Origin of the sequence: Halopseudomonas yangmingensis (genome assembly GCF_900114825.1) — a bacterium.
GTDB classification, from domain to species: domain Bacteria; phylum Pseudomonadota; class Gammaproteobacteria; order Pseudomonadales; family Pseudomonadaceae; genus Halopseudomonas; species Halopseudomonas yangmingensis.
This window is the reverse complement of sequence record NZ_FOUI01000012.1, coordinates 46,187-103,857: the sequence shown is the minus strand read 5'-3', so window position 1 is coordinate 103,857 and position 57,671 is coordinate 46,187. Positions and strand designations below refer to the sequence as shown.

At 57.6% G+C, this 57,671-nt stretch carries 46 protein-coding genes and 1 pseudogene; 42 read left to right on the top strand and 5 right to left on the bottom strand.

Annotated elements, in window-relative coordinates:
* Positions 1–30: 30 nt before the first annotated feature.
* Positions 31–1,404, bottom strand: a pseudogene (aceF, locus tag BMZ23_RS11315) (dihydrolipoyllysine-residue acetyltransferase); the annotation flags it as partial.
* Positions 1,332–3,986, bottom strand: a complete 2,655-nt coding sequence (aceE, locus tag BMZ23_RS11310; protein WP_093477114.1) for a pyruvate dehydrogenase (acetyl-transferring), homodimeric type — start codon at positions 3,984–3,986, stop codon at positions 1,332–1,334. The gene aceE and the pseudogene aceF, both read right to left, overlap by 73 nt.
* A 901-nt stretch (positions 3,987–4,887) precedes the next feature.
* Between aceE and glnE the strand changes: the two genes are divergently transcribed.
* From glnE to BMZ23_RS14845, 34 genes are all read left to right on the top strand, one after another.
* A complete protein-coding gene (glnE, locus tag BMZ23_RS11305; protein ID WP_093477111.1) occupies positions 4,888–7,836 on the top strand; it encodes a bifunctional [glutamate--ammonia ligase]-adenylyl-L-tyrosine phosphorylase/[glutamate--ammonia-ligase] adenylyltransferase in 2,949 nt (982 codons plus the stop codon).
* Positions 7,837–7,908: 72 nt separating this feature from the next.
* Positions 7,909–8,832 (top strand): branched-chain amino acid transaminase, encoded by a 924-nt coding sequence (locus BMZ23_RS11300; protein WP_093477168.1) that lies wholly within the window; start codon positions 7,909–7,911, stop codon positions 8,830–8,832.
* A 37-nt stretch (positions 8,833–8,869) separates the two neighbouring features.
* Positions 8,870–9,913: a lipopolysaccharide heptosyltransferase II gene (gene waaF, locus BMZ23_RS11295; RefSeq protein WP_093477109.1), complete on the top strand. Its 1,044-nt coding sequence runs from the start codon at positions 8,870–8,872 to the stop codon at positions 9,911–9,913.
* Between the two features lie 3 nt (positions 9,914–9,916).
* A complete protein-coding gene (gene waaC, locus BMZ23_RS11290; protein ID WP_093477105.1) occupies positions 9,917–10,975 on the top strand; it encodes a lipopolysaccharide heptosyltransferase I in 1,059 nt (352 codons plus the stop codon).
* Entirely contained in the window at positions 10,975–12,096 is a 1,122-nt protein-coding gene (locus BMZ23_RS11285) for a glycosyltransferase family 4 protein (RefSeq protein WP_093477101.1), read from the top strand. The genes waaC and BMZ23_RS11285 overlap by 1 nt, the downstream gene beginning before the upstream one ends.
* Positions 12,096–12,908: a lipopolysaccharide core heptose(I) kinase RfaP gene (rfaP, locus tag BMZ23_RS11280; protein ID WP_093477164.1), complete on the top strand. Its 813-nt coding sequence runs from the start codon at positions 12,096–12,098 to the stop codon at positions 12,906–12,908. Before BMZ23_RS11285 ends, rfaP begins: the two co-directional genes overlap by 1 nt.
* The gene (locus tag BMZ23_RS11275) at positions 12,908–13,654 is read left to right on the top strand and encodes a lipopolysaccharide kinase InaA family protein (RefSeq protein ID WP_093477096.1); all 747 of its coding nucleotides are present in this window, start codon (positions 12,908–12,910) and stop codon (positions 13,652–13,654) included. Before rfaP ends, BMZ23_RS11275 begins: the two co-directional genes overlap by 1 nt.
* Positions 13,651–14,427 carry a lipopolysaccharide kinase InaA family protein gene (locus BMZ23_RS11270; protein ID WP_093477091.1) on the top strand — a complete coding sequence of 259 codons (777 nt, stop codon included), beginning with the start codon at positions 13,651–13,653 and terminating at the stop codon, positions 14,425–14,427. The genes BMZ23_RS11275 and BMZ23_RS11270 overlap by 4 nt, the downstream gene beginning before the upstream one ends.
* Complete coding sequence (locus BMZ23_RS11265) at positions 14,424–15,845, top strand: lipopolysaccharide kinase InaA family protein (RefSeq protein WP_177197276.1); 1,422 nt, start codon at positions 14,424–14,426, stop codon at positions 15,843–15,845. The genes BMZ23_RS11270 and BMZ23_RS11265 overlap by 4 nt, the downstream gene beginning before the upstream one ends.
* A 649-nt stretch (positions 15,846–16,494) precedes the next feature.
* Entirely contained in the window at positions 16,495–17,775 is a 1,281-nt protein-coding gene (locus BMZ23_RS11260) for an LPS O-antigen chain length determinant protein WzzB (protein WP_245748205.1), read from the top strand.
* A gap of 127 nt (positions 17,776–17,902) precedes the next feature.
* Positions 17,903–19,243 (top strand): MBL fold metallo-hydrolase RNA specificity domain-containing protein, encoded by a 1,341-nt coding sequence (locus BMZ23_RS11255; RefSeq protein ID WP_425431690.1) that lies wholly within the window; start codon positions 17,903–17,905, stop codon positions 19,241–19,243.
* A 155-nt stretch (positions 19,244–19,398) separates the two neighbouring features.
* Positions 19,399–19,581 (top strand): transcription termination/antitermination protein NusG, encoded by a 183-nt coding sequence (gene nusG, locus BMZ23_RS14985; protein ID WP_093477078.1) that lies wholly within the window; start codon positions 19,399–19,401, stop codon positions 19,579–19,581.
* Between the two features lie 393 nt (positions 19,582–19,974).
* Complete coding sequence (locus BMZ23_RS11245) at positions 19,975–20,241, top strand: hypothetical protein (protein ID WP_093477073.1); 267 nt, start codon at positions 19,975–19,977, stop codon at positions 20,239–20,241.
* A 41-nt stretch (positions 20,242–20,282) separates the two neighbouring features.
* Positions 20,283–20,918 (top strand): ATPase, encoded by a 636-nt coding sequence (locus tag BMZ23_RS11240; protein ID WP_245748203.1) that lies wholly within the window; start codon positions 20,283–20,285, stop codon positions 20,916–20,918.
* A gap of 125 nt (positions 20,919–21,043) precedes the next feature.
* Entirely contained in the window at positions 21,044–22,873 is a 1,830-nt protein-coding gene (gene glmS / locus BMZ23_RS11235; RefSeq protein WP_093477064.1) for a glutamine--fructose-6-phosphate transaminase (isomerizing), read from the top strand.
* A gap of 86 nt (positions 22,874–22,959) precedes the next feature.
* Positions 22,960–24,207: a lipopolysaccharide biosynthesis protein gene (locus BMZ23_RS11230; protein ID WP_245748201.1), complete on the top strand. Its 1,248-nt coding sequence runs from the start codon at positions 22,960–22,962 to the stop codon at positions 24,205–24,207.
* Between the two features lie 21 nt (positions 24,208–24,228).
* Positions 24,229–25,227 (top strand): UDP-N-acetylglucosamine 4,6-dehydratase (inverting), encoded by a 999-nt coding sequence (pseB, locus tag BMZ23_RS11225; protein WP_093477056.1) that lies wholly within the window; start codon positions 24,229–24,231, stop codon positions 25,225–25,227.
* Positions 25,228–25,230: 3 nt separating this feature from the next.
* A complete protein-coding gene (pseC, locus tag BMZ23_RS11220) occupies positions 25,231–26,400 on the top strand; it encodes a UDP-4-amino-4,6-dideoxy-N-acetyl-beta-L-altrosamine transaminase (protein ID WP_093477053.1) in 1,170 nt (389 codons plus the stop codon).
* Entirely contained in the window at positions 26,401–27,105 is a 705-nt protein-coding gene (gene pseF / locus BMZ23_RS11215; RefSeq protein ID WP_093477048.1) for a pseudaminic acid cytidylyltransferase, read from the top strand.
* Positions 27,102–28,211: a UDP-2,4-diacetamido-2,4,6-trideoxy-beta-L-altropyranose hydrolase gene (gene pseG / locus BMZ23_RS11210; RefSeq protein WP_093477044.1), complete on the top strand. Its 1,110-nt coding sequence runs from the start codon at positions 27,102–27,104 to the stop codon at positions 28,209–28,211. The genes pseF and pseG overlap by 4 nt, the downstream gene beginning before the upstream one ends.
* Positions 28,211–28,723: a UDP-4-amino-4,6-dideoxy-N-acetyl-beta-L-altrosamine N-acetyltransferase gene (gene pseH, locus BMZ23_RS11205; RefSeq protein WP_342707841.1), complete on the top strand. Its 513-nt coding sequence runs from the start codon at positions 28,211–28,213 to the stop codon at positions 28,721–28,723. The genes pseG and pseH overlap by 1 nt, the downstream gene beginning before the upstream one ends.
* 3 nt (positions 28,724–28,726) lie before the next feature.
* Positions 28,727–29,782, top strand: coding sequence for a pseudaminic acid synthase (gene pseI, locus BMZ23_RS11200; RefSeq protein ID WP_093477040.1), 1,056 nt, complete (start codon positions 28,727–28,729; stop codon positions 29,780–29,782).
* 14 nt (positions 29,783–29,796) lie between these two features.
* Positions 29,797–30,966, top strand: coding sequence for a hypothetical protein (locus BMZ23_RS11195; RefSeq protein WP_093477035.1), 1,170 nt, complete (start codon positions 29,797–29,799; stop codon positions 30,964–30,966).
* The gene (locus BMZ23_RS11190; RefSeq protein ID WP_245748200.1) at positions 30,954–32,549 is read left to right on the top strand and encodes a capsule biosynthesis protein; all 1,596 of its coding nucleotides are present in this window, start codon (positions 30,954–30,956) and stop codon (positions 32,547–32,549) included. Before BMZ23_RS11195 ends, BMZ23_RS11190 begins: the two co-directional genes overlap by 13 nt.
* Positions 32,546–33,340, top strand: a complete 795-nt coding sequence (locus tag BMZ23_RS11185; RefSeq protein ID WP_177197274.1) for a glycosyltransferase family 2 protein — start codon at positions 32,546–32,548, stop codon at positions 33,338–33,340. Before BMZ23_RS11190 ends, BMZ23_RS11185 begins: the two co-directional genes overlap by 4 nt.
* A gap of 1 nt (position 33,341) precedes the next feature.
* Positions 33,342–34,298: a UDP-glucuronic acid decarboxylase family protein gene (locus BMZ23_RS11180; protein ID WP_093477032.1), complete on the top strand. Its 957-nt coding sequence runs from the start codon at positions 33,342–33,344 to the stop codon at positions 34,296–34,298.
* Between the two features lie 6 nt (positions 34,299–34,304).
* Entirely contained in the window at positions 34,305–35,642 is a 1,338-nt protein-coding gene (locus BMZ23_RS11175) for a UDP-glucose dehydrogenase family protein (RefSeq protein ID WP_093477028.1), read from the top strand.
* Positions 35,639–36,595: a UDP-glucose 4-epimerase family protein gene (locus BMZ23_RS11170; RefSeq protein ID WP_342707840.1), complete on the top strand. Its 957-nt coding sequence runs from the start codon at positions 35,639–35,641 to the stop codon at positions 36,593–36,595. The genes BMZ23_RS11175 and BMZ23_RS11170 overlap by 4 nt, the downstream gene beginning before the upstream one ends.
* Positions 36,596–36,660: 65 nt before the next feature.
* Complete coding sequence (locus BMZ23_RS11165; RefSeq protein WP_093477020.1) at positions 36,661–37,212, top strand: sugar transferase; 552 nt, start codon at positions 36,661–36,663, stop codon at positions 37,210–37,212.
* Between the two features lie 9 nt (positions 37,213–37,221).
* On the top strand, positions 37,222–39,213 hold the full coding sequence (locus tag BMZ23_RS11160) for a polysaccharide biosynthesis protein (RefSeq protein WP_093477017.1): 1,992 nt from the start codon (positions 37,222–37,224) through the stop codon (positions 39,211–39,213).
* Between the two features lie 79 nt (positions 39,214–39,292).
* The gene (locus tag BMZ23_RS11155; RefSeq protein ID WP_093477013.1) at positions 39,293–41,032 is read left to right on the top strand and encodes a carbamoyltransferase family protein; all 1,740 of its coding nucleotides are present in this window, start codon (positions 39,293–39,295) and stop codon (positions 41,030–41,032) included.
* The gene (locus BMZ23_RS11150) at positions 41,029–41,964 is read left to right on the top strand and encodes a glycosyltransferase family 2 protein (protein ID WP_093477010.1); all 936 of its coding nucleotides are present in this window, start codon (positions 41,029–41,031) and stop codon (positions 41,962–41,964) included. The genes BMZ23_RS11155 and BMZ23_RS11150 overlap by 4 nt, the downstream gene beginning before the upstream one ends.
* On the top strand, positions 41,961–43,109 hold the full coding sequence (locus BMZ23_RS11145) for a glycosyltransferase (RefSeq protein WP_093477006.1): 1,149 nt from the start codon (positions 41,961–41,963) through the stop codon (positions 43,107–43,109). The genes BMZ23_RS11150 and BMZ23_RS11145 overlap by 4 nt, the downstream gene beginning before the upstream one ends.
* Before the next feature lie 43 nt (positions 43,110–43,152).
* On the top strand, positions 43,153–44,298 hold the full coding sequence (locus BMZ23_RS14845; RefSeq protein ID WP_177197273.1) for an O-antigen ligase family protein: 1,146 nt from the start codon (positions 43,153–43,155) through the stop codon (positions 44,296–44,298).
* Here the strand turns inward: BMZ23_RS14845 and BMZ23_RS11135 are convergent.
* Positions 44,273–45,124: a lipopolysaccharide kinase InaA family protein gene (locus BMZ23_RS11135; protein ID WP_245748197.1), complete on the bottom strand. Its 852-nt coding sequence runs from the start codon at positions 45,122–45,124 to the stop codon at positions 44,273–44,275. The genes BMZ23_RS14845 and BMZ23_RS11135 overlap by 26 nt on opposite strands.
* Positions 45,125–45,243: 119 nt before the next feature.
* On the opposite strand from BMZ23_RS11135, the gene BMZ23_RS11130 reads away from it, so the two are divergent.
* From BMZ23_RS11130 to BMZ23_RS11105, 6 genes are all read left to right on the top strand, one after another.
* The gene (locus BMZ23_RS11130) at positions 45,244–46,656 is read left to right on the top strand and encodes an MBL fold metallo-hydrolase RNA specificity domain-containing protein (protein WP_093476993.1); all 1,413 of its coding nucleotides are present in this window, start codon (positions 45,244–45,246) and stop codon (positions 46,654–46,656) included.
* An 84-nt stretch (positions 46,657–46,740) separates the two neighbouring features.
* Positions 46,741–48,141, top strand: a complete 1,401-nt coding sequence (locus BMZ23_RS11125) for a phosphohexomutase domain-containing protein (RefSeq protein ID WP_093476990.1) — start codon at positions 46,741–46,743, stop codon at positions 48,139–48,141.
* Positions 48,142–48,165: 24 nt separating this feature from the next.
* On the top strand, positions 48,166–49,053 hold the full coding sequence (gene galU, locus BMZ23_RS11120; RefSeq protein ID WP_093476987.1) for a UTP--glucose-1-phosphate uridylyltransferase GalU: 888 nt from the start codon (positions 48,166–48,168) through the stop codon (positions 49,051–49,053).
* Between the two features lie 26 nt (positions 49,054–49,079).
* Positions 49,080–50,330, top strand: coding sequence for a nucleotide sugar dehydrogenase (locus tag BMZ23_RS11115; RefSeq protein ID WP_093476983.1), 1,251 nt, complete (start codon positions 49,080–49,082; stop codon positions 50,328–50,330).
* Complete coding sequence (pgi, locus tag BMZ23_RS11110) at positions 50,323–51,996, top strand: glucose-6-phosphate isomerase (protein ID WP_245748195.1); 1,674 nt, start codon at positions 50,323–50,325, stop codon at positions 51,994–51,996. Before BMZ23_RS11115 ends, pgi begins: the two co-directional genes overlap by 8 nt.
* Positions 51,997–51,998: 2 nt before the next feature.
* Positions 51,999–52,364: a VanZ family protein gene (locus tag BMZ23_RS11105; RefSeq protein ID WP_093476975.1), complete on the top strand. Its 366-nt coding sequence runs from the start codon at positions 51,999–52,001 to the stop codon at positions 52,362–52,364.
* Between the two features lie 208 nt (positions 52,365–52,572).
* Here the strand turns inward: BMZ23_RS11105 and BMZ23_RS11100 are convergent, their stop codons facing one another.
* Entirely contained in the window at positions 52,573–52,923 is a 351-nt protein-coding gene (locus BMZ23_RS11100; protein WP_218143596.1) for a DUF4870 domain-containing protein, read from the bottom strand.
* A gap of 438 nt (positions 52,924–53,361) precedes the next feature.
* Positions 53,362–54,162: a 3'(2'),5'-bisphosphate nucleotidase CysQ gene (gene cysQ / locus BMZ23_RS11095; protein ID WP_093476972.1), complete on the bottom strand. Its 801-nt coding sequence runs from the start codon at positions 54,160–54,162 to the stop codon at positions 53,362–53,364.
* 82 nt (positions 54,163–54,244) lie between these two features.
* Here cysQ and msbA point away from each other — a divergent pair, with 82 nt between their 5' ends.
* Both msbA and hldE read left to right on the top strand, forming a co-directional pair.
* Positions 54,245–56,029, top strand: a complete 1,785-nt coding sequence (gene msbA, locus BMZ23_RS11090; protein WP_093476968.1) for a lipid A export permease/ATP-binding protein MsbA — start codon at positions 54,245–54,247, stop codon at positions 56,027–56,029.
* 33 nt (positions 56,030–56,062) lie between these two features.
* Complete coding sequence (gene hldE, locus BMZ23_RS11085) at positions 56,063–57,487, top strand: bifunctional D-glycero-beta-D-manno-heptose-7-phosphate kinase/D-glycero-beta-D-manno-heptose 1-phosphate adenylyltransferase HldE (RefSeq protein WP_093476964.1); 1,425 nt, start codon at positions 56,063–56,065, stop codon at positions 57,485–57,487.
* Positions 57,488–57,671: the final 184 nt, after the last annotated feature.

Here is a 57,671-nt window from a genome sequence, read left to right as displayed (position 1 = left end):
GGGTTTTGGGACCCCCATTTGCCGTGCCGGCTACAACAGCATCCGCCGTACATCCCCCAGCAACTCGCCCAGTCGGCGGGTGAAGCGTGCCGCTGCCGCGCCGTTGATCGCTCGGTGATCGTAGGACAGTGACAGCGGCAACATCAGTCGTGGCTGAAAGGCAGCGCCATCCCAGACCGGCTGATGGCTGGCGCGTGACACCCCGAGAATCGCCACCTCCGGCGCATTGACGATCGGGGTAAAGCCGCTGCCGCCAATATGCCCAAGGCTGGTGATGGTAAAGCAGGCGCCCTGCATGGCATCACTGCCGAGCTTCTTGTTGCGCGCCTTCTCCGCCAGCTCTGCCGCCTCGGCAGCCAGCTGCAGCAGCCCCTTGTGCCCGGCATCACGGATCACCGGCACCAGCAGGCCATCCGGGGTATCCACGGCAAAGCCGATATGCACATATTTTTTCTGTACCAGGCGCTTGCCGTCACCCAGCAGTGATACGTTGAACTCCGGCATTTCTTCCAGCAGCCGGGCGCAGGCACTGATCAGGAACGGCAGCAGGGTAAGCTTGACCCCGGCCTGATCGGCGGCGGTTTTCTCGGCCAGACGAAAGGCCTCCAGTTCAGTGATATCGGCCTGATCGAACTGGGTCACATGCGGCACATTCAGCCAGCTGCGGTGCAGGTTGGCCGCGCCCAGTTGTTGCAGGCGGGTCATCTCGCGTATTTCGGTCTCGCCAAAGCGACTGAAGTCGATGCTCGGGATCGGCTCAATGCCGGCACCACCCCCGGCACCCGGCGATTGCAGGGCGCTGCGCACAAAGCCCTGCACGTCCTCCTTGAGAATGCGCTGGTGCGGTCCGCTCGGCTCGACCCGGCCCAGATCCACGCCCAGCTCGCGGGCCAGCCGGCGCACCGCCGGGCCGGCATGCACCCGGGCGGACTCGGCCGGCGCCGAGGTTGGTAGCGCCGTAGGCGCAGGCTTCTCGGTCTGTACTTGAGTCGGTGCCGGCTCAGGCGCACTGGCCGGCTTTTCCGCCGGCTCAGACGCAGCAGCCGGTGCCGGCTCTGAATCAGCTGCTGCCGCAGTACTGTCCTCGCCCGCGTCAACGTCCAGCTCCAGCAACTCGTCGCCTTCCTTCAGACGGTCACCCAGCTTGAACTTCAAGGCCTTGATGGTGCCGGCCCGCGGGCAGGGCACTTCCATGCTGGCCTTGTCCGACTCCAGCACCAGTATCGACTGTTCGGCTTCGACCCGGTCGCCAACCGCAACCATGATTTCTATCACTTCACCGTCGCCGCCAACATCGGGCAGCCTGATCACTTCACTCATCATGCGGCTCCTCAGCAATCCAGCGGGTTGGGTTTTTCCGGGTCGATGCCGAAGGACTTCAGCGCATCGGCCAGCACCTTGGGCTTGATCTCGCCACTCTCGACCAGTGCCGACAGGGCACTGCAGACCACCCAGTAACGGTCCACTTCAAAGAAATGCCGCAACTTGCGCCGGCTGTCGCTGCGACCAAAGCCGTCGGTGCCCAGTACCTTGTAGCAGCCCGGCACCCACTGGCGAATCTGGTCGGCATACAGCTTCATGTAGTCGGTGGCGGCAATCACCGGCCCCTTGCGTTTTGCCAGACTCTGTTCGACATGGCTCTGGCGAGGCTTGCGGGTCGGATGCAGGCGGTTCCAGCGTTCCACCTCCAGGCCGTCACGGCGCAACTCGTTGAAGCTGGTGACGCCCCACACATCGGCACTGACGTTGAAGTCGGCGGCGAGGATTTTTGCCGCCTCGCGCACCTCGCGCAAAATAGTGCCGCTGCCCATCAGCTGCACATGCAGCTTGCCCGGCTTGGCGGCTGGATCGAGCAGGTACATGCCGCGCATGATGCCGTCCTCGACGCCCTCGGGCAGCGCCGGCTGGGCATAGGCCTCGTTCATTATGGTGATGTAGTAGAAGACGTTTTCCTGCTCCTCCATCATCCGCCGCGCACCCTCGCGGATAATCACCGCCAATTCGTAGGCGTAGGTCGGATCATAGCTGCGGCAGTTGGGAATGGTGCTGGCGAGGATGTGGCTGTGACCGTCTTCGTGCTGCAACCCCTCGCCATTGAGGGTGGTGCGCCCGGCGGTGCCGCCGAGCAAAAAGCCCTTGGCGCGGCTGTCACCGGCGGCCCAGGCCAGATCGCCGATGCGCTGAAAGCCGAACATCGAATAGAAGATATAGAACGGCAGCATCGGCTGGTTGTGCGTGCTGTAGGCCGTGCCGGCGGCAATCCAGCTGGACATGGCACCGGCCTCGTTGATGCCTTCCTCAAGGATCTGCCCCTTCTTGTCCTCGTGGTAAAACATCACCTGGTCCTTGTCGACCGGCTCGTACAACTGCCCCACCGAGGAATAGATGCCGAGCTGGCGGAACATGCCCTCCATGCCGAAGGTGCGTGCCTCGTCCGGCACGATCGGCACAATACGCGGCCCCAGCTGCTTGTCCTTGACCAGTTGCGAAAGGATGCGCACAAAAGCCATGGTGGTGGAAATCTCACGCTCGCCGGTGCCATCGAGGATGCTTTTCAGGCTGTCCAGCGGCGGCACCTTGACCGGATGGCTCTCGCGCCGGCGCTGCGGCAGATAACCGCCAAGCGCCTGGCGGCGTTCGTGCAGGTATTTGTATTCCTGGCTGCCGGGTTCGGGTTTGTAGAATGGCAGTTTTTCCAGATCCTCGTCCCTGACCGGTATGTCGAAGCGGTCGCGGAACTTGCGCAGGCTGTCCAGATCGATCTTCTTGGTGTTGTGCGCGGTGTTCTGCGCCTCGCCGGCGGCGCCGGTGCCATAGCCCTTGACCGTCTTGGCCAGAATCACGCTGGGCTGGCCCTGATGGGTAGTGGCGCTGTGGTAGGCGGCATATACCTTGTACGGGTCATGGCCGCCACGGTTGAGCTTCCACAGCTGCTCGTCGGACAGATCCTCAACCATTGCCAGCAGCTTCGGATCAGTGCCGAAGAAATGGCTGCGCACATAGGCACCGTCACGCGCCTTGTAGTTCTGGTAGTCGCCGTCCACCGCCTGTTCCATGCGCTGCTGCAGCAGACCTTCATTGTCTTGGGCAAACAGCGGGTCCCACTGGCGGCCCCAGATGACCTTGATCACGTTCCAGTCGGCGCCGCGAAACACCCCTTCGAGCTCCTGGATGATCTTGCCATTGCCGCGCACCGGGCCATCCAGCCGTTGCAAGTTGCAGTTGACCACGAAGATCAAGTTGTCGAGTTTTTCGCGTCCGGCCAGGGAGATGGCCCCGAGAGATTCCGGCTCGTCGGTCTCGCCATCGCCGACAAAGCACCAGACCTTGCGCTGGCCAGGTTCGATCATTCCGCGATGCTCCAGGTACTTCATAAAACGTGCCTGATAGATCGCCTGGATAGGCCCAAGGCCCATGGACACCGTGGGGAACTGCCAGAAGTCCGGCATCAGCCACGGGTGCGGGTAGGAGGACAGGCCCTGGCCATCGACTTCCTCGCGGAACTTGTCCAGCTGGTCCTCGCTGATGCGCCCCTCTATATAGGCGCGAGCATACACGCCGGGGGAGGCATGGCCCTGGAAGAACACCAGATCGCCTTCCTGCTGGTCGTTGCCGGCCTTGAAGAAGTAGTTGAAGCCGATGTCGTAGAGTGTGGCGCTGGAGGCAAAGGTGGAAATGTGTCCGCCGGCATCCGGATCGCGCAGGTTGGCGCGCATTACCATTGCCAGCGCGTTCCAGCGCACCATCGAACGGATACGCCGCTCCATGAACAGATCGCCCGGCATGCGTACCTCGTGGGTCACCGGGATGCTGTTGCGGTAGGGCGTGTTGATCGAATAGGGCAGGCGGGTGCCAAGGGCGCTGGCGCGGTCACCCAGGCGCGTCAGCAGATAGCGCGCCCGCCGCGGGCCCTCCTGCTCGATCAGCGACTCCAGCGCTTCCAGCCATTCACGGGTTTCCAGCGGATCGACATCATCGTGCGTCATGGCAACTCCCGACCTTGTGGGTCCTGGTTCTTGGTAACTGCCCGCATAGTGGCAGGCAGTGATTGAATACTATCTTGTAGTTTGACTACATTATTGCCTCTGTGACTGCTTGGTCAAGCGTGTTTATGTATATTTTGTGTAGTTTAACTACACGATTCTGGGGCCGCCGAACTCAAGCCTGCCAGCCTGCACGGTCACTGGGGCCGCCGAATTCATTCGGCAGAGCAGCCCACAGGGCTGCCGGGTTTGGGTTCTGGGACCGCCGAATTCATTCGGCCAGCACGGCGAAGCCGTGCGCCGGGTTGCCGGGTTTATTCGGCGGGCCTGTAAGGTCAACCCCGGCAGCCCTGTGGGCTGCTCTGCCGACTAAAGTCGGCGGTCCCAAAAAGCCAACCCAAAAAGCCAACCCAAAAAGCCAACCCAAAAAGCCAACCCAAAAAGCCAACCCACAACCTTGCACCAACCAACCGCAACCCTGCACCAGCTCGCCAGCCTGCACGGTCACTGGGACCGCCGAATTCATTCGGCCAGCACGGCGAAGCCGTGCGCCGGGTTGCCGGGTTTATTCGGCGGGCCTGAAGGTCAACCCCGGCAGCCCTGTGGGCTGCTTTGCCGACTAAAGTCGGCGGTCCCAAAAGGTCAACCCCGGCAGCCCTGTGGGCTGCTTTGCCGACTAAAGTCGGCGGTCCCAAAAGGTCAACCCCGGCAGCCCTGTGGGCTGCTTTGCCGACTAAAGTCGGCGGTCCCAAAAAGCCAACCCAAAAAGCCAACCCCAACCACCCCAAATCCCTGCACCAACCAACCCCCCAGCCCTGCGTCAGTCCCGCGGTAAGTGTTTCGGGGTTTCGCGCAACTGGCTGGCGTGGCACTCTTCAGCATCAGTCAAACAACAGGATAGACCATGAGCTTTACGTCGCCGTCGTCGCTGCCCGCAGAATTGCAGTTGCTCGCCGAACACCATTATTACCGCTGGCTGGAAGCGGTGCAGGCGGCGGGGTTGGAGCAGCGAGTCGCCGAGTTGCATGCCGCCCTGCTGGATGACCTGCCGTTCGTGCTGGCCGGCAGCGACTTCGTCGCCGAACAGCTGCGCCGTGATCCGGGCATGCTCTGGCGGTTGAATGACGGCGACTGGCTGTTGCGCAGCCTGCAACCGAATGAGCTGGCGCAGCAGCTGCGCTTGGCACTGGCTGAGGTCGGCAGCGACGAGGACGCCATCATGGCCGCGCTGCGGCGCTTCCGCCAACAGCAGCAGGTGCGCATCATCTGGCGTGACCTGACGCGGCTGGCGGCCACCATGGAAACCACCGCCGACCTGTCGCAGATGGCCGACTGCTGCATCCAGCAGGCGCTGGACTGGTGCCATGCCCAGGCCGCCGCCAGCTTCGGCACGCCGACCGGCGCGCGCAGTGGCGAGCCGCAGCAACTGGTGGTACTGGGCATGGGCAAGCTGGGCGCTGGGGAACTCAACCTGTCGTCGGATATCGACCTTATTTTCGGTTATGCCGAGGGCGGGGAGACTGAAGGCGCGCGCCGCAGCCTGTCCAATCAGGAGTTCTTTATCCGTGTCGGGCAACGGCTGATCCGTCTGCTGGATGCGATCACCGTGGACGGCTTTGTGTTTCGCGTCGACATGCGCCTGCGCCCCTACGGCGACAGTGGCCCGCTGGTGTTCAGCTTTTCTGCGCTGGAGCAGTACTACCAGAGCCAGGGACGCGACTGGGAACGCTATGCAATGATCAAGGCGCGGGTGGTGGCCGGTGATCAGTTGCACGGTGAAGAGTTGCTGAAAATGCTGCGGCCCTTCGTCTATCGACGCTACCTGGATTTTGCCGCCATCGAGGCGCTGCGCACCCTGAAACAGATGATCCAGCGTGAAGTGCAGCGCAAGGGCATGCAGGACAACGTCAAGCTCGGCAGTGGCGGCATCCGCGAAATCGAATTTATCGGCCAGGCCTTCCAGCTGATCCACGGCGGACGCGACCGCGCCCTGCAGCAGCGGCCGATTCTGGCAGTGCTGGATGTGCTGGCCAGCAATACCTACCTGCCGGATACCGCAGTGGACGAGCTGAAGAGCGCCTACCTGTTCCTGCGCGATGTCGAGCACGCCCTGCAGGCGATCGACGACCGGCAGACCCAGATGCTGCCGGAGGATTCGCGCACACGGTTGCGGATTGCCATGGTCATGGGCTTTGCCGACTGGGACAGCTTTGCTGCCAGCCTTGACCAGCACCGCCAGCGGGTCGCCCTGCATTTTGCCAACGTGATTGCCGATCCGGATGAGGAGCAGCCCGAGGCGCTGCCAAGTTTCGAGGTCTGGTTGCCCTTGTGGCAGAACGACCTGGATCGCGACGCCGCGCTCGAGTTGCTGGAGGAGGCCGGCTTTGCCGATCCCGGCGCAGCCTGGCAGCGCCTGCAGAACCTGCTGGGGTCCTCGCGGGTACGCGCCATGCAGAAGCTCGGCCGTGACCGGCTGGATGTGTTTATGCCACGCCTGCTGGCGGCGCTGAGCGAGCAGGCGGACCCCGACCTGGCGCTGGAGCGGGTGATGCCGCTGGTCGAGGCGGTAGCGCGGCGCTCGGCCTACCTGCTGTTGCTCACGGAAAATCCCCGGGTACTGCGTGAACTGCTGACCCTGTGCAGCGCCAGCCCGTGGATTGCCGAGCAGATTACCCGCTTCCCGGTAGTGATTGACGAGCTGCTGAATGCCGGTCGCCTGTATCGCCCGCCGCAGACCAACGAGCTGGCCGACGAACTGCGCCAGCAACTGCTGCGCATTCCCGAGGACGACCTTGAACAGCAGATGGAAACCCTGCGCTATTTCAAGCGCGCCCACGTACTGCGCGTGGCCGCCTCGGAAATCGCCGGCACCCTGCCATTGATGAAGGTCAGCGACTACCTGACCTGGATTGCCGAGGTGATTTTGCAGCAGGTACTGCAACTGGCCTGGCGTGAACTGGTGCAACGCCATGGCCGCCCGCGCCGGCAGGACGGCACCCCCTGCGAGCTGGATTTCGTCATTCTGGGCTACGGCAAGGTTGGCGGCATCGAACTGGGGCACGGCTCGGACCTGGATCTGGTATTTATCCACGATGCCGACAGCAACGCCGAGACCGATGGCGACCGGCCGATCGATGGCGGCAAGTTCTACACCCGCCTGGGGCAGCGCATCATCCATATCCTCAATGCCCAGACTACCTCGGGAGCACTCTACGATGTCGACATGCGCCTGCGCCCCTCGGGGGACGCCGGTCTGCTGGTAACCTCGCTGCAGGCCTTTGCCCATTACCAGCGCGAGGAAGCCTGGACCTGGGAGCATCAGGCGCTGGTGCGCGCACGGGTGCTGGCCGGCTGCGCGCAACTGGCAGAGCGCTTTGCGGCGATTCGCGGCGAGGTGCTGGGGCGCCAGCGCGACCCGCAGCAGGTGCGCCAGCAAGTGCTGGAGATGCGCGCCAGGATGCGCGACAGCCTGGGCACCCAGTCAACCCATGGCGGCCTTGACGACACGGCCTTTGACGCCACACAGCCGTTTGACCTCAAGCAGGACGCCGGAGGTATCGTCGACATCGAATTTATGGTGCAATATGCCGTTCTGGCCTGGTCGTGCCGGTACCCGCAATTGCTGCGTTATACTGACAACATCCGAATTCTTGACGGGCTGCGTGACGTCGGGCTGCTGTCTGCCGAACAGGTACAGCAGCTTCAGGAGGCTTACAAGGCCTTGCGCGCCGCCGCCCATCGCCTGGCTCTGCAAAACCAGCCACGCATCGTCAGCGGTGACCAGTTGCACGAACAGCGTCGCCTGGTGATGAACGCCTGGCGACAGCTGCTGCAACCGCAGGAGCAGGCCTGAACCCCGACCCGCCGGGCACTGCGGAGAACCGAATTCAATGCAAGATTCCTACAAGTGATGGAGCTGGTTGCTATGTCGATGGCCGATCGTGATGGTGTTATCTGGTTTGATGGTGAAATGCTGCCCTGGCGCGAGGCCAACGTGCATGTACTGACCCATTCGCTGCATTACGGCATGGGCGTGTTCGAAGGCGTGCGCGCCTACAAGACCCCGCAGGGCACCGCGATCTTCCGTCTGGACGCGCACACCGACCGGCTGTTCGACTCCGCCCACATCATGGGCATGAAGATTCCCTTCAACAGGGAACAGCTCAACGAGGCGCAGCGCGCCGTGGTGCGCCAGAACAACCTGGATACCGCCTACATCCGTCCGCTGGTGTTCTACGGATCGGAAGGCATGGGCATCCGTGCCGACAACCTCAAGGTGCACGTAGCCATCGCTGCCTGGCACTGGGGCGCCTACATGGGCGAAGAGGCACTGGAGCGCGGCATCAAGATCCGCACCAGCTCCTTTACCCGTCACCACGTCAACATCACCATGACCCGCGCCAAGGCCAGCGGTGCCTATATGAACTCCATGCTGGCGTTGCAGGAAGCGGTATCCGCTGGTGCCGACGAGGCGCTGCTGCTGGACCCGGAAGGCTATGTGGCTGAAGGCTCCGGCGAGAACGTGTTTATCGTCAAGAATGGTGTGATCTACACCCCGGAAGTCACCGCCTGCCTGAACGGCATCACCCGTGGCACGGTACTGGCACTGGCTGCCGAGTTCGGTATTCCGGTGGTCGAGAAGCGCATCACCCGTGACGAGGTCTATATCGCCGACGAAGCCTTCTTCACCGGTACCGCCGCCGAGGTTACCCCGATCCGCGAGCTGGACAACCGCCAGATTGGTGCTGGCCGTCGTGGTCCGATTACCGAGAAACTGCAGAAGGCCTACTTTGATCTGGTCACCGGCCAGACCAACGCCCACGCCGAATGGCGCACGCTGGTAGGCTGAACCCCGCTTGCGGCTCGAGGCGTGCAGCTAAATTATTATGAAGATCCTGATCGTAGGGCCGAGCTGGGTAGGTGACATGGTGATGGCGCAGACGCTGTTTGTCTGCCTCAAGCAACGCCATGGCGACGCCTGCCTGATCGACGTGCTGGCGCCGGAGTGGAGCCGGCCAATCCTTGAGCGCATGCCCGAGGTCAATCAGGCGCTGAGCTTTCCGCTGGGCCACGGCGTGCTCGATCTGGCCACGCGCCGGCGTATCGGCCAGTCGCTGGCCGGGCGCTACGATCAGGCGATCCTGCTGCCCAATTCGCTGAAATCCGCGCTGGTGCCGTACTTTGCGCGCATCCCCAAGCGCACCGGCTGGCGTGGCGAGATGCGCTACCGGCTGCTGAATGACCTGCGCCTCCTCGACAAACAGCAGTACCCGCTGATGATCGAGCGCTTTATGGCGCTGGCCCATGAGCCGGGTGCGCTTCTGATGCAGCCCTATCCGCGCCCGCAATTGCAGATCGACCCCGCCAGCCGCAGTGCAGCACTTGAGCGTTTTGGTCTGGAACTGGACCGCCCAGTGCTGGCGCTGTGTCCGGGTGCCGAGTTCGGCGAGGCCAAACGCTGGCCCACCGAGCACTACGCCGCGGTGGCCGATGCGAAGATCCGCATGGGCTGGCAGGTCTGGCTGTTCGGCTCGAAGAACGACCATGCAGTGGCCGAGGATATCCGCCAGCGACTGATTCCCGGGTTGCGTGAGGAGTCGGTGAATCTGTGTGGCGAGACCAGCCTGGCCGAGGCGATTGACCTGCTGTCCTGCGCCAGCGCCGTGGTCAGCAACGATTCCGGTTTGATGCATGTGGCTGCCGCGCTGGCGCGCCCACTGGTGGCCGTGTATGGCTCGACCTCGCCGCAGTTCACCCCGCCGCTGGCCGAGCAGGTCGAGATAGTGCGACTGGATCTGGACTGCAGCCCCTGCTTTGAGCGCACCTGCCGTTTCGGTCACTACAACTGCCTGCGTGATCTGCCGGCGCAGCGTGTCATCGATGCTCTCGACCGGCTGGTGGCCGATCCGGCAGAACCGACGGATGTCTGATCCATGCGTGTGCTGCTGATCAAGACGTCGTCGATGGGCGACGTCATCCATACCCTGCCGGCACTTACCGATGCGGCCCGCGCCATCCCCGGCATCCGCTTTGACTGGGTGGTGGAGGAGGGCTTTGCCGAAATCCCACGCTGGCACCCGGCGGTCGAACAGGTGATTCCGGTAGCCATCCGGCGCTGGCGCAAGCACCCGCTGACCACCTGGCGCAGCGGCGAATGGGCGGCGTTCAAGCGCCGTTTGCAGGGTACCCCCTACGATCTGGTGATAGACGCCCAGGGCTTGCTGAAAAGCGCCTGGCTGACCCGCTATGTGAAAGCGCCGGTGGCTGGACTGGATCGTGCCTCGGCGCGCGAGCCGATCGCCAGCCGTTTCTATGACCGCCCGCAAGCGGTGCCCTGGGGCCAGCATGCGGTACAGCGGGTGCGTCAGCTGTTTGCTGGTGCACTGGGCTACCCGCCACCGCCGGAGCAGGGCAGTTACGGCCTTGATCGCCGCCAGCTGGCGGCGGCCGAAAGCGGCAATTATCTGGTATTCCTGCACGGCACTACCTGGACCACCAAACACTGGCCGGAACTCTACTGGCGGCAACTGGCCGAGTTGGCGCTGGCGCAGGGCTGGCAGGTGCGCCTGCCCTGGGGCAGTCAGGCCGAGCAGGCGCGTGCCGAGCGGATTGCCACCGGGCTGCCCGGTGTCGAGGTATTGCCGCGGCTGAATCTGGCCGGCGTGGCCGGCGTGCTGGCTGGCGCGCGCGCCTGTGTGGCGGTGGATACCGGGCTCGGGCATCTGGCCGCGGCGCTTGATGTACCCACGCTGTCATTGTTTGGCCCGACCAATCCGGGTTGGACCGGGGCCTGGGGCGCCGCCCAGCAGCATTTGGCCAGCGACTTTGCCTGCGCCCCCTGCCTGAAAAAGACCTGCAACTATCAGCCGAGCGAGGAAGAGCGCGGGCGTTTTGATCTGCAGCGCGAGCAGCCGCTATGCTTTACCCGACTGGCACCACCCCGGGTGCTGGAAGCCCTGCAAACCCTGCTGACTGCCACGGAAACCCGCTGATGCAACTGGCCTTTGTGCTCTACAAGTATTTTCCCTTTGGTGGCCTGCAGCGCGACTTTATGCGCATTGCCCAGGTCTGCCAGCAGCGCGGTCACCGTATCCGGGTTTACACGCTGATCTGGGAAGGCGAGGTGCCCGAGGGCTTCGAGGTGCTGGTGGCACCGGTCAAGGCCTTCTCCAACCATAGGCGCAACGAGAAATTCACTGCCTGGCTGCAGGCCGATCTGGCCAAACGCCCGGTCGACCGGGTGGTTGGCTTCAACAAGATGCCGGGGCTGGATGTGTATTACGCCGCCGATCCCTGCTTCGAGGACAAGGCGCAAACCCTGCGCAATCCACTGTACCGCTTCGGCCCGCGCTACCGGCATTTTGCCGACTATGAGCGGGCCGTGTTCTCGCCGGCCTCGCGCACGCAGATCCTGATGATCTCCGAAGTGCAGCAGCCGTTGTTTATGCAGCACTACCGCACCCCGGCCGAACGCTTTCACCTGCTGCCACCGGGGATTGCCGCAGACCGCCGGGCGCCGCCGAATGCCGCCGGGATTCGCCGCGAGTTCCGCCGCGAATTCAACCTGACGGACGACCAGCTACTGCTGGTGCAGATAGGCTCGGGGTTCAAGACCAAGGGCCTGGATCGCAGCCTGAAGGCGCTCGCCAGCCTGCCATCGGCGCTGCGCCAGCGCACCCGGCTGATGGTTATCGGTCAGGACGATCCCACGCCCTTCAAGCTGCAGGTCAAGGCCCTTGGTATTGGCGAGCAGGTCAGCTTTCTCAAGGGGCGCAGCGATATCCCACGGTTTTTGCTGGGTGCCGACCTGTTGATTCACCCGGCCTACAACGAGAACACCGGCACCGTACTGCTGGAAGCGCTGGTCGCCGGCCTGCCGGTACTGGTTACCGATGTTTGCGGCTATGCCCATTACATCGAGGAAGCCGACTGCGGCCGGGTGCTGCCAGGCCCGTTCAGCCAGACAGACCTGGACCAGACGTTACAGCAGATGCTGCAGGACCCCGAAGCGCGTCAGCGCTGGCAAGCCAATGCCCTGGCCTATGCCGGGCAGGCCGATCTGTACAGCCTGCCCGAGCGTGCTGCCGACGTGATTCTGGGGCCGCCGGCATGATGCGGGTAATGCTGGAAGAGCCATTCAAAAGTGCCTGGGCCGGCCAGGACCCCTTTGTTGCGGTCGAGCAGTTGCAGGGCGAGGTATTCCGCGAACTGGAAGCGCGCCGCACCCTGCGTACCGAGGTCGACGGGCGTGGCTACTTCGTCAAGATCCATCGCGGCATTGGCTGGGCAGAGATAGTCAAGAACTGGCTGAGCCTGCGTGCCCCGGTGCTGGGCGCCGCCCGCGAATGGCAGGCCATCCAGCTACTGGCCAGGGTCGGCGTGCCGAGCATGACCGCTGTGGCCTTTGGCGAGCGCGGGCATAATCCAGCGCGACAGCACTCCTTTATCATCACCGAGGAGCTGGCGCCGACCATCAGCCTTGAGGACTACAGCCGCGACTGGCCGAGCCAGCCGCCGCCACCGGCGATGAAATGGGCGCTGATCAACCGGGTGGCCGGCATGACTGCGGCCATGCATGCGGCCGGCATCAACCACCGCGACTGCTATATCTGCCACTTTCTGCTGCACCTGGATCAGCCACCGACGCCGGACAGCCTCACGTTGTCACTGATCGACCTGCACCGCGCCCAGCTGCGCCGCCGGGTGCCACGGCGCTGGCGCAACAAGGATCTGGCCGGCCTGTATTTCTCCGCCCTGCAGATCGGCCTGACCCGCCGGGACAAGCTGCGCTTTCTGTCAGCCTATTTCCAGCGCCCGTTGCGCCAGGTACTCAAGGAAGAAGCCAGCCTGCTGCGTTGGCTGGAGCGCAAGGCACAGCGCCTGCAGGCGCGTTTTGAACGCAAGTACGCCCCGGGAGGGCAGTGATGCAGCGCTGGACGCTCAACCCCGAGTACGCCACTGGTGAAAGTGGCCGGCTGTTTGCCGATCTGGACAGCGTATTTGCGCTGGAAGGCGAGTACATCACCCGCGACCCGCTGAGCAGCGTGCACCGCATTCATGTCGGTGACCGCCACTACTACGTCAAGCGCTACCATGGGGCCGGCAAACACCTGCGGCGCTGGCTGGGCCGCCCACGGGTGCAGGCCGAATGGGAAAACCTGCTGCACTTTCATGCCTGGGGCATACCGGCCGCCACTGTGGTCGGTTTTGGTCAGGAGCGACGCGCTGGTGCCTTTGTGCGTGGTGCCCTGATTACCGAGGAACTGCGCGACACCAGCGACCTGGCGCGCCTGGCCAAGGCCAATCATCCCTGCCTGAAGGACCCGCACTGGGTTGGCCGGGTGGTCCATCAGCTGGCGCACGCTACACGCATGATGCACGCCCAGGGCTTTGTACATAACGACCTGAAGTGGCGCAACGTACTGGTGGATGACCAGCCCTTGCCCGGTTTGTGGCTGATCGACTGCCCCGGTGGCAGCTTCTGGTGGGGGCCGTTCCTGGAACACCGCAAGATCAAGGACCTGGCCTGCCTCGACAAGCTGGCCAAGCTGCATCTCAGCCGCACCCAGCGCCTGCGCTTCTACCGCATCTGGGCCGGCTGCCAGCGCCTGCAGGTGGCTGATCGCCAGCGTATCCGCGCCATCCTCGACTATTTCAAGGGACGTGAATGAGCAGTGACTTCATCGCCGTAAATGCCCGCGCCGTGCTGGAACAGCACGGGCTGGACTCCTTCGAGGCGCTCTGGGCGCTCAAGCTGGATGCGGTGGATGCGCCGAATACCGGGCGCGGCGGCTGGAGCAGCGTGTACCGGCTGGAACTGGCGGGTGCCAGCGGGCAGACCCAGGCCTTCTACCTGAAACGCCAGCTCAACCACCTGACCCGAAACCTTGGCCACCCACTCGGTGAGCCGACCTTTGCCCGTGAGTTTCGCGCCATCCAGCAGTTTGCCGGGCTTGGCATTCCGGCACTGGAGGCGGCTTTTTTTGGTCAGCGTCGGGTCGCTGAGGGCCAGCAGGCGATTCTGCTGACCCGCGCACTGGACAGCTACCGACCACTGGATGAATGGTTTGCCGACTGGCACAGCGTCGACTTCCGTGCCCGGCGCGACATTATCCTCGCCAGCGCCGCGCTGGTACGCGCCCTGCACAACACCGGGCGCATCCATAACTGCCTGTATCCCAAGCACATCTTTGCCCGGGTTGATGGCGACGGCGCCGGCGCCCGGCTGATCGACCTGGAAAAGACCCGCCGCGCCTGGCTCGGCCAGCGCGACTTTGTCCGTGACCTGGAAACCCTGCAGCGGCGCAGTCAGGGCCCCAGTCGCAGCGAGCGCCTGCGCTTTCTGCTGGCATGCCTGGGGCAGCGCCGCCTGAACGATCAATCCCGGAAAATAATCGCCGCCATCACCCGCCGCCAGCGTGGCAAGCAGGAGAGCAAGGCATGACCAGCGCCTTCAGCCTGCGTAGCCAAGGTCGGCAGCCCCCATTGCCACTCAGTCTGGCCTTGCCGCAGGGTGAACTGCACATCGAGCAATGGCTGCGCATTTTGCCGCGCAAACGGCTGGTCGGGCGCGGCCTGCTGAATGGTAAGCCGGTGCTGGTCAAACTCTTTATTGCCCAAGCGGCCGCGCGCCACTGGCAACGGGAAAGCGACGGCCTGCGCGCCCTGCGCGACGCCGGGTTGCCAACACCGGCACTGCACGCCGAAGGGCAATTGTCGGGCGATCTGTACTACCTGGTTACTGAATTCCTGCAGGATGCCCGGACACTGGAGCAGTTGTGGCAGCAACTGCCGGGCCGCAACCCCGGCCAGCCACAGGCAATGGCGCTGCTGGGCGCTGCCCTGCGCAGTCTGGCCGCGCTGCACCGGCAGGGGCTGGTGCAGCATGACCTGCATCTGGGCAACTTTCTGCAGCAGGGCGAGCAGCTCTACCTGATTGACGGCGATGCCATCAGCGCGGTCAGCCCCGGTCAGCCGCTGCCGGCGGCACAGGCCGAAGACAACCTGGCGCTGCTGTTTGCCCAATTGCAACCGCACTGGGATGAACTGAGCGAGTTGCTACTGATTGACTACCTGCAAGTGAATGCCGAACGCGCCCTTAACCCGGACCGGCTGCAACAGCACATTGCCAGGGCCCGCCAGCACCGCCTGCGTGACTGGCTGGACAAGGCCCTGCGTGACTGCAGCGCCTTTGCCGTTGAGCGCAACTGGTGGCGCTTTTGCAGCGTGCAACGCAGTCAGCGCGACGCACTGGCCCCCTTGCTGCAAAACCCCGACAGCGCCTTTACCAGCCATCCATCACTGAAAGATGGCGGCAGCAGCAGCGTCACACGGGTAGAGCAGGGCGGCCACAGTCTGGTGGTCAAACGCTACAACATCAAGGGGCTTGGCCACTGGCTACGCCGCTGCCTGCGCCCCAGCCGCGCCTGGCACAGCTGGCTGGCAGCCCAGCGCCTGCAGTTTCTCGGCATCGCCACCCCGGCCCCCCTGGCAATGATCGAAAGCCGCTTCGGCCCACTGCGCCGGCGCGCCTGGCTGGTCACCGAATACCGCCAGGGCCAAAACCTGCTGGAGCTGTTTGGCGAAGACGGCCAAAGCCTGCCCACTACCGAACAACAACAAGCCCTGCTGCAACTGATGCAGCAACTGACCGACGCACACATCAGCCACGGCGACTTCAAAGCCACCAACCTGCTCTGGCACAACGGCCAGGTATGGCTGATCGACCTCGACGCCATGCAAACCCACAAAACCCGCACCAGCTGGCAACCCGCCTGGCAAACCGACCGCCAACGCCTCATCCGCAACTGGCCCGAAAACACCCCTCTCCACACCTGGCTAAAAACCCACCTCCCCCAATAACCCCACCAAATTCGCCCTTCTGGGACCGCCGAATTCATTCGGCAAAGCAGCCCACAGGGCTGCCGCCTTACCCATCCAGCCCCACCAAATTCGCCCTTCTGGGACCGCCGAATTCATTCGGCAAAGCAGCCCACAGGGCTGCCAATCCAAATAAAAAGCCACCAAATCGCCACTCCCCCCAACCACCCATCAAAAACCCCTTTGCCACCCCCCCACCCATCCTGTAACATTCCCCATCAACACCGGTCAGTCACAAAGCACAAAGAATCCGGAATGGCTTGACGAGTAGTCGACGCACACGCGTACAGGGCACGCAATACACCGCACCCCTAGAGGCAGAAGCTAGAATACAACAAGCCCGAAAAGGGCCATGGACAAGGCCAGCATCCGCTGAGGCCGCACACACAACCATCGAGAACATCTCTCGACGGGCTCATTTTGTGCGCCGAACACCCCCGCCGTCCATCCCGTTGCTACGCTTCCCCCCAAACTCGCCAGTCACTTCTGAATTCCTGTCTTTTTACACTGTCCAACAGCCGCGACACAGTCGCGCCTGCACAATCCGTTTACCCGCCGTTCTCAGGAAATTGACCCCAAATCCTGGGGCGGTAGCGTGCCAAAAACCACAGCAATACAGACCGGAGCCACCGTGAGCGACCTCACCCCCCAAGCCCATTTCCATGACGACGAAATTGACCTGTTCGAACTGGCAGAAAATCTCTGGAAAGAAAAAATCCTGATCGCACTGGTCACCGCCGTGGTTACCTTTATTGCACTGGCCTATGCGCTGCTGGCAACACCGCAATACCAAACACAAAGCACAGTGCGCCCAACCGTGGTGAAAAGCCTGGACGAACTGAACCGCTTGGGTGTGTACAAGCTAAAGCCAGGTGAAGCACTAGCTCTGGTCGCAGCAGAACTGGATTCCTATGAGGCACGTCTGGATTATTACCGCAATAACCGTGAGCTGTTCAGCGAACTGGAGTCAGAAAGCCGCAGCCTTGAGCAGAACTTCGCCCGCATTAACCAGGACGCGGTCAAGGTCATTCGGCCAGACCCCAAGAAAACCGATACGCCTAACCCCTTCGTCAGTCTGCAATTCAGTTACCCGCGCGGCGTTGATGGCCCGCAGATCGTCAATGGCATGGTCCAACACGCCATAGCAAGGGCATTGCAGGACGTAACAGCAGACCACAATGCGCTGGTAGCCAGCCGCTTGTCAGAGCTTGATCGTAAAATCAACACAGCTCGTGCTGCCTATGAAGCAGAAATTGAAGTGCGCATTGCCAAGTTGACCGAGTCGGATGAGCTCAAACGCGTACAACTCAACGACGAACTCAACGCCCTGCGCACCCAATTGCGTCAGCGCCGCGAAAACCGCATCGCCCAACTGGAAGAAGCCATCAGCATCGCCAGCGCGCTTGGCATCAAAAAGCCCACCACCCCCTCAGGCATGAGCCAGGAACAGCGCAGTACAGGTAACGTAGTACGCACCGAAGTTACCAACCAGACCCCGCCACTGTACTTTATGGGCACCGACGCCCTGGAAGCCGAACGCAAAGCCCTGCAAAGCCGCACCTCGGATGACTTCACCGCGCCGCGCATAGTGGAAATCAACAAGGAATTGCAGCTGCTGGAAAACAATCGCACCATCGAAATGCTGCAAGCCCGGGAAAACGAAGACCTGTTCCTCGCCGAACTCGCCAAACTGCGCTCCGAGCGCGCCCGACTGAAATCACTTGAACTCGACCCGCAAAAGCTGAGCCTGGTACGGATTGATCAGGTGGCAGTGCAGCCGGTGTCAGCGATCAAACCCAAGAAGCCCATGATCCTGGCCCTAGGCATAGTGCTCGGCGGCATGCTCGGCGGCATGATTGCACTGATGCGCATTGTTATCCGCAAGCGCAAACAAGCGGAAAAGCCAGCGTAAAAAACCGCTACTCAACACTGCGAAAAAGTACTGACATCACACCCAGGCAAGGAAGCCCATGACTTATCCCCATATACAGCATCACGGTGCCACACAAGGCGTAACCGGTTCTTGTCATCAGCTCTGGTTGGACGAAAGCACCAGCTTATTGATCGATTGCGGCCTGTTTCAGGGCGGTGAAAGCTCACAGCAAGGTGCAAGTGCTGATCAGCTTGATATCGAATTCAGCCTCAGCAGCGTGCAAGCACTCATTGCTACTCACGTACATATCGACCATGTAGGCCGCCTGCCCTGGCTGATTGCCGCAGGCTTCAAAGGTCCGGTTTATTGTACGGAGCCGTCAGCCTTATTGTTGCCCACGGTACTGGAAGATGCCTTTATGGTCGGCATCCAACGCGACCGCCAGCTGGCCGGCAACTTTATCGACCTGGTAAAACCCATGCTGCACGGCCATCCCTATAAAGAGTGGATCACGGTTATCCAGCGCCCTGACCTGGTCTGCCGCCTCCGCTTTCAGCGTGCCGGGCATATCTTGGGCTCCGCCTGGGTGGAATTTGATGTGCGCTACCCGCAAACCGAGCCAGTCCAACGCAAACGCATTATCTTCTCCGGGGATCTGGGCGCACCTCATGCCCCCTTGCTACCACCCCCGGCCATAGCCTGGCATGCCGATACCGTGGTTCTGGAAAGCACCTACGGCGACCGCAACCATGAAGACCGCCGCACAAGGCGCAAACGCTTTCAGGCGGTGCTGGAACAAGCGCTGGCGGATGGCGGCAGTGTGATCATCCACGCGTTCAGTATCGGCCGCACCCAGGAGCTGCTGTATGAGCTGGAAGGCATCTTCCATGACGGGTCCAACCCGCTGAGCCAGCAACAGATCCCGGTCATCCTCGATGCCCCGCTGGCCAGCCGCTTTACCGCGCTCTACCGCCAGCTCAAACCCTACTGGGATGACGAAGCCCTGCAACGGGTCAGCGAAGGCCGCAAGCCACTGGCGTTCGATAACCTGCTCACGGTGACCGAGCACCAGCAACACCTGGCCATGGTCAACCGCCTGGCCAGCACCGCACAGCCGGCCATCGTGATTACCGGCAACGGCATGTGCAGCGCCGGGCGCATCCTCAATTACCTCAAAGCCATGCTGGAAGATGCGCGGCATAATGTGGTCTTTGTCGGGTACCAGGCTGGTGGCACCCCGGGGCGCCGCATTCAGCAGCAAGGGCAGGGCGGCAGCGTCACTATTGATGGCCAGCGCCTGCGCATCAAGGCCGGTGTGCATACCCTGGGCGGCTATTCCGCCCACGCCGATCAAAAGGGCCTGACCAACTTCATTACCCGCATGCGCCACTGGCCCAGCGAAGTGCGCCTGGTGCACGGCGACCCCGGCGCCAAGCAGGCCCTGCAAGCCCGTATTCAGCAGGCTGCCAGCAACAAGAACAAGTCAATGGCTGTCATTATTCCTTGAACTGCTGGTGTCAACACGACCATGGTCTAGTCCGTTTATCGGATGGGCTAGCCAATCGATAGCTTTAATGGCCTGTCAAGACTTGTTCGCTATGGGTTACTCGGTAAAATGCCGTCACCAAATTGCAATAGCCGATGTTTTGGCGCCATTAACGGGTGCCAGCCAGCGAACTCTTTACCCCCGGCAGCAAAGTGCGCCTGATCGACGGCCCGTTCAAAGACCTGGAAGCCGTGTTCAGCAAAACCGACGGCGAAGAACGCGCCATCATCCTGCTCAACATATTACAGCGCGAACAACGCCTGAAAGTCCCGCTGACCGCCCTGGCGTCATCGTGCTGAAACAAATTTCTGGCGTCATATACCGAACGAAACGTAGCATAATGCCACTATTCGGCGTTATCATTACCAGTAACACCACAAACCCCCTGCAACGCAGCAACACCGCCAAAGCGTACAGGTAACCAGAACCAACCGGCCGCCAACAGCAGCCACCACAACGTGCCGCATGACCTGTTCTCAAGAAACCAACAGCAAATCTTGTGGCGGTAGCGTGCCCAAAGCCCAACCCGGGAACGCCGAATTGCATCCGGCAAACAGCCCAAAGCCCAACCCGGGAACGCCGAATTGTATTCGGCAAACAGCGCAAAGCGCTGCCCGTCCAGCACAGCCACTTGACTGGCTAACCACAGAACAAAAGCGTATTCTTGAGATTGAGTGTGTGGAGGTAAAGCAATGAAAAACTGCGATGAACATTCAGTCTTGACCAAAGTACGCAAGGGCAATCGTAAACAGCCTTTTGACGACAACAAGAAGCTGATGCAGTTTGCCGAGCTGTCATCGCGCAAGTCCATTAAAAACCTGCTCGATTCCGGCATTTCAGTGGTATACGTAAAAGACGGCAATCTGGTCAGCCAAAACCCTGATCATGAAATTACTGTCATCAAGCCTGCAGAGAACAAGGATATGTTCAACTTAAGGGAGTATCTGTGCCAAGGATAAGGCTGATTGCCGGCCCGAATGGGGCCGGCAAAACTTCATTGATGAAAACCCTGGTCAGCCAGAAAGTGCCCATCGGCCAGTACATCAACCCCGATGACATAGCAAAGCACATCGACCTGGCTGCAGCACTTCAACAAACCGCAACCATACTGAACTGCACGCCGCCACTCACTGAAGACAAAGCCGACTTCGCGGATTACTTCTCTGTCGCGGTTGCTCAAACCATTGCAACAGGGCTACGGCAGGACTGGCTCAATTACAAGCTATCACTGACCTATGAATCAGTCATGAGCCATGAAAGTCACCTTGGCTTCATTGACAATGCCAAGGCTGCAGGCTTTGAGCCTTATCTTTACTACATCTGCACCTCAGACCCGGAAATTCACAAGGCCCGCGTAAAACAACGGGTCGCCGCACTCGGGCATGATGTACCAGAGAGCAAAATTGTTGAACGCTACCACCGTAGCCTGAAACTGTTGTCTGCAATGACAGCAAAATGCAAGCGTGCATACTTTTTCGACAACTCAGGCCAACACCAACAACATTTTGCAGAAGTAACCCCAGCTGGCACCTTGGATATTTTTGAAAAGCAGTTCAACCAGGCCAACCCAACCTGGTTTATCGAGAATTTGCTCAAAGTATGGCCAAAAGAGCGTATACGCCTCGCCAGCCTGTAATACCCCAAGCACTCATCGCAACCCCCCCCCCGCCTCGTCATAGCGAGGCCCAAAGGGCCGTGGCAATCCATCTTGACCTTTTGACCTTCTAAGCCCAACCACCCGTCACCGGAACGACACCCAACATGTGCGGAATCGTCGGCGCCATCGCCAAGCGCAACATCACCCCCATCCTTATTGAAGGCCTACGCCGCCTGGAATACCGCGGCTATGACTCCGCCGGCATCGCCGTCATCAACGGCAGCGGCCAAATCACCCGAACCCGCGCCATGGGCAAAGTCGCCGAACTGGAAAACGCCCTCAATAAAACCGCCAACACCGGCCACCTCGGCATCGCCCACACCCGCTGGGCCACCCACGGCCGCCCGGCAGAGCGCAATGCCCACCCGCATATCGCTGACCAGCTCGCCCTGGTGCACAACGGCATCATCGAAAACCACGCGCAACTGCGCAAACAGCTGATCGCGCTGGGCTATACCTTCACCTCGGACACCGACACCGAAGTCATCGCCCACCTGCTCGCCGAACATCACAAAACCAGTGAGAACTTTCTAAGCGCCTTTCGCACCACCCTGAACACACTGCGTGGCGCCTTCGCCCTGGGTGTGATCCACGAACAGGAACCGGACACCCTCTACTGCGCCCGCATGGGCAGCCCGCTGGTCATCGGCATCGGCAGCGAAGAACACTTCATCGCCTCCGACCCCTTGGCCATGCTGCAAACCACCGACCAGTTCATCTACCTGGACGAGGGCGACCACGCCCGCCTGACGCTAACCAGCCGGGAAATCTGGAACAGCAGCAACCAGCCCACGGATTACAGCATCACCCGTTACGAACACGCTGCCCACAGCCTGGACAAAGGCGACTACCGCCACTACATGCTCAAGGAAATCTACGAGCAACCCCAGGCCATCACCGACACCCTGGCCGGCAAACTGGCCGATGACCACGTATTCACCAGCATCCTCGGCCCGGATGCCGAACAACAGCTGCACCAGATCGAGAACATCCATATCGTCGCCTGCGGCACCAGCTACCACGCTGGCCTGGTAGCACGCTACTGGATTGAAGAGCAGGCCGGTATTGCCTGCCAGGTAGAAGTTGCCAGCGAGTATCGCTATCGCACCGTGTCCGTCCCGGCCAACACCCTGCTGGTAACCATCTCCCAGTCTGGTGAAACCGCAGACACCCTGGCTGCACTCAGATATGCCAAGAAGCAGAATTATCTGGGCACGCTGGCCATCTGCAACGTAGCTGGCAGCTCCCTGGTACGCGAGGCTGGCTGGCGATTGCTGACCCAGGCTGGCCCGGAAATCGGCGTAGCCTCAACCAAAGCCTTTACCACCCAACTGGTTGCGCTGTTGTGGCTGACTACCGCGCTGGCCCAAGCCAAGCAGCGAGCCCCGGAAATCATCAACGCCAATATCCGGGCATTGCGCAATCTGCCGGGCCTGGTCGAACAAGTGCTGCAACTGGAGCCGGGTATCGAGCAATTGGCGCAAAGCTTTGCCAGCAAACATCACGCCCTGTTCCTTGGCCGTGGCCCGCACTACCCCGTGGCGATGGAAGGGGCGCTCAAGCTCAAGGAAATTTCCTACATCCACGCTGAAGCTTACGCCGCCGGTGAACTCAAGCACGGCCCGCTGGCGCTGGTCGATGAAGACATGCCCGTAGTCAGCGTTGCTCCCAGTGATAGCCTGCTGGAAAAGCTCAAATCCAACCTTGAAGAAGTTCGCGCCCGTGGTGGTCAGCTAATCAATTTCGCCTGTGAGCGGGCGGGTCTGGAAACCAGTGAAGGGGTGACCCATATTGATATGCCTTGGGTGTACGACAGCGTGTCACCCATTGTGTATACCCTGCCGCTACAACTGCTCAGCTATCACGTGGCGTTGGTGAAAGGAACGGATGTGGATAAGCCGAGGAATTTGGCGAAATCGGTTACCGTTGAGTAGGCACTATTTCTAATGAGAATAAACTTGTTCTTTCGTGCTCCCCAAATGATGATTTTAATAGCTCAGTGTTGATGTCAATTCGGAATATGACCCGCCTGGCCAATTTGGCTTTAAGAGGGATGACTCTAGTCAGCAAATTTTTGTTGATCTTTATGCTGGCAAAACTACTTGACCCGGAAGAGGTTGGTCTGTACGGCTTGGTGGCCGCTACTGTGGGTTATGCTCTGTATCTGCTGGGGTTTGATTTTTACACCTATACAACGCGAGAACTGCTCAAACGCGAGAAAACAGAATGGGGTGGTCTGCTGAAAAGCCAGTGCGCGTTTTCTATGGTTACTTACCTAGTGTTCATGCCCCTGTTACTGATTTTGTTCGCTTTTGATGTATTGCCGTCATACCTTCTTGGTTGGTTTTTCGCGCTGCTGGTGGTGGAGCACATTAGCCAAGAGCTCAATCGCTTGCTCATCGCTATTTCACGCCCTCTGCTGGCTAGTTGCGTATTATTTCTACGTACTGGGCTCTGGGCTTTGTTGGTGGTCGGGGTAATGTTCTGGCAGCCTGCTAGCAGGAGTCTGGAAAACGTCCTGATGTCATGGACGCTAGGTGCCGCAATCGCCGTTGTACTTGGTGCTGGTAGCTTGTTGCGGATGGGGCTCGGCGGTTGGCGTCGTCAGATTGACTGGCGCTGGGTATGGAGCGGTATAAAAATTGCGATTCCCTTCTTGTTGGCGACATTGGCCGTCCGTGGCATTTACACCTTGGACCGCTACTGGTTTGAAAGCTTTGCAGGCATGGAGGTTCTCGCGGCTTACGTGCTTTTCATTGGTATGAGCAACGCGCTCATGTCTTTTTTGGATGCGGGGGTGTTCGCTTTTATGTATCCCGCATTGATCAGTCATTGGCAGCAATGTTCGGCCAACGATTTCAAGCGTCAACTCAAGCAGTTATTGCTGCACACCGCTGTGTTCTGCTTACTCTTCATAACTGTAGCTGCTTTAGTGTTGCCTCTGCTACTGGATTGGATTGGTCGTCCTGTCTATCAGGAACATAGCTACCTGTTCGGCTGGCTAATGGCTGCTACAGTTTTGATGGCGCTTTCAATGATTCCTCATTATGCGCTTTATGCCCAAGGCAAGGATAAGCACATTATTTTTAGCCATCTCGGTGCGCTTTTGGTATTTATTCTGAGCGTGCTTGTGCTGGCTCCCTTTAATACTCTGCTTGCAGTACCTGCAGCCATCTGTTGCAGCTTTTTTGTCATGCTGGTATGGAAAGTACTGGCTTATTATCTCCTAACGCCTGTGGAGTATCAGATGCTCCGCAGCGCTGCTTGATGTAACAAGGAAACCTGAATCATGCTGAAAAACTCCACTATCCTCGTCACCGGTGGCACCGGCTCTTTTGGTAATACCTTCGTGCCCATGACTCTAGCCAAGTACAACCCGAAGAAAATTATCATTTTCTCTCGCGATGAAATGAAGCAGTGGGACATGGCCAAGAAGTTCGAAGGCGATAGCCGCATTCGTTTCTTCATCGGTGATGTCCGCGACAAAGAGCGCCTTTACCGTGCACTGGATGGAGTGGACTACGTGGTACATGCAGCTGCCACCAAAATCGTCCCTACTGCGGAATACAACCCTTTCGAATGTGTCAAAACTAATGTGATGGGGGCGATGAACCTGATCGACGCTTGCATCGACAAAGGTGTGAAAGGGGTAGTGGCTTTGTCCACAGATAAGGCTAGTAGTCCAATCAATCTGTATGGTGCTACTAAGCTTACTTCCGACAAGCTATTCGTAGCCGGGAACGCCTACTCCGGTGAACACGGCACCCGTTTTTCGGTAGTACGCTATGGTAACGTCATGGGCTCGCGAGGCTCTGTAATTCCCTTTTTCATGTCTATCAAAGACAAGGGCGTACTGCCCATTACCGACGAGCGCATGACCCGTTTCATGATTTCGCTGGAGCAGGGCGTGGAACTGGTATGGCACGCCTTTGAGGACATGGTCGGCGGTGAAATCTATGTCAAGAAGATTCCTTCGATGAAGGTAACCGACTTGGCCTGTGTGGTAGCGCCGGAGGCCCGCCAGGAGGTTATCGGTATTCGTCCTGGCGAAAAGCTTCACGAACAGATGATCAGCGCTGAAGATGCTTACTACACTTACGAATACCCTGAGCACTTCAAGATTTTGCCGGTTATCAACGGCTGGGCGGATTGCCCAAATCGTATCAAGGACGGCATAAAAGTTCCTGAAGGTTTTGTTTATTCCAGTGACAACAACAGTGAATGGATGGCTGGCGCTGAACTGCAGGCCTGGATAGACGCCAACCGTGAAAAAATCGGGAGCATTTAATCCATGATCCCCTATGGCCGACAGGACATCAGCGAGGCCGACATTGATGCGGTCATCGCTGTACTGCAATCTGACTTCCTCACTCAGGGGCCTATGGTGCCGCGCTTTGAGCAGGTTGTGGCCGCGCATGTTGGGGCTCAACATGCGGTGGCTGTCAACAGCGCCACTTCAGCCTTACATATTGCCTGCTTGGCGCTAGGGCTCGGTCCTGGTGACTGGTTGTGGACCAGCCCGATCACTTTTGTTGCTTCGGCCAACTGCGCTCTCTACTGTGGCGCGCGAGTGGATTTTGTAGACATCGATCCGCATACCTACAATCTGTGTGCAAAGGCTTTAGCAGATAAGCTGGAACAGGCTGAACGTGATGGCCGTTTACCCAAGGTCGTGGTTGCCGTACATCTGTGCGGCCAGTCTTGTGACATGCAAGCCATCGATGACTTGGCCCAACGTTATGGCTTCAGAGTCATTGAAGATGCGTCCCATGCTATTGGCGGCAAATATCAGGGCGAATTCATTGGTAACGGGTGGTACAGTGACATTACTGTGTTCAGCTTCCACCCGGTCAAGATCATCACTACCGCTGAAGGCGGCATGGCTGTGACCAACGACCCGCAATTGGCAGAGCGTATGAACCTGCTGCGCAGCCACGGTATTACCCGTGACCCACAGCAGATGACCCAGGCGCCGGATGGTCCTTGGTATTACCAGCAAATAGACCTTGGCTTCAATTATCGGATGACCGAGCTGCAGGCAGCCTTGGGCATAAGCCAGATGGATCGGCTAGACGGCTTTGTTGCCCGTCGCCACGAATTGGCCAAACGATATGACCAACTGTTGGCTGGCTTGCCCGTCACGACGCCCTGGCAGCACCCGGACAGCTATTCTGGTCTGCACCTCTACGTCATCCGTTTGCAACTAGAAAATAGCAGCAAAAGTCATCGTAAGGTCTTCGAGTCTCTACGTGAGCAAGGCATTGGCGTAAACCTGCATTACATCCCAGTGCATACTCAGCCGTATTATCAACAACTGGGATTCAAGACGGGTGATTTTCCTCAAGCGGAGCGTTATTACGCTGAAGCTATAAGCCTGCCGATGTTTCAGGGGATGACGGATGAACAGCAGTATCAGGTGCTCGAATCCCTGAGCTTCGTATTGTCCGGGAGGCATCCGTAAGTGTGCCGTGTAGCAGTCATTCCTGCCCGTGGTGGCAGCAAGCGTATCCCCCGTAAGAACGTGAAAGAGTTTTGCGGTAAACCGATGATTGCGTGGTCCATCGAGGCCGCGAAGGCCAGTGGCTGTTTTGATCAGATTATCGTTTCTACTGATGACGATGCCATCGCGAGTGTAGCTCGAGAGTGGGGCGCTGCGGTGCCGTTCATGCGCCCGGCGGAGTTGTCGGATGATTTTACCGGAACGCTGCAGGTGATCCGCCACGCTGTGGAGTGGCTTCACCAGAATGATGTATCAGTGGAATACGCTTGCTGCCTCTATGCCACAGCCCCGTTTGTCTCTGCGGAAGATCTCAAACAGGGGCTTAAACTCATCAAGGACACCGGCAGCAGCTATGCGTTCTCCGTGACCAGCTATGCTTTCCCGATCCAGCGAGCCATTCGGATTACCGGGAATGGCCATGTCGCTATGTTCAACCCTGAACACTTCCAAACTCGCTCACAAGACCTGGAAGAAGCCTGGCACGATGCCGGCCAGTTTTATTGGGGTACTGCTGAGGCCTGGTGTGAAGAGCGGGCCATCTTCGGCGAGGACTCGGTACCCGTTAAGCTGCCACGCCACCGGGTACAGGACATTGATACCCCGGAAGACTGGAACCGGGCGGAATGGTTGTTCCGGGCGATGCAGGCAGAAGGTGGTTCGCAGTGAGAGTTGCGTTTCGCACAGATGCATCCGTACAGATCGGCACCGGCCACGTGATGCGCTGCCTGACACTGGCCGATGAACTCACCCGCCAAGGCCACGAATGCCGGTTTGTTTGTCGTGAACATGAAGGCCATCTGGGTGAGCTGATTACGAGCAAAGGCTACGGCTTAACCCTGTTGCCCTCCTCGTGCAGTGATAACGAGCTGGACACGAAAGACAGTCGCTCTGACAACTACACACTTTGGCTGGGTGTGCCCTGGCAAGAAGATGCCCGCCAAACACTTGACACCCTGGTCCCCTGGAAACCGGATTGGCTGGTGGTTGATCACTACGCACTGGACACCGATTGGGAGCGGGCCTTGGCCAACGTCGTCGGCAGCATTATGGTCATTGATGACCTGGCGAATCGCTGCCATGAGTGTGCGCTGTTGCTGGATCAGAATCTGGGCCGGGTAGAGTCGGATTATGATGGTCTTCTACCCGAGGATTGTCAGCGACTGATCGGCCCGGGTTATGCCTTGTTGCGTCCGGAATTTGCGAACCTTCGGGAGCAAAGTCTGAACCGGCGGCAGCAGCCGGAACTGAAGCGTATTCTGATTTCATTGGGTGGTGTCGACCGTACCAACGTGACGGGCCAAGTGCTTGCTGCGCTCTCGGAATCAGTGCTGCCGGCGAGTACAGAGTTGGACATTATTATGGGGGCAGCGGCACCTTATCTGGATGAAGTTCGGCAGCAGGCTGCTGACTTACCGTTCAAAGCAATGGTGAGTGTGAATGTAACCGACATGGCCGAGCGGATGTGCTTGGCGGACCTGTCTATCGGGGCTGCGGGGGGAACTTCTTGGGAGCGTTGTTGTTTAGGGGTTCCTGCCGTATTGGTTGTTCTCGCCGAGAATCAGGTTGCCGGCGCAACCGCCTTGGAAGCATCCGGTGCTGCGGTAAAGATTGATGACGCGGACCAGCTTGGAGCCACTTTGCCTTCTGTATTGGTAGCACTTTTCGAGCCGGGCCGGCTTGAACGGATGAGTGACGCGGCTGCGGGTATCACCGATGGAGATGGCGTGTTCCGGGCACTTGAAGCGATTGGCGCAGCAGGTGGGAGAGATTGATGACGGATCACACCCTCCGACCAATGACCGAGTCAGACCTTGAACAGGTTCTGCAATGGCGCAACCATATGGAGGTGCGCCGATACATGTACACTACCCATGAGATTCGCCTGGAAGAACACCGCAAGTGGTTTATGAATGCGGGGACTAACCCTGCTATAGAGCTTCTGATCTATGAGCAAGGTCGCAAGGCGCGGGGTTTTGTTAACATCACCCGCACACGTTGCCCGGAAGTGGCAGACTGGGGCTTTTACCTGGCACCGGACGCACCTAAAGGCAGCGGTAGGGAACTTGGCAAGCGAGCCCTCAACTACGCTTTCGCAGAGTTAAGCCTTCACAAAGTTTGTGGGCAAGCGCTCGGGTTTAACGAGCGTTCGATCGCGTTTCATAAAAGACTTGGCTTTACCGAAGAGGGCCGCCTGCGGGATCAGCACTTTGATGGTGGCCAGTTTCATGATGTTGTGTGCTTTGGTCTTCTGAACCGCGAATGGCAAGCACAGGCTAAGGATTGAAGAATGAGTGAACCTAAAATCGTAATTGCCGGCCGGGAGATTTCCCGAAATCAGCCACCCTACGTCATCGCGGAGCTCTCAGCGAATCATAACGGCAAGCTGGAAACCGCCCTGAAGATCATTGAAGAGGCCGCCAAGGCCGGCGCGGATGCCGTAAAGCTGCAAACCTATCGCCCGGATACCATCACGTTGAATTCCGATGCTGACGAATTCAAAATCAAAGGCGGGCTTTGGGATGGGCGAACTCTCTATGAGCTCTATGAAGAAGCGCATATGCCCTGGGAATGGCACAAACCTCTGTTTGAGCATGCCCAGAAAATTGGCATTCCCATTTTCAGCTCGCCCTTCGACACCACCGCAGTGGATCTGCTCGAAGACCTGAACGCACCGGCCTATAAAATTGCCTCGTTCGAAGCGGTCGACCTGCCGCTAATCCGCTATGTGGCGGCCACTGGCAAGCCGATGATCATCTCCACCGGTATGGCAGACGCTGAGGAAATTCAGGAAGCCATCACCGCAGCCCGGGAAGGTGGCTGTAAACAACTGGCCATTCTCCATTGCGTAAGCGGCTACCCCGCCCCGGCAGAGGATTACAACCTGCGCACCATCGGCGACATGATCGAGCGTTTTGGGCTGGTCACCGGCCTGTCGGATCACACGCTGGACAATACCACGGCGATTGCCAGTGTGGTGCTGGGTGCCTCCATTATCGAAAAGCACTTCACTCTCGACCGCAATGGCGGCGGCCCTGATGACAGCTTCTCGCTTGAGCCGAATGACCTGGCTAACTTATGCCGGGATACTAAAACTGCTTGGCAGGCACTTGGGCGCGTTGATTATGGGCGTAAGTCGAGTGAGCAAGGGAATGTTAAGTTCAGGCGGTCACTATACTTTGTCAAGGATCTGAAGGCCGGTGAAATAATTACGCCGGATGCGATTCGAAGTGTTAGGCCAGGATTCGGAATGCAGCCTAAATTTATAAATTCCATTGTGGGGAGGCGCGTAAGAGTAAGTGTGAAATTTGGAGCTCCCGTGTTGGAATGTGATCTTTTTTTCTAGGAAGGGAGCTTTTGGTGGCTAACCGTGTAGTTTTTTTTGATGGGCTTCTTGTTTTTCTGTCTGTTGTATTGGTTTTTGGTGTTTATTATAGTCTGTATTTTTTTGATTTTTATCAGGGCGCTGTCTCGGCAGATGTTGCTGCTTTTAATTTTTTGGTTAAAGTTGTTGCTGTGTTTTTGTTGTTCTATTCTGTTTCATCTTCCGTGGTTTTTTGTAGTGATTGGCGGCGATTGGCTTTGTTTTTGTTTTCTGTCGGGTTTTCTTGTTTTTATGTTTTGAAGGGGGTTTATTATGGCTTTGATGATTATCTTTTTTTGAATTTTGCAGTATGTTCTTTGTTGTATTTTGGGTTTTATGGTTTTGATAGGGCTAGGTTTATTTTGTTTTTGGATTTCTGTGTGGCTTTTTTGGTGTTGCAAGTTGTTCTGGATTTTTCTCTATACAAACTCGGTTTTAGTTTGTGGGAAAATAGAGCGTATGTCGGTGGTCTGGGGAATCCATCTAGTTTTGGTTTTGTATGTAATATTTTGGTGGCCTATGTTTTGTTTTTGAAGCGCCTAAGCTTTTTTTCGTTGTGTTCTCTTGCGGTGCTGATTTTTGGGGTGCTGAATACGGCTTCGCTAATGTCATTGATTTTGCTAGTCCTTGTTTTTTTTGTTAGAGCCATGTTTTGGGGTGTGAGAGCTTTTGTGGGCGCATCTCTTTTGGGTGGAATGATTATATTGGGTGCTTCCCTTTTCGAGCTCAATGCGCACCTGCGTTATAAGTTTGACTCATTGCTTGGTTTTTTGTTTTATGGTGGTGGTGAGTCTATATCTGTATCAATTAGGTCAAGGTTGCATAGTGAGTTTCTTGATTATATTGCTGATGATCCGGTTGGGGTGGTTTTTTTTGGATATCATTGGGTGAGCTATTATGGGGTTGATAGTCAGTATTTGACTTATTTTGCAAGCTTTGGCGTTCTTTTCTCGTTGATGTTTTTTGGGTTTTGTTTTGTTTTGTCTGCTATTTCTTTGCTTTCTGGTGAGGATTTATCAAGATTTTTGGGTCTTGTGATCTTGATGTTTTTGTTCGTATTTTTGTCAAATAGAATTTTGGATTATTATCCATTGTCTTTGGTCTTTGTGCTTTTTTTGGCTGTGCTTTCAGAGCTTCAGGTTCGGCGAAGGGTTTGCATGAAGTAGTGATTTTTATGCTTGTTGGAGGGTTTGTGAAAGTTGGATTGGCGAATATTTTTTCTTTCAGGCCTCATGTTGAGCAGCTTTTTTTTCTATCAAAAGTTTTGCAGGATGCGGGGCATGAAGTTTTTTATTTGACCTGCGATGCGGCAGTAGATAACTGCTATCCTCGAGCTATCAAGGGTAGCAGTAAGCTTAAGGAGTGTGCTAAGTGCATTATGGGTGGTGTGCGTAGCTATACAGGGCATTCAGTCACAGCTATTGGTAGGGGAAAATATGATGAGTTGCCTGAGGCCGTTTTGGACGAACTCGCACTTTCCAGTTCTTGTACGCTGACCCGCACTGAGTCAGAAAGCGAGTGGGGGGATGAGCCGGTGTTGCAGGTACGTCGGTCGCTACATATCCCTATTGCCCGTACCTATGCTAGTGCTAAGCGTTGGATTGAGGATAATGCTCTTGAAGGAGTGATTTGCTTTAACGGGCGAATGGACCTTACACGTGCAGTTACTTATGCTTGTGAACAGACAAACGTTCCTTATATTACCCACGAGCGTCCTTGGTTCAGTCAAGGTTTGCATTTGACGCCGAACGCGAACTGCCTGTCTCTGAAGGCTGTTGGGGACATGGTTGCTACTTTCGATGACCGGCCATTAACACTGGCGCAGGCACGCATCGCAGGAAAACTTGTGGGCGAGCGTTTTCTTCAGCGAAACTCGCTGGAATGGCGACTTTACAACAAGAATCCAGAGCCTGCACCTTGGCCACTAAGCTCTCTCGGACCGCGGGTGCTGGTCCTTCCTAGCAGCAAGAACGAATTTGCCGGCCACGCTGAGTGGAAGTCTGGCTGGATCGATAACACCCAAGCTTTAGATGACTTCTTCGAGGCATTTGGCATTGCGCCAAGTCAGGTAGTGGTACGCTGCCATCCGAACTGGGCCGAAAAGATTGGTCAAGTCGGTGGTGAGCGTTCGTTGACTCTTTACCGGGAGTGGGCAAAGCGCCGGGCGATTCACTGTATATCTAGTGAGCAGAAGGCGAATACTTATGACTTGATCCAGCAGGCCGATATTGTCGTGCTAAATGGAGGCAGCTCTGCTGTCGAAGCGGGTGTATGTGGTAAGCAGGTGATCTGTTTGGGGCCCTCAACCTACGACAGGGCAGGGTTCGTTCGAGCTTTTGCAGACAAAACGGCCATGTATGAGGCGCGGGCTCGGATAGATCTTGACCCAGAGCAAATTATCCGTAAAACATTGCGTTTTTTGTATGTTCGCTCACATCGTCACCCTCAATTCGTAGACTTCGTTCACCCCATTGAAACGACCCGGTATACCTATTACCAAGGTGCAGATGCTTCTCGTCTTATCAGAATGTTCCAGACGGGTGAGTTGGCTGCTGACGATCCAACCTATGCGGTGGATGATAGCGATGAGAGCGAGATCGTGGAGTTACTGAAGAAAAAAAGCTGGGACAAGCTTGCTGACTATCCTATGCCTCGCTTGAAGTTGCCGAAGCTGGAGATAAAACGGCGTCCTGCATTTTTCTGGGTTGATGATTTCAGGGCAAGGCTGCCGAGGGGAGATCGGGGGTGAGTAAAGTAAAGATGCCAATGATTACTGTTGTGACCCCGTCATATAACGCAGAAAAAATGATTGGAAGGACAATTCAGTCAGTCCTTGACCAGAGCTGGCTTGATTGGGAGATGTTGATCGTTGACGATTGCTCAAGTGATGCGACGCGTGACGTCGTTGCTAGCTATATTGCTGAGGACTCTAGGATTCGTCTGATTGCGTTAGATGTAAATCATGGGGCTCCTGCAGCCCCTCGAAATATTGGTGTGCGCGAGGCTAAAGGGCGTTGGATTGCTTTTTTGGATGCTGATGATATCTGGCATCCGGAAAAACTCACCCAGCAAATTGCCGCTGCTGAGTCCAAAGGAGGTAAATTTCTTAGCACGCAAATGAAAGATTTTTGGGATGATAAGTTGCTGTGTTTCCCAGCGGTTGGTTCTGCTTCTGTTGAGCTTGTTACGTTCGGCAAGCAGAGACTGAAGGGGCGAATTCCAACCTCGAGTGTTCTAGTGCTTCGTGAGTTGATGCTGCAGTTTCCATTCAATGAAGATATTCGTTATAAAGCCGTGGAGGACTACCATTGCTGGATGCGTATTCTTGAGAGTGGTGTTAAGCATTGGAAGGTAAAGTTCCCCCTGCTTTGCTATCGTCGAATAGCAGGCCAGATTTCTGGCTCTAAAAAATATATGCTTGAGAGAATGCATATGGTGCATAGGGAGTTTCCTAACACCAATTCGCTGCAAGCAATTTTTTTTACGCTGACCCATGCGTTGGGTGGCTTTTACTATCGAATTCTAAAGAAGGGGTTGTGAGATGAAGCGAGTACTTGTCACCGGTGGTGCAGGGTTTCTCGGTTCGCACTTGTGCGAGCGGCTGTTGGGTGAAGGGCACGAGGTTCTGTGTGTTGATAATTTTTACACTGGAACTAAGCAAAATATCGCCCACCTTCTTGCGAATCCTTATTTTGAGTTGGTGCGTCATGATGTAACTTTTCCTCTATATGTAGAGGTTGATGAAATATATAATTTGGCATGCCCTGCCTCACCAGTGCACTATCAATTCGACCCTGTGCAAACTCTCAAAACCAGCGTGCACGGTGCAATAAATATGCTGGGGTTGGCAAAGCGCACTAAGGCAAAGATTTTCCAAGCCTCAACGAGTGAAGTTTATGGGGATCCGGAGGTGCATCCTCAGCCAGAAAGCTACTGGGGTAAAGTCAACCCGATAGGGGTACGTTCTTGCTACGACGAAGGCAAGCGTTGTGCAGAAACATTGTTCTTTGATTATCACCGCCAGCATGGGTTGCTGATAAAGGTAGCGCGTATTTTCAATACTTATGGCCCGCGTATGCATCCTGACGACGGTAGGGTAGTAAGCAACTTTATCGTTCAGGCACTTAAAGGCGAAGATATTACTATATATGGTGAAGGCCAGCAGACCCGTAGTTTTTGCTATGTCGATGACTTGATCGAAGGGTTTGTTCGGTTGATGAGTAGTGCGGACGATGTTACTGGGCCAGTTAATCTAGGCAATCCAGGCGAGTTTACTATCCGCCAATTGGCAGAAAGGGTTCTGGCCTTGACGGGGTCAAACTCAAAGTTAATTTTTAAGCCTTTGCCTCAAGATGATCCTCGGCAACGTCAGCCAAATATCACCTTGGCCCGCGATCTACTTGATTGGGAGCCTAAGGTAATGCTTGATCAAGGGCTGGATAAAACTATTGCCTATTTTGATAATTTGCTGTCGGGTGACGGTGCACCGCATAAGTGAGTTTTTATGAAAGTTACGGTTTTTGGTAGTGGTTATGTTGGTTTGGTGACAGGGGCCTGTTTGGCTGATGTGGGACACTCGGTTGTTTGTATTGATGTAGACCAAGAGAAGATCGATGGGCTAAACAAGGGAGTTATCCCGATTTATGAGCCTGGTCTCGAGGAACTGATACTCAAGAACGTTGCTGCTGGAAGGCTTTCTTTCACAACCGATGCATCGGTTGGTGTTGCGCATGGCGATTTGCAATTCATCGCTGTGGGCACTCCCCCAGATGAAGACGGTAAAGCTGACCTCAAGTATGTGCTGGCTGTTGCTGCCACTATTGGCCGATACATGACTGATTATAAAGTCATTATTGATAAGTCGACTGTGCCTGTTGGAACGGCAGATAAAGTTAAGGCGGTGATAGCTGCGGAGCTTGAAGCGCGTGCCGTCAAGACTGGATTTGATGTTTGCTCCAATCCTGAGTTTTTGAAAGAAGGTGCTGCAATTGAAGACTTTACTCGAGGCGCGCGTATTGTGGTTGGTACGGACTCGGAAACGGTTATTGGTCTGATGCGAAAGTGCTATGCACCTTTCAATCGTAATCACGACAAGCTGATGTTTATGGATGTTCGTTCGGCCGAGCTAACTAAGTATGCGGCTAACGCCATGCTTGCAACAAAGATCAGTTTTATGAACGAGATGGCTAATTTGGCGGAGCTGCTTGATGCGGATATCGAGCAAGTCCGCTTGGGAATCGGCTCTGATCCGCGGATTGGTTACGATTTTATCTATCCTGGCTGTGGTTACGGCGGGTCATGCTTCCCTAAGGATGTACAAGCGTTAGCACGTACTGCTTTGGAAGTAGGCCATACGCCGGATCTTCTGTTAGCTGTGGAAAGTGTAAACAATAGACAGAAGCATGAGCTTTTCAGGAAGTTATCTTTTGCCTTTGATGGGGATCTTGCAGGTAAAACCATTGCTGTCTGGGGGCTTGCTTTCAAGCCTAATACTGATGATATGCGTGATGCTCCAAGCAGAGTTTTGCTTGAGTCGCTTTGGGATGCGGGTGCAACCGTTCAAGCTTACGATCCTGAAGCTATGCGCGAGTGTAAAAGAATTTACGGGTCCCGACCAGACTTAGAGTTGTGTGCTTCCCGTGAAGCTGCGTTAGTAGATGCTGATGCATTGGTTATTTGTACTGAGTGGAAAGCGTTCAGGACGCTGGACTTCCCTAAGCTAAAGGAAAACCTTAGATACCCAGTTGTAGTTGATGGGCGAAACATGTTTGAACCCACCGACATGGCAGCCGCAGGCTTGATGTATTACTCAATTGGACGCGGTATTAAAGCGGGGGTATGACAATGGGGGGCAGAGTACTTGTGACAGGTGCGTCTGGCTTCATTGGTTCGCACTTGGTGAAGCGGTTGATAGATGCAAACCAAAACGTATTGGTAGTAGGGCGTCGTCGTCCCGCCCTTGAGGTCGAGTTTCTTGCGGCAGAGCTTGACGATAGTCAGGCGCTACAAGCCGCACTGACCGACGTTGACGTTGTGATTCACCTTGCAGGGCGAGCTCACGTCATGCGTGAAAGCCACATTTCGCCCCTCGATGAGTTCCGGCGTGTCAACCGGGATCTTGCGCTGCATTTTGCGACGCAAGCCAAACATAGTGGGGTGAGGCGTTTTGTTTTCATCAGCTCCATTGGTGTGAATGGCGCGGTCACGCAAGATGCGCCATTCTCAGAGCTCTCTAACCCGGCCCCCCATGCAGATTATGCGCTCTCTAAATTCGAGGCCGAACAGGAGTTGGAGAGGCTTTTTAGCGGTTCCGATACGGAGCTGGTCATCATTCGTCCTCCGCTTGTTTACGGTGCTGATGCTCCGGGTAATTTTTCTAGGCTGCTAAAACTTGTTAGGCACGGAGTGCCTTTGCCTTTGGCTGCGGTTCAGAACCAGCGCAGCATGATCTGCCTGGATAATTTGGTTGACTTCATTATGGTGTGTGCTTCCCACCCCGCGGCAGCTAATCAGTGTTTTCTCGTGTCCGACAATGAATCTGTTTCTACACCTGAGTTGGTTCGCTTGCTTGCTGAAGGAATGGGGCGCAAAGCCCGGTTGCTTCCTTGCCCTGATTTTATGCTGCGCTTGGGAAGTAGGTTGGTCGGCAGGGCTGCCATGTACACTCAATTATGTCAGTCACTTGTAGTTGATACCTCAAAAGCGCATAAACTGTTAGGGTGGCGGCCGCAAACCTCTGCTTATGATGCCTTGCGTACCGTAGGTCAGCAGTACTTGCAAACTAAGATCAGATAAGACCCGGCAGGATACCTGCTTGATCTTGAGGCTCCATACGCCATATATGAACAGGGGTAATACGCGTGCTGCGTTTTTTTGATGTGTTTTTTTCATTGGCTGGATTGGTATTTGGGCTCCCCGTGCTGTTGATCATTTATGTCATTGGCCTTTTCGACACCGGCTCCCCGCTGTTTCTGCAGGAGCGAGTTGGGCGCAACAAAAGGCCCTTTGTTTTGGTCAAATTTCGCACAATGAAGGTTGATACCGCTTCGGTGGCCAGCCACTTGGCATCTGCATCTTCGATTACCAGGCTGGGTAATTTCCTGCGTAAAACCAAGCTGGATGAGTTGCCTCAACTGTGGAATGTGCTGAAAGGGGAAATGAGCCTGGTAGGGCCTCGTCCCAACCTGTTCAACCAGGAGGAGCTTATTGCTGAGCGCGATGCCTTGGGTGTGTATTCGGTGCGTCCGGGCATTACTGGCCTGGCCCAGGTGAACGAGATTGATATGTCTACGCCGAAGCTGTTGGCTGAGACCGACGCACGCATGATCAGGGAAATGTCCATCTCCCGTTATTTCAGCTATATCCTGCAAACAGTTACCGGTAAGGGTTCTGGTGACAGGGTCAAGCACTAGGGAGTGTTTATGCTAAGGGATCGATTGCTAGGCCTGCGTCGCCGTCACAAGCGTTTGCTGCAGGTTGTGGCCGACGTGGTGCTGACCTGGCTGGCACTATGGCTTGCCTTTGTGGTGCGTTTGGGCACGGATGATCTGGTGCATCCGCTGGGTGTGCATCTGTGGCTGTTTGTCATTGCACCTGTGTTGTCTGTTCCGCTCTTTGTGCGCATGGGTATGTACCGTGCCGTGCTGCGCTATATGGGCAACGATGCTTTGCTTGTCATCTTCAAGGCAGTCAGTCTGTCGGCCTTGTTACTGGCATTGGCCATTTACTGGTACCGCGATGCGCCAGAACCTGTTCCCCGTTCGCTGGTGATCAATTACTGGTGGTTGAGCCTTCTGTTGCTCGGCGGCTTGCGTCTGCTGATGCGCCAGTATTTTCAGAGTGACTGGTATAGCCTGGGGCAGTTGGCCTTGTCGCGCCCGGTGACGGGCAATGGCTTACCCAAGGTGGCTGTTTATGGTGCCGGAGCAGCAGGCAACCAGCTGGTGACGGCCTTGCGAATGGGTAAGCAGATGCATCCTGTTGCCTTTATTGATGATGACGATGGCATCATCAACCGGGTGATTGCTGGTATCAAGGTCTACAAACCGTCGCGCTTGCAGCAGATGATTGCCGAAAGCGGTGCCGAGGAGATTCTGCTGGCGATGCCGTCAGTGACCCGTGCACGGCGCCGTGAGATTCTGGATTATCTGGAGCAGTTTCCGATTCCGGTGCGAACTGTGCCGGGCTTTATGGATCTGGCCAGTGGCAAGGTGAAGGTGGATGACCTGCAGGAAGTGGATATTGCCGACCTGCTGGGGCGTGATGCGGTACCGCCACGACAGGATCTGTTTGAGCAGTGCATTGCCGGGCAGGTAGTGATGGTGACCGGTGCCGGCGGCTCGATCGGTTCTGAGCTGTGCCGGCAGATCATCGGACAAAAGCCGACCACCCTGATTTTGTTCGAACATAGCGAGTTCAATCTGTACGCGATCCATGACGAGTTGCAGGCGCGTATAGGCCGGGAGTCGTTGCCGCTAACGCTGTTGCCGATCCTTGGTTCGATTCGCAATCCGGTGCGCTTGCAGCAGGTCATGGACGCTTGGCAGGTGCAGACGCTTTACCATGCCGCCGCCTACAAGCATGTGCCTCTGGTTGAGCACAATATTGCCGAGGGGGTGCTGAACAATGTGCTGGGCACCCTGAACACCGCTCAGGCCGCAATCCGTGCCGGCGTACGCAATTTTGTGCTGATCTCTACCGACAAGGCGGTGCGCCCGACCAATGTCATGGGCAGCACCAAGCGCCTGGCCGAGATGGTGTTGCAGGCGCTGAGCCACGAAGCCGTACCGGTTCTGCTGGATGAGAGCAGTGGCGTGCAGCAGGTCAAGCGTACCCGTTTCACCATGGTGCGCTTTGGTAATGTGCTGGGCTCATCTGGTTCGGTCATTCCCCGTTTCCGGGAACAGATCCGTCAGGGTGGGCCGGTGACTGTGACCCACCCGAAGATTACCCGCTATTTCATGACCATCCCTGAGGCGGCGCAACTGGTGATCCAGGCCGGCGCCATGGGACAGGGCGGCGATGTGTTTGTGTTGGATATGGGCCCGCCGGTGAAGATTCTTGATCTGGCCGAGAAGATGATTCACCTCACGGGCCTGTCGGTACGTGATGAGCAGCATCCAAGCGGTGATATCGCCATCGAGTTTAGCGGCCTGCGCCCTGGTGAAAAGCTCTACGAAGAGCTGCTGATTGGTGACAACGTAGCCGAAACCGAACATCCGATGATCATGCGCGCCAGTGAGGACTTCCTGCCCTGGGATGAGCTGAAAGATGGCATTGGCCGTTTGCACGCAGCACTGGAACAGGAAGACCTTGCCCGCGTCCGCCAGTTATTGCGCGAGCTGGTTGAGGGCTATCAGCCGGAGGGCGAGATTGTGGACTGGGTGTATTTGCATAGGCGGCGGGAACAGTGAACTGTCTTAGCCAGGCGTGCGCGACTGGCGCAAGCGTGTAGAATTGCCCCACTGAATTTCTGTTGATAGAGGCACCACTGTGGCACTGACCATTCTCGGACTTTCCGGCGCTTTGAGCCATGACCCTTCCGCTGCCCTGTATATCGACGGCAAACTGATTGCCGCGGTGGAGGAAGAGCGCTTTGTGCGCGACAAGCATGCGAAAAACCGCATGCCCTACGAGTCGGCGAAGTTCTGTCTGGAGCAGGCGGGCATAACGCCTGCGGATGTCGATATCGTTGCCATTCCCTTTGCCCCGATCAGTATTTTTGGCCCGGCGCGCTGGAAGTATGCCAAGCGCTACTGGTATGCCCCGGATCGTGCGCTGGATGCCATTCTGATGGGCAATCGGCGCTTCAACCGCTACAAGAAGCGTATCGAATGGTGCCTGCAACAGCTTGGTTTTGACCTGAAGAAGGTCAGGCTGGAGCCGGTTGAGCACCACCTGGCGCATGCCTCCAGTGCCTACCATTGCTCGGGTTTCCAGGAAAAGACGGCGATCCTTGGCATTGACGGCAAGGGCGAGTACGCCACCACCTTCTTTGGTTACGGCGAGAACGGCAAGATCCACAAGATCAAGGAGTTCTTTGATCCGGATTCGCTGGGTGGGCTGTATGGTGCGCTGACCGAGTACCTGGGCTTCGAGATGCTCGATGGTGAGTTCAAGGTGATGGGCATGGCACCCTATGGCGATGCCGCCAAATACGACTTTTCGCGGTTGGCCAGGTTCGAGAATGGTGAACTGATCATCAACACCGACTACGCCAACGTAATCGGTTTCCGCCGCTACAAGGAGAAGGGCAAGGGCTATTACTTCTCGCCCAAGCTGATCGAGTGGCTGGGGCCCAAGCGTGAGGGGGATATTGCCGACGATCCCTATATCCACTATGCCGCCAGCATGCAGGCGTTGTTCGAGAAGCTGGCGCTGCAGATGATGGAGCACTACCTCGGCGACATCCTGCGTGAAACCGGACGCATCGCCTTTGCCGGTGGTTGTGCGCTGAACGTCAAGCTGAACCAGCGCATTATCGCCCGCCCCGAGGTCAAGGAGCTGTTCGTGCAGCCGGCAGCCGGTGACGCCGGCACGGCGGTGGGTGCGGCGGCCTATGTGTCGGTGCAGAACGGTGTGCCGGTGGAGAAGATGGAGCATGTCTATTTGGGCCCGGAGTACAGCAACGAGGATGTGATTGCCGCCTGTGCCCGTCACCCGAACAAGCCGCCGTTCAAGCAGTTGGATAATGTGCCCGAGTACATTGCCGAGGTGCTCGCCGAGGGTAATCCGGTGGCCTGGTTCCAGGGCCGTATGGAGTTTGGCCCGCGCGCGCTGGGTGGCCGCTCGATCATTGGTTGCCCAAGTTCAAAGGGTGTGGCTGACCGGATCAACGAGCAGATCAAGTTCCGTGAGCGCTGGCGGCCATTCTGCCCGTCGATGCTCGATACGGTAGCGCCGCAGATGCTCAGCGTGGATCATCCGTCGCCTTTTATGACCTTTACCTTTGAGGTCAACGACGAGTGGAAGACCCGTGTGCCGGAGGTGGTGCACGAGGACGGCACGGCGCGTGCCCAGGTGCTCAAGCGTGACTACAACCCGCGCTACTACGACCTGATGAAGGAACTGGAGCGGCTGACCGGCAATGGTGTGGTGCTGAATACCTCGCTGAACCGCCGTGGTGAGCCGATGGTTTGCTCACCCACTGATGCGCTGAACATGTTCTATGGCTCGGATCTGCAGTATTTGATTATGCAGGATGTGCTGGTGGTGAAAGAGGGTGCACGATGAGCGAGCCGACAGCGCCCGTGCTGTTGAGCATCGTTATTCCTGCCTATAACTATGCGCAGACCTTGCCGCGTACGGTTGAGTCGGTAATGCCGCAACTGGCCGATGATTGTGAGCTGATCATTATTGATGATGGCTCCACAGACAGCACACCGCAGGTTATTGCTGATCTGCTGGAACGTTATCCCCAGCGTATTCGTACAGAGCGCAAGGCCAATGGTGGCCTTGCATCGGTACGTAATCGGGGTATCGAACTGGCGCTGGGTAGCTGGCTGACTTTTCTGGATGCTGACGACGAAATGGCCGAGGGTGCCATTACCCGTATTCGCAGCCATCTGGCTGCCAATCCGCAGACGTGCTTTGTTGCTGGTGGGCATATTTCTGTCAGCGCCTCTGGCAAGCGCAGTGCACACACACCGGGCTTGATGCCTGCGGAGCCTTTGGCACGAGTAAGGGCATATCTTCTCGATAAAACCTTGTCGTTGTCCAATGGCGCCTGTGTGATGCACCGGGATGTTTTCCAGCGCGGCAACTATCCGGAAGCTTTTCGCAGTGCCGAGGATATTCCGGTATTTGCCCAGGTGCTTGCCAACCACCCCTGCTCGGTGATTGACGAGCCATTGGCGCTGATTCACAAGCACGACGACAGCTTGCGCCACCAGTTTGTCCATGCCAAGGCTGGTGGGGTGAAACTGGTGGACGAGGTGTTTTCTGAAAAACGCTTGCCGACAGAGTGTCAGGTGCTGCGTAAGCCGTTTTTTGTGCAGCGCTGCCTGTCATTGTTTCGCAGTGCCTGGCTGGCCGGCGAAGCCGATCTGGCCAAGGACTGGTTTCGTCAGGCGGTCAAGGCTGATTGGCGGGTGATTTTCCGGGGGGCGTACAGTCGCAAGGCGTTGCGGTTGTGGTTGCGTGGCGGTGTGAGTGTCACCAAATGACAGCTAACAGTCGCAAGCGGGTGTTACAGATTCAGTTGCGCTATAACGTGAATGCGTCTGACCTGGCAGAGCAGATCATTGCAGGCTTGCCTTCGGATCAGTACGAGGTAACGACCTTGTTCTTGCGCGGTAGGCCTGATCCGTCTGAACCGATTAGCGCTGCTGCGCATTCGGTGTATTTTGATTGCTCACCCTCGGACCTGAAAGGCTTCAAACGCTGGGCTGTAGTGCGGCGGTTGTTTCTGTTCTGTCAGCAGCAAGGTTTTGATGCAGTAATTGCTCACCGCTTTAAGCCGATCAGTATGATGATGTGGATCAGCCGATTCCTGCACGGCACGGTGTTTATTGGTGTTGAGCATGGTATAGGTGACTATGACCGGTTGATGCGGCGCGTTGAGGCGCGTGCATTGATTTCCAATCGCTGGCGCATGGTTGGCGTATCACGTGCTGTAAAGACTTACCTTATAGATCGCGTTGCAGCCTTTACGTCGAACAATACACTGGCAATCAATAATGCTATTGATATTCAGCGTGCCCGGTGTTTGATGCTGGCAGCAGATGCTGCTCGTGAGACTCTTGGACTTCCAAAATCCGGAAAGATTATTGGGTGCATTGGTAGGCTGGTTCCTGTCAAGGGGCATGCGCTGCTGATTGAGGCTTTTTCACGTATTTCAGGTCGTTATCCGGATGCGTTGATAGCTGTGATTGGTGAGGGGCGTTCAAGGGAGGATCTTGAGACTTTGATAGCCCGATATGGATTGCAGCAACAGGTAATCCTGTTGGGGGCTCGTAATGATGCGCTCCAATATGTTCGAGCTTTTGATATTTTTGCCATGCCGTCTTATAGCGAAGGCTTGCCACTTGCCTTGCTGGAAGGGCTTGCTGGTGAGCGCCCGGTGGTTGGTTCGGATATACCTAGCATGCTGCCTATTTTGCAAGATTGTGGCGGCAGTGTGTTTCGCTCTGCTGATGCTGAAGATCTGGCCAGACAATTGGATGCCTTGTTGGCACTTGACCCGGCTTCGTTAGCTAATAAAGGTGCTTTGGGGTTTGAGTATCTTTGTAAAAATCATTCGATAGATGAATTTAGAAATAGTTATCGTGATCTTCTGGATGATTTGTTAGGTAATTTAAGTGGCTGTTGATATTTGGTGATCAATGTCTTTTTTTGTGATGAATTGGCGTAATGTGAATAAAATAGAATATTATTTCACTTTGGCATTAATTGCTTTTGTTCTTTCTTTCGTTTTTTTGCCAAGCTCGAAAGCAGTTAATAATTTCTATTACGTATTTTTGGGTCTGCCTGCACTATGGATGTTTTTTTGTGGGCGTTTTCACCTGGAAAGGCATACGCCATTATTATGGCTTTGGGTTGCATTCATGCTTTGGATGCTATTGGCTGCCATACAGGTACAGACGCTCCAATATCTAAAGCACTGGCTGTATGTGGCGGTTTTTTGCGGACTTATAGTTTTGTTGGTTGACTACAGAGTGCTTCGTCAATATCGCCTATGTTTTGCAATATTCCTGATTTTCCTTCTTTATATTTTGATGACTACGGCGTATTACTGGTATACAGGATCTCATCCTGTGGGACGTCGTGTGGGTGATTTGCCTATGCGAATGTCTGGTCCTACCTATGCAAGTATTGTTCTTTCAGCTTTCTTTGCATTGGGCGCTTGGGTTTTGCTCTCCCGGAATAATTGGTTTGCTTTTGTTCTTTGCAGTTCATTGGTGGTTTTTTGTACTGCCTATGTGTTGCAAAGCAGGGCGGGAGTGCTTGGTGCATTTTTGGTGATTGGTGCAGGGTGCTTTTACTCTCTTTGGTTCGCTGAAAACTGGCGTTACAGAATGCTGGTTTTATTGACCATGGTAATAGGTGCTTCAGGTCTGTTTTGGATGTTTGGCAATCAGCCTGTTTTTCAGCTACTCGTTGCGCGTGCTGATTCTGGGCGTTTTGAGTTGTGGCAAGCGCATTATGAAACATTTCTTGAATGCCGAACATGGCTGGGGTGTGCACCAGATTACTTTGCGGATATAGCGATATTTGGCGGGAGGGTAATTATTGAACACCCGCACAATATTATTTTCTCGGTGCTTTTGTACCATGGCTGGGTGGGTTTTCTGGGTTTCTTGACGATATTGGCTTTGACTTTTTTTGCTGCCTGGCAGCAGAGAAATGCCTGGGGTTGTTTTCTGTTGGTGAGTTTGTTGATGTTGATGTTTGAAGGCAGCCGCTTGGTTAACCAGCCCAGCGAATTATGGCTGCTTATATTTTTGCCTTGTATGCTGATCCTTGCCGAGCAGGTCAGGGGTGGCAGCGAAAAAGTGTGATGTGTTTTGGATTGGCAGAGGCGTTACAGTAGGCCTCTGCTAGTTCTTGGCAGGTGGTTTCTGCCCAGTCTTCTGTGTATCTCAACAAGTGCTGAAGATTTCTTGAGCGTTTGTTGTGCGACAGCCTCCTTCTGTTGAATCGCATATCCGCGATATCAATCAGCCCCAGCGTTCCCTCTGGCGTCATTACTATGTTGCCAAGGTGCAGCGACCTGAAGTACACCCCCCGATCATGCAGTTTGGCAATGAATGCTCCCAGTGCTGGCAGCAACGCATGCCATTGCTCCGGGTTACGTTTGCGTAAGTCGCGCAGAGTTTCACCTGGCAACGGGTGATAGTGGACGAGATTGCGCGGCGGGGTTTTCAGCTTCCAGGTGGCGATGACGCTGGGGCAGGAGATGCCCAGTGCCTGGAGTTTTTCTGCATTACGTGCAAAGCGTTTGGCTTGCGGGTATAGCCGCTGGCTAGTTAGCAGGCGCTTGATGCGAAACAGCTTGACGATGCTGCCATCAGCCAGCGCCAGCACCTTGAGCCCATGACCATCCTGCTCCAGTACCCGGGCAGTTTTCAGCCATTGCTGGTAGGTGCTGTCGTCCAGATATCTCATCAATGCCGGGTAGCCTGTGCCGCCGATGGTTTGGGCGGGTAGTTTAATGGAATTTGGTTGGTTGTCGACGGGTGGTGCTGACAGAGTCCCGGGTGTACGGTTGGAACCCGGCAGCCCTTTGGGCTGCTTTGCCGACTGAAGTCGGCGGTCCCAGAACCCCAACACCGGCAGCCCTTTGGGCTGCTTTGCCGACTGAAGTCGGCGGTCCCAGAGCCCCAACCCGGCGGTCTCGGGAAAGCTGACCCTTGGTCCCGGGGTTGTTGCGGTTTCTGTGACCTGCTTCTCTGGTGCTTTGTGTGGTGCCGGGTAGACTGGCGGTTTTGCAAGGGAGTGCGGTTATGGACTATCCGTATGTGCAGCACCATGGGGCGGTGCAGGGGGTTACCGGGTCTTGTCATCAGCTGTGGCTGAGCCCACAGCACAGTCTGTTGATCGATTGTGGCCTGTTTCAGGGGGCTGAGGTATCGGGGCAGGGCGCGGGGGCCAATAACCTGCCTATCGAGTTTTCGCTGGATACCGTGCAGGCGTTGGTCGCGACCCATGTGCATATCGATCACATTGGCCGGTTGCCCTGGTTGATGGCTGCCGGGTTCCGCCAGCCGGTCTATTGCACCCATGCGTCGGCGCGTTTGTTGCCGCTGGTGCTGGAAGATGCCTTTATGGTCGGGGTGCAGCGCGATGCCGAGCTGGCGCGGCGTTATGTGGCGCTGGTTGCGCCGCTGCTGCGTGGCCATGCCTACCGTGAGTGGGTCACGCTGATCGACACGGCGCAGCTGGTGTGTCGACTGCGCTTCCAGCGGGCCGGGCATATTCTTGGCTCGGCCTGGGTCGAGCTGGATGTGCATTACCCGCTGCAGCAACGCCGCCGCCGGGTGGTGTTTTCCGGTGATCTGGGCGCGCCGCATGCTCCCTTGCTGGCTCCGCCGCACATTGGCTGGCAGGCGGACGTGGTGGTGCTGGAAAGCACCTACGGTGACCGTTTGCACGAGGATCGCCGCCAGCGCAGGCAGCGTCTGCAGGCGGTGCTGGAGCATGCGCTGGCCGATGGCGGTACGGTGATCATTCCGGCCTTCAGTATTGGCCGTACCCAGGAGCTGCTTTACGAGCTGGAGGATATTATCTGGCGCGCTTCCGCCACTGGCGACAGCAGCTGGCAGCAGTTGCCGGTGATTCTGGATTCGCCCCTGGCCAGCCAGTTCACCCGGGTCTACCGCGAGCTGGATGAATACTGGGATGCCGAGGCGCTGAAGCGTTTACGTGACGGGCGTCGTCCGCTGGATTTTGCCAATCTGCTGACGGTGGACAGTCACGCGCAGCATCAGAGCATGGTCAACCGTTTGGCCCATACCCGCCAGCCGGCCGTGGTGATTGCGGCCAGCGGTATGTGTGCTGGTGGCCGGGTGATGAATTACCTCAAGGCGATGCTCGGCGATCCCCGCCATGATGTGGTGTTTGTCGGCTATCAGGCCGAGGGCACGCCGGGCCGGCAGATCCAGAAATTCGGGCCGCGTGGTGGCTGGGTGGAGCTGGATGGCGAGCGTGTTGATATCCGTGCCGGTATTCACGTGCTGGGTGGCTATTCGGCACATGCGGACCAGAAGGGGCTGGTGCGCTTTGTGACCGGTATGCGCCATTGGCCGCAGCAGGTGCGTCTGGTGCATGGTGATCCTTCGGCCAAGCAGGCCCTTGCCGAGGCCTTGCAGGCCGAGGCGCTGCGTCGTGGGAGGGGGCTGGAGGTGGTCATTCCGTAAACTGCACAGGTATCATGTGCCTCTTTGCCACCCCGGCTACAGTGCCGGGGTGTTGCTTTATCCACTACTGGGACTTGCCCTTCAATGACCTCGCTTACCTGCTTCAAGGCTTACGATATCCGTGGCCAGCTCGGCACCCAACTGAACGCAGACATTGCCTACCGCATTGCACGCGCCTTTGCCCGTTTTCTCAAGCCTCGCCGTATTGTGCTGGGCGGCGATGTGCGCGAAACCTCGCCGCTGCTGAAGGCGGCTCTGGCCAATGGTCTGCGTGACGAGGGTGTGGATGTGCTGGATATCGGCATGGTCGGCACCGAGGAGGTCTACTTCGCTACCTTTCATTTGGGTGTGGATGGCGGCATTGAGGTGACAGCCTCGCATAATCCGATCGATTACAACGGTTTCAAGCTGGTGCGCGAGGGCTCGCGGCCGATTTCTGCCGATACCGGGCTGGCGCAGATCCGCGAAATGGCCGAGCAGATGCAGTTTGATCTGGTTGACGGGCGTGACCCGCAGGTGCCGGATGCACAACGCGGCGCCTTGCAGCAGGTGGATGTGCGCGAGGCCTTTGTTGAGCATCTGCTGGGCTATATCGATCCGGCGCAGTTCAATCGTCCACTGAAGTTGCTGGTGAATGCCGGTAATGGTGCCGCTGGCCCGGCGCTGGATGCCATCGAGGCGGCCTTTGTGCGTCTGGGCCTGCCGGTTGAGTTTGTGAAAATCTGCCATGAGCCTGACGGCAGCTTCCCTAACGGTATTCCCAATCCGATTCTGACGGAGAACCGTGGCATGACCCGCGATGCGGTGCTGGCCCACGACGCGGATATGGGAATTGCCTGGGACGGCGACTTCGACCGCTGCTTCCTGTTTGATGAGCAGGGCCGGTTTATCGAGGGCTATTACATCGTCGGGCTGCTGGGTGAGGCGTTTTTGCAGAAGGAGCGCGGTGCGCGCATCATCCATGACCCGCGTCTGGTGTGGAACACCGAGGAGCAGGTGCGCGCGGCCGGTGGTGTGCCGGTGCAGACCAAGGCCGGGCATGCCTTTATCAAGGAGCGCATGCGCAAGGAGGATGCGGTGTATGGTGGCGAGATGAGCGCACACCATTACTTCCGCGATTTTGCCTATTGCGACAGCGGTATGATCCCCTGGTTGCTGGTGGCCGAGCTGATCTGCCGCAAGGGTCAGCCGCTGTCGGCGCTGGTGGATGCGCGGATTACTGCTTTTCCCTCCTCCGGCGAGATCAACCTGACAGTGCAGGATGCTCCGGCGGTGTTGCAGGCAATCGAGCAGCGCTATGCCCCTGCTGCTCTGGATGTTGACCATACCGATGGGGTCAGCGTGGCCTTTGCTGACTGGCGCTTCAATCTGCGCGCTTCGAATACCGAGCCGGTGATTCGCCTGAATGTTGAAAGCCGCGGCGACCGGGTGTTGATGCAGGCGAAAACCGAAGAGTTGCTGGCGGCTATTGCGGCGTTGGCGTGAATTGTTTGTGGTAGGGAGTCTGTGATGCACAAGGTAACCAAGGCGGTATTGCCGGTGGCGGGTCTGGGAACGCGGTTCTTGCCGGCCAGCAAGGCGATTCCAAAGGAAATGGTGACTGTGGTTGATCGCCCGGTGATCCAGTATGTGGTCGAGGAGGCGCTGGCTGCCGGCCTGAACGAGATTGTGCTGGTCACCCATGCCAGCAAGCGTGCGATTGAGGACCACTTTGATACCCATCCGGAGCTGGAGGCCGAGTTACAACGCCGGGGTAAAAATGCCTTGCTGGAGGTGTTGCGCAGCATTGCGCCGCCGCAGCTGAAAATTTCTGCCGTGCGCCAGGGGCGTCCGCTGGGGCTGGGCCATGCGGTGGCTTGCGCACGCACTGTGGTGGGTAATGAACCCTTTGCTGTGCTGTTGCCGGATGTGCTGGTGGCTCATGCCGCCGAAACCGATCTGGCGCGCATGACTCGCCGGTTTGCCGAAACCGGTGCCGCGCAGATTCTGGTTGAGCCGGTGCCGCAGGCGCAGGTGCAGCAATACGGTGTGGTGGATGTGCGGGGTGTGGTGTTGCAGGCAGGCGACAGTGCGCCCATGCATGCGGTGGTGGAAAAGCCGGCACCCGAGCAGGCGCCGTCGAATCTGGCGGTGGTCGGTCGCTATGTGTTGCCGGCACGGATTTTTGAACTGCTTGATCAGACTGCGCCGGGCGCCGGTGGCGAGATTCAGTTGACCGATGCGATTGCTGCGCTGATGCGTGAGCAATCAGTGGAGGCGCTGCATATAGCCAGGCGCTCCTATGATTGCGGTAACCAGCTGGGTTATCTGGAGGCGACGCTGGCCTACGGGCTGGCCCACCCGACGCTGGGTGAAGCCTTTGCCGGTCAGGTTCGCGCACATGCAGCCGGTTTGTGACGCTGTGATGGTGCAGGGAGTGGCACATGTTTATTGATGTTTATGGCGATACCTTGTGCGCCCGGGTGGCGGCGGCCTGCCTGGCTTCTACCGGGCATCAGGTGCTGGCGCATGTGGCGCAGCCGCAATCCCCCGAAAGCTATGCTTCCGAGCCGGGGCTTGCGCAAATGCTGCAATCGCAGCAACGCGCTGGCCGGCTGCAGTGGTGCGAGCTTGGTCAGTCTCCAACAGCTTCGGCAGCTATCTGGTTGGCGTTGGCGCCGGGTGATGTATTGCAAGCCGAGGCTATCTTGCGTGACCTGCCTGGCAGTGACGGGCGCTGGCTGGTGGTCAACCAGTCGAACTTTCCGGTGGGTACCAGTGAGTCGCTGGCAGGTCTGTTGAATGGTGCAGGCGAGTTGGTGTGTTTGCCGGATTTGCTGGTGGAAGGGTCGGCGCTGAACAGTTTTCAGTGCCCGGACCAGTGGTTGCTGGGCAGCGACAGCGAGCAGGCGCAAGCGTTGGTCAGAGAGCTGTTGCGGCCCTTTAACCGCTTGCGTGATGTGATACAGCCAATGAGCCTGCGTGAGGCGGAATTCACCAAGCTGGCGATTGTCGGCATGCTGGCTACCCGGCTCAGCTATATGAATGATATGGCCAACCTGGCAGACACGCTGGGTGTGGATATTGAGCAGGTGCGCCGGGGCATGGGCGCGGACCCCAGAATTGGTGAGGCCTATCTGTATCCCGGTTGCGGATTTGGTGGGCAGGCTTTTTCCCGTGATGTGATGCGTTTGGCGGATACGGTCAAGGATCAGGGGTTGGGCGGACAGTTGTTGCAGCAGGTGCTGCACATCAACGAACTGCAGAAAGAGTTGTTGTTTCGCAAGTTGTGGCGGCACTACGGCACACGCTTGCAGGGGCGTCGCGTGGCTATCTGGGGCGCAGCTTTCAAGCCGGGCACCGAGCGGATCGACAATGCGCCGGTTCTACGCCTGCTTGATGCGTTGTGGGCGCAGGGCGTTCAGGTACATGTGCATGATCCGCAGGCATTGCCAACCCTGGCTAAATGGGCTGGCCCGCGTGACGATCTGGTTTTGCATGATGCCCCCTATGCGGCGGCAGAACAGGCCGATGCCTTGTTGCTGCTGACCGAGTGGAAACAGTACTGGAGCCCGGACTTCTTGCGGTTGCACCAAATCATGCGCAGCCCCTTGCTGCTGGATGGCCGCAACATATGGAATCCGCAGTTTGTGCGCCAGCAGGGCTTTGAGTATTACGGAGTTGGACGTGACTGATAACAGGCAGGAGGTGGTTGAGGCGTGGGCTGCGTTGCGCGCTCAGTGCGACGTTGAACGTGAATTGCATCTGGCCGGGCGTTTTGCTGCAGATGCGCAGCGTTTCGCGACTTTGCACCGGCGGCTGGGCCCCATGCTGTTTGATTTCTCCCGTCAGCGGGTGTCAGCAGAGGTTTTGCAGCACCTGTTCAGCCTGGCAGATGCCTGTGATTTGCGTGGCTGGATGCAGCGCTTGTTTGCGGGTGAAGCCATCAACCATACCGAGCAGCGGGCCGCCATGCATTGGGCGTTGCGACTCCCGGCAGGCAGTGGTTTGAAGGTAGAGGGTGAGGCGGTCGGACAGCGGGTTGATCACCAGTTGGCGCGAATGCAGGTGCTGGTTGAGCGCTTGCATGCCGGCCAGTGGCGTGGTGTGACTGGTGATGTCATTACCGATGTGGTGAATATCGGTGTCGGTGGCTCGGATCTGGGGCCGCTGATGGTCTGCGAAGCCTTGCCGGACTTTGTTGCAACCACCGAGCAGCCTTTACGGGTGCACTTTGCTTCGACCATGGATGGCAGTCAGCTGGCGCAGTTGTTGCGCAGCCTGAGCCCGCAGCGCACGCTCTTTGTGATTTCCTCAAAATCCTTTTCTACCATCGATACCCTGAGCAATGCCGCGACAGCGCGCAGCTGGCTGGAAAGCCGCCTGGGTGTGTCTGAGGGATTACTGGCCTGTCACTTTGTGGGTGTGTCGGCGGCCGCCGGGCGGATGAGCGAGTGGGGGATTGCCCCTGAGAACCAGCTGCAAATCTGGGATTGGGTAGGTGGGCGTTATTCTCTGTGGTCAGCAATCGGTTTTCCGATTGCGGTCAGTCTGGGGATGGAGGGGTTTCGTCAGTTGCTGGCGGGAGCCCACGCGATGGATCAGCATTTTCGTGAAGCTTCCTGGTCTGACAATCTGCCGGTGCTGATGGCTTTGCTTGGCATATGGAATGTCAATGTACAGGACATCAACGCGCTGGCAGTGCTGCCCTATGATGGCCGCCTGAAGCAATTGCCGTTGTATCTGGAACAGCTGGAAATGGAATCCAATGGCAAGCGGGTGCGCCGTGACGGCTCGCCGGTAGCCGGCAAGACCTGTCCGATCGTCTGGGGTGATGTTGGCCCGAATGCGCAGCATGCCTTTTACCAGTTACTGCATCAGGGTACCGAGGCGGTGGCCTGCGATTTCATCCTGCCGGTGCGCCGCTATCGTGAGGGCACCCATGCGGCGACCGCCGCAGAACTGCAATCCCAGCATCAGTTGGCACAGGCCAATTGTCTTGCCCATGCGCGTCTTCTGGCGCTGGGTGATGATGCACTGCCTGGTGCAGGTGAGTTGCCGTCATTCAAGCGCTATAAAGGCAACCAGCCCAGCTCGATCCTGATGCTGGATGAGTTGACGCCCTATGCGTTGGGGATGCTGATTGCCCTGTATGAGCACAAGGTGTTCGTGCAGTCGGTGATCTGGGATATCAATCCATTCGACCAGTGGGGCGTGGAAATGGGCAAGCGTATCGCCGTGGATACGCTGGCTATGCTGCGTGGCGAACAGCCGGTAGTAACCGACTCGTCGACGGCCGGATTGCTGGCGCATATTGTTCGTCGTTCTGCAGTTACAGGGGCTGTGGGGGAGCAGGAGTGACCTTGCGGCGTGCGCTCTTTCTGGGCTGCCTGTCGATGTTTCTGTACGGGATGTTCCGGCCTGCTGGTCCGCCCGGAAGCCTGGCGCCCTGGGACAAGGAGCTGCATTTCCTGGCTTTTGCGGCGCTGACCTTTACCGGGCGGCTGGCCTACCCGCGGGTGCGCTGGTTCTTTTTCTGGCCGCTGATGCTGGCTTTGGCGCCCTTCAGTGAATGGTTGCAGGACCGGCTGCACCGGACACGGGTGTTTGATACCGGCGATATCATTGCCAACCTGCTTGGGGTGTTTGCGGGTGCTGTTTTGCTGACGGCCTGGTGGCTCCTGCTAAGGCGCGTTCGACGCGCAAGTGCGCGTGGGAGCGAAGAGTGAGCTCCACGATAGTCCCAGCGTTTAACCCCGGCAGCCAGTTCGTGCGCTGACCCCGGCAGCCCTTCGGGCTGCTTTGCCGACTGAAGTCGGCGGTCCCAAAAGGCCAACCCGTTGATCGGGCGTTGAGCGGGCAGACTGCGCGGCCCCTGGGACCGCCGAATTCATTCGGCCAGCACGGCGTAGCCGTGCGCCGGGGTTGTTGGTGGTGTTATTTGATCAGGCGCAGGGTGAAGGGGACGCGGAACGGGTTGCCTTTGGAGGCGGCTACCGCACCCATGATGCAGAAGATCAGGTGACAGATCCCGATCACCGGAATCAGGAAGACGCCAATCACGATAAAGCTCAGCATGAAGGCTGCCAGATACGCCAGAATGGCGGTAATCGACCAGTTCAGCGCTTCCATTGACTGCGCTTTTATATAGGCGTCATCTGCTTTCACCAGATAAAAAATCAATCCGGGGATAAAACCGAAGAACAGGGTGCCAATCCACAGCAGCAGTGCCAGGTTTTTCGAGTCCTGGGTGATTTCAGCAGATTTCTGTTGCTCCATCTCTGTCATTGTTATTCTCCTGAATATGCATTGGTAGTTGATGGCAGGTGCGGGTGGGGGCGAGCATGCCTGTCATCAGCGAGGCTGCAAGCAGCAACCGCCAGCATGATGCAATGTTTCGGGTGCTTTGCCAAGGAACCCCGGCAGCCCAAAGTTCAACCCCGGCAGCCCTTCGGGCTGCTTTGCCGACTGAAGTCGGCGGTCCCAAAGTTCAACCCCGGCAGCCCTGCGGGCTGCTGTGCCGAATGAATTCGGCGGTCCCAGAAAAACACACCCCGGCAGCCCTGCGGGCTGCTTTGCCGACTGAAGTCGGCGGTCCCAAAAGGCCAACCCGTTGATCGGGCGTTGAGCGGGCAGACTGTGCGGTCCCTGGGACCGCCGACTTTAGTCGGCCAGCACGGCGTAGCCGTGCGCCGGGGGTAGGTTACAGCGCCCTGCGCCTGAAGGTCAGGTGCCTGTAGCAAGCCGGGCCCAGTCCGGGCGGATCTGGCTGCAAACAATAAAATCAGGATTCAGCAGGCTGTCAGGGTTGCGGTTGCAACGTAACGGTTGCAAGTCGGGCCAGCTCAGAACCAATCCGCCGGCGGCTTCGACTACGGCTTGTGCTGCTGCGGTGTCCCATTCCGAGGTGGGACCGAGGCGCGGGTAGAGGTCGGCCTTGCCTTCGGCGACCATGCACAGCTTCAGCGAGCTGCCGATACTCAGCAGTTGAGCATTACCCAGCTGGTCGACAAAGCCCTGTAGCGCCGGGGTGGCATGCGAGCGGCTGCCGACCACTCGCCAGGCGCGGTCTGTGGGTGGTGCTTCTACTTGCAGGCGCGTGCGTCGGCCTTCACCGTCCAGACGCCAGGCGCCCAGGTCACGCGCGCCGAACCAGCTGGTATCCAGCGCCGGGGCGTGCACGACGCCAAGCACCGGTAAGCCGTTGTCGATCAGGGCGATGTTGACGGTGAATTCGTCGTTGCGCTTGATGAATTCGCGGGTGCCGTCCAGCGGGTCGACCAGCCAGTAGCGCTGCCAGTCCATGCGTTCCGGGCCGACCTGTTCTGCAGACTCCTCTGACAGTACCGGTATCTGCGGGGTCAGGCGGGTCAGTTCGGCCAGTATGTGGTGATGCGCGGCCATGTCGGCTTCGGTCACCGGGCTTTGGTCGTTCTTCTGGTTGACCCGGAAGTCCTGTCGATACACGCGCAGTATGAGTTCGCCGGCCTCGCGGGCGATACGCAACAGGGCGTCAAGTTCTGGCATGCGGAGGCTCCTTGCGGCAAATGGCGTTGAATTTACAGGGCCTGTGGTAGACTCACAAACCCTTTTGCAGTGTGACTGTTCCATGGCCGATCAACAGCCCGAAAGCTTCGCCCGCTCCAGTGTGCGTATCTATTTGCGCCTGCTGGGTTACGTCAAACCCTACTGGGTGGCGTTTGCCATCAGTATTTTCGGGTTCATGATCTTTGCTTCGAGCCAGCCGGCCATGGCGGCGATGCTCAAGTACTTTGTTGACGGCCTGACTGCGGGTGACAGTGCCCAGTTTATGGGCGTTTCCCTGCTGTGGGGCTTCCCGCTGTTCATTATTGCCGTGGCCTTTTACCAGGGTGTTGGTTCCTATCTGGGTAACTACTTCCTGGCCAAGGTTTCTCTTGGCGTGGTGCATGATCTACGCACCGGGCTGTTCAACAATCTGTTGACTCTGCCCAATCGCTACCTGGACAACCATAACTCCGGTCATCTGGTGTCGCGTATTACCTTCAACACCACCATGGTCACGGGTGCAGCTACCGATGCCATCAAGGTGGTATTCCGTGAAGGCATGACGGTGATTTTCCTGTTCATTTATCTGCTGTGGATGAACTGGAAGCTGACGCTTGTGCTGATTGCCATCCTGCCGGTGATTGGTTTGATGGTAAGTAGTGCCAGCAAGAAGTTTCGCAGCCAGAGCAAGAAAATCCAGCATGCCATGGGTGATGTGACGCATGTCTGTTCAGAGACCATTACCGGCTATCGGGTGGTGCGCAGCTTTGGTGGCGAGGACTATGAGCGCGAGCGGTTTTTCAAGGCCAGCGCCGAGAACCGTTACCGCGCGTTGAAAATGACACGGACCGGTGCTGTGTTCACCCCGACCCTGCAGTTGGTGACCTTCAGTGCGATGGCCGTGGTGATGTTCCTTGTGCTGTTTTTGCGTGGGGATGCGACTGCTGGTGATCTGGTGGCCTACATTACCGCTGCCGGTATGTTGCCCAAGCCGATCCGCCAGTTATCCGAAGTCAGTGCCAATATCCAGAAGGGGATTGCTGCCGCCGAAAGCATCTTTGAGCAGCTGGATGAGGCGCCGGAAGTGGACGGCGGGACTGTCGAGCGCGAGCGGGTGCAGGGGCGTATCGAGGTCCGCAATCTGAGTTTCAGTTATCCCGGTACCGACAAACAGGTGCTGGAGGATATCAATTTCACGGTCGAGCCGGGGCAGATGGTGGCGCTGGTAGGACGTTCCGGCAGTGGCAAGTCGACCCTCGCCAGCCTGATCCCGCGTTTCTACCATCATGAGCAGGGCAAGATCCTGATCGATGGTGTGGATGTTGAAGAGTATCGCCTGCGCAACCTGCGCCGGCATATTGCGCTGGTAACCCAGCAGGTGACGCTGTTCAACGACAGTATTGCGCGCAATATTGCCTATGGGGATCTGGCCGAGGCGCCGCGCGAGGCGATCGAGTCAGCCGCAGAGGCAGCCTATGCCAAGGAGTTTATCGACCGCCTTCCGAAAGGCTTTGACACCATGGTGGGTGAAAACGGTGTGTTGCTTTCGGGTGGCCAGCGCCAGCGTCTGGCGATTGCCCGGGCGCTGCTCAAGGATGCGCCGGTGCTGATTCTGGATGAGGCTACCTCTGCACTGGATACCGAGTCGGAACGGCATATCCAGGCGGCGCTGGATCGGGTGATGCAGGGGCGCACGACGGTGGTGATTGCCCATCGCCTGTCGACCATCGAGAAGGCCGACGTGATCATGGTGATGGATCAGGGCCGTATTGTGGAGCAGGGCAGCCACCGCGAATTGCTGGCGCGCAATGGTCACTACGCGCGTCTGCACAGTATGCAGTTCCAGGATGAGAATGCTCCGGCCTGAGCCGGGGCCAACCAGTTTTCGGGGTACCCAGTAATGAAGTTGAACATGCCGCGTTTTGATGCTGCGCCGGTGCTGGTGGTGGGTGATGTGATGCTGGATCGTTATTGGCATGGCCCGACCCGGCGAATTTCGCCAGAGGCGCCGGTGCCGGTGGTCAAGGTCGAGCAGATCGAGGATCGCCCCGGCGGGGCTGGCAACGTGGCGTTGAATATTGCGGCGCTGGGTGCGCCGGCCTGGCTGGTCGGGGTGACCGGGCGCGATGAGGCGGCCGAGAGTCTGCGTCAGCGTCTTGAGGCGGCCGGGGTGTTCTGTGCCTTCCAGCAGCAGGAGGGCGTGCCGACCATTACCAAGCTGCGGGTGATGAGCCGTCACCAGCAATTGCTGCGTATGGACTTCGAAGAACCCTTTATCACTGATGGCGAGGCGCTGGCCGCCGACGTGGCGGGCTTGCTGGAACGGGTGCGGGTGATGATCCTGTCCGATTATGGCAAGGGGGCGCTGGTTAACCATCAGCAACTGATCGCCCTGGCTCGTGAGCGTGGCGTGCCGGTACTGGCGGATCCCAAGGGCGCTGATTTTTCCATCTACCGAGGTGCCAGTCTGATTACCCCGAATCTGGCCGAGTTTGAGGCGGTAGTGGGGCATTGTGCGAGCGAGCAGGAGCTGGTCGAGAAGGGGCTGGCATTGATTGCCGAGCTGGATCTGGGTGCGCTGTTGGTTACCCGTAGCGAGCATGGCATGACCCTGTTGCGCCGCAACGAAGCGCCTCTGCATCTGCCGGCGCGGGCCCGTGAGGTGTTTGATGTGACCGGTGCCGGCGATACGGTGATCTCTACGTTGGCGACTGCACTGGCGGCTGGTGAGGATTATCCGCAGGCGGTGGCGCTGGCCAATCTGGCTGCTGGCATTGTGGTTGGCAAGCTGGGCACCGCCACTGTGAGTGCGCCTGAACTGCGCCGTGTGGTGCAGCGCGATCAGGGCAGTGAGCGCGGGGTGCTGAGTGTTGAGCAATTGCAGCAGGCGGTCGAGGATGCCCGTGCGCACGGTGAGCGCATCGTCTTCACCAATGGCTGTTTCGACATTATCCATGCCGGGCATGTTGGCTATCTGGAGGAGGCGCGCAGCCTCGGTGATCGCTTGATTGTGGCGATCAACGATGATGCTTCGGTCACGCGGCTGAAGGGTCCTGGCCGGCCGATCAACAGTGTGGACCGGCGCATGACGGTGCTGGCCGGACTGGGGGCGGTGGATTGGGTAGTCAGTTTTGCCGAGGATACGCCTGAGTCGCTGCTGGAAAAGATCCGCCCGGATGTGCTGGTCAAGGGTGGTGACTACAGCGTTGATCAGGTGGTAGGCGCACCCATCGTCAGGGCGCATGGCGGCGAGGTGGCAGTACTCAACTTTGTCGAAAGCTGCTCGACTACCGCCATTGTCGAACAAATCCGCAACCGCGACTGACCCACCCCCAGGCCTCCTCGGCTCCGCTCTTCTAAGACCGCCGAAGCAGCCTTTCTGGGACCGCCGACTTCAGTCGGCAAAGCAGCCCGCAGGGCTGCCGGGGTTAGCGCCCGGACTGGCTGCCGAAAACCCAACCCCAGCGCACGGCTATGCCGTGCTGGCCGAATGAATTCGGCGGTCCCAG

Excerpts from the sequence above, each read along its gene's own strand:
- aceE (WP_093477114.1), bottom strand. The coding sequence starts at position 3,986 with ATGACGCACGATGATGTCGATCCGCTGGAAACCCGTGAATGGCTGGAA.
- glnE (WP_093477111.1), top strand. The coding sequence starts at position 4,888 with ATGAGCTTTACGTCGCCGTCGTCGCTGCCCGCAGAATTGCAGTTGCTC.
- BMZ23_RS11300 (WP_093477168.1), top strand. The coding sequence starts at position 7,909 with ATGTCGATGGCCGATCGTGATGGTGTTATCTGGTTTGATGGTGAAATG.
- waaF (WP_093477109.1), top strand. The coding sequence starts at position 8,870 with ATGAAGATCCTGATCGTAGGGCCGAGCTGGGTAGGTGACATGGTGATG.
- waaC (WP_093477105.1), top strand. The coding sequence starts at position 9,917 with ATGCGTGTGCTGCTGATCAAGACGTCGTCGATGGGCGACGTCATCCAT.
- BMZ23_RS11285 (WP_093477101.1), top strand. The coding sequence starts at position 10,975 with ATGCAACTGGCCTTTGTGCTCTACAAGTATTTTCCCTTTGGTGGCCTG.
- rfaP (WP_093477164.1), top strand. The coding sequence starts at position 12,096 with ATGCGGGTAATGCTGGAAGAGCCATTCAAAAGTGCCTGGGCCGGCCAG.
- BMZ23_RS11275 (WP_093477096.1), top strand. The coding sequence starts at position 12,908 with ATGCAGCGCTGGACGCTCAACCCCGAGTACGCCACTGGTGAAAGTGGC.
- BMZ23_RS11270 (WP_093477091.1), top strand. The coding sequence starts at position 13,651 with ATGAGCAGTGACTTCATCGCCGTAAATGCCCGCGCCGTGCTGGAACAG.
- BMZ23_RS11265 (WP_177197276.1), top strand. The coding sequence starts at position 14,424 with ATGACCAGCGCCTTCAGCCTGCGTAGCCAAGGTCGGCAGCCCCCATTG.
- BMZ23_RS11245 (WP_093477073.1), top strand. The coding sequence starts at position 19,975 with ATGAAAAACTGCGATGAACATTCAGTCTTGACCAAAGTACGCAAGGGC.
- BMZ23_RS11240 (WP_245748203.1), top strand. The coding sequence starts at position 20,283 with ATGAAAACCCTGGTCAGCCAGAAAGTGCCCATCGGCCAGTACATCAAC.
- glmS (WP_093477064.1), top strand. The coding sequence starts at position 21,044 with ATGTGCGGAATCGTCGGCGCCATCGCCAAGCGCAACATCACCCCCATC.
- BMZ23_RS11230 (WP_245748201.1), top strand. The coding sequence starts at position 22,960 with ATGACCCGCCTGGCCAATTTGGCTTTAAGAGGGATGACTCTAGTCAGC.
- pseB (WP_093477056.1), top strand. The coding sequence starts at position 24,229 with ATGCTGAAAAACTCCACTATCCTCGTCACCGGTGGCACCGGCTCTTTT.
- pseC (WP_093477053.1), top strand. The coding sequence starts at position 25,231 with ATGATCCCCTATGGCCGACAGGACATCAGCGAGGCCGACATTGATGCG.
- pseH (WP_342707841.1), top strand. The coding sequence starts at position 28,211 with ATGACGGATCACACCCTCCGACCAATGACCGAGTCAGACCTTGAACAG.
- pseI (WP_093477040.1), top strand. The coding sequence starts at position 28,727 with ATGAGTGAACCTAAAATCGTAATTGCCGGCCGGGAGATTTCCCGAAAT.
- BMZ23_RS11180 (WP_093477032.1), top strand. The coding sequence starts at position 33,342 with ATGAAGCGAGTACTTGTCACCGGTGGTGCAGGGTTTCTCGGTTCGCAC.
- BMZ23_RS11175 (WP_093477028.1), top strand. The coding sequence starts at position 34,305 with ATGAAAGTTACGGTTTTTGGTAGTGGTTATGTTGGTTTGGTGACAGGG.
- BMZ23_RS11170 (WP_342707840.1), top strand. The coding sequence starts at position 35,639 with ATGACAATGGGGGGCAGAGTACTTGTGACAGGTGCGTCTGGCTTCATT.
- BMZ23_RS11160 (WP_093477017.1), top strand. The coding sequence starts at position 37,222 with ATGCTAAGGGATCGATTGCTAGGCCTGCGTCGCCGTCACAAGCGTTTG.
- BMZ23_RS11150 (WP_093477010.1), top strand. The coding sequence starts at position 41,029 with ATGAGCGAGCCGACAGCGCCCGTGCTGTTGAGCATCGTTATTCCTGCC.
- BMZ23_RS11145 (WP_093477006.1), top strand. The coding sequence starts at position 41,961 with ATGACAGCTAACAGTCGCAAGCGGGTGTTACAGATTCAGTTGCGCTAT.
- BMZ23_RS11130 (WP_093476993.1), top strand. The coding sequence starts at position 45,244 with ATGGACTATCCGTATGTGCAGCACCATGGGGCGGTGCAGGGGGTTACC.
- BMZ23_RS11125 (WP_093476990.1), top strand. The coding sequence starts at position 46,741 with ATGACCTCGCTTACCTGCTTCAAGGCTTACGATATCCGTGGCCAGCTC.
- galU (WP_093476987.1), top strand. The coding sequence starts at position 48,166 with ATGCACAAGGTAACCAAGGCGGTATTGCCGGTGGCGGGTCTGGGAACG.
- BMZ23_RS11115 (WP_093476983.1), top strand. The coding sequence starts at position 49,080 with ATGTTTATTGATGTTTATGGCGATACCTTGTGCGCCCGGGTGGCGGCG.
- BMZ23_RS11100 (WP_218143596.1), bottom strand. The coding sequence starts at position 52,923 with ATGACAGAGATGGAGCAACAGAAATCTGCTGAAATCACCCAGGACTCG.
- cysQ (WP_093476972.1), bottom strand. The coding sequence starts at position 54,162 with ATGCCAGAACTTGACGCCCTGTTGCGTATCGCCCGCGAGGCCGGCGAA.
- msbA (WP_093476968.1), top strand. The coding sequence starts at position 54,245 with ATGGCCGATCAACAGCCCGAAAGCTTCGCCCGCTCCAGTGTGCGTATC.
- hldE (WP_093476964.1), top strand. The coding sequence starts at position 56,063 with ATGAAGTTGAACATGCCGCGTTTTGATGCTGCGCCGGTGCTGGTGGTG.